The organism is Sporocytophaga myxococcoides DSM 11118, from assembly GCF_000426725.1.
Classification (GTDB): domain Bacteria; phylum Bacteroidota; class Bacteroidia; order Cytophagales; family Cytophagaceae; genus Sporocytophaga; species Sporocytophaga myxococcoides.
On sequence record NZ_AUFX01000003.1, the window covers coordinates 634,385 to 692,055 of the forward strand.

46 protein-coding genes and 1 tRNA gene (2 of these 47 running past the window's edge) are annotated in these 57,671 nt (G+C 35.5%); 13 read left to right on the top strand and 34 right to left on the bottom strand.

Translation table 11 applies throughout. From position 1 onward, the window contains the following. A protein-coding gene (locus K350_RS0102385) for an efflux RND transporter periplasmic adaptor subunit (RefSeq protein WP_028978554.1) crosses the window boundary here: on the bottom strand, positions 1 to 36 show its 5' end (the start). 1,029 nt of this gene lie to the left of the window's left edge; only the first 36 of its 1,065 coding nucleotides appear in the window; its start codon is at positions 34 to 36; its stop codon lies beyond the left edge, outside the window. Between the two features lie 15 nt (positions 37 to 51). Continuing rightward, on the bottom strand, positions 52 to 1,338 hold the full coding sequence (locus K350_RS0102390) for a TolC family protein (RefSeq protein ID WP_162144114.1): 1,287 nt from the start codon (positions 1,336 to 1,338) through the stop codon (positions 52 to 54). Positions 1,339 to 1,864: 526 nt separating this feature from the next. Between K350_RS0102390 and K350_RS27055 the strand changes: the two genes are divergently transcribed. Further along, the gene (locus K350_RS27055; RefSeq protein ID WP_162144115.1) at positions 1,865 to 3,637 is read left to right on the top strand and encodes a 7TMR-DISM family protein; all 1,773 of its coding nucleotides are present in this window, start codon (positions 1,865 to 1,867) and stop codon (positions 3,635 to 3,637) included. 18 nt (positions 3,638 to 3,655) lie between these two features. Here K350_RS27055 and K350_RS0102400 read toward each other — a convergent pair whose 3' ends face one another. Then, positions 3,656 to 4,177: a DinB family protein gene (locus K350_RS0102400; protein ID WP_028978556.1), complete on the bottom strand. Its 522-nt coding sequence runs from the start codon at positions 4,175 to 4,177 to the stop codon at positions 3,656 to 3,658. Between the two features lie 207 nt (positions 4,178 to 4,384). Here K350_RS0102400 and K350_RS27060 point away from each other — a divergent pair, with 207 nt between their 5' ends. Continuing rightward, positions 4,385 to 4,801: a lysozyme inhibitor LprI family protein gene (locus tag K350_RS27060; protein ID WP_037573590.1), complete on the top strand. Its 417-nt coding sequence runs from the start codon at positions 4,385 to 4,387 to the stop codon at positions 4,799 to 4,801. 124 nt (positions 4,802 to 4,925) lie between these two features. Here the strand turns inward: K350_RS27060 and K350_RS32510 are convergent, their stop codons facing one another. Next, complete coding sequence (locus K350_RS32510; protein WP_162144116.1) at positions 4,926 to 5,090, bottom strand: hypothetical protein; 165 nt, start codon at positions 5,088 to 5,090, stop codon at positions 4,926 to 4,928. A 328-nt stretch (positions 5,091 to 5,418) separates the two neighbouring features. Here K350_RS32510 and K350_RS0102420 point away from each other — a divergent pair, with 328 nt between their 5' ends. Then, positions 5,419 to 5,751, top strand: coding sequence for a hypothetical protein (locus K350_RS0102420; protein WP_028978558.1), 333 nt, complete (start codon positions 5,419 to 5,421; stop codon positions 5,749 to 5,751). Between the two features lie 48 nt (positions 5,752 to 5,799). Here the strand turns inward: K350_RS0102420 and K350_RS0102425 are convergent, their stop codons facing one another. The 7 genes from K350_RS0102425 to K350_RS0102455 all read right to left on the bottom strand — a co-directional run bounded on the left by K350_RS0102425 (position 5,800) and on the right by K350_RS0102455 (position 11,920). Next, positions 5,800 to 6,993 (bottom strand): AAA family ATPase, encoded by a 1,194-nt coding sequence (locus K350_RS0102425; RefSeq protein ID WP_211236705.1) that lies wholly within the window; start codon positions 6,991 to 6,993, stop codon positions 5,800 to 5,802. 84 nt (positions 6,994 to 7,077) lie between these two features. Further along, positions 7,078 to 7,332 (bottom strand): hypothetical protein, encoded by a 255-nt coding sequence (locus K350_RS0102430; protein ID WP_156026866.1) that lies wholly within the window; start codon positions 7,330 to 7,332, stop codon positions 7,078 to 7,080. 13 nt (positions 7,333 to 7,345) lie between these two features. Further along, positions 7,346 to 7,777 carry a response regulator gene (locus K350_RS0102435; protein WP_037573591.1) on the bottom strand — a complete coding sequence of 144 codons (432 nt, stop codon included), beginning with the start codon at positions 7,775 to 7,777 and terminating at the stop codon, positions 7,346 to 7,348. 17 nt (positions 7,778 to 7,794) lie between these two features. Continuing rightward, a complete protein-coding gene (locus tag K350_RS0102440; protein WP_037573592.1) occupies positions 7,795 to 9,264 on the bottom strand; it encodes a sensor histidine kinase in 1,470 nt (489 codons plus the stop codon). Positions 9,265 to 9,342: 78 nt separating this feature from the next. Beyond that, a tRNA-Thr gene (locus tag K350_RS0102445) sits at positions 9,343 to 9,415 on the bottom strand. 87 nt (positions 9,416 to 9,502) lie between these two features. Next, positions 9,503 to 11,356 (bottom strand): DUF349 domain-containing protein, encoded by a 1,854-nt coding sequence (locus K350_RS27065; RefSeq protein ID WP_037573595.1) that lies wholly within the window; start codon positions 11,354 to 11,356, stop codon positions 9,503 to 9,505. A gap of 21 nt (positions 11,357 to 11,377) precedes the next feature. Continuing rightward, positions 11,378 to 11,920, bottom strand: a complete 543-nt coding sequence (locus K350_RS0102455) for a YqgE/AlgH family protein (protein WP_028978563.1) — start codon at positions 11,918 to 11,920, stop codon at positions 11,378 to 11,380. Between the two features lie 223 nt (positions 11,921 to 12,143). Here K350_RS0102455 and pdxH point away from each other — a divergent pair, with 223 nt between their 5' ends. After that, positions 12,144 to 12,791: a pyridoxamine 5'-phosphate oxidase gene (pdxH, locus tag K350_RS0102460; RefSeq protein WP_028978564.1), complete on the top strand. Its 648-nt coding sequence runs from the start codon at positions 12,144 to 12,146 to the stop codon at positions 12,789 to 12,791. 11 nt (positions 12,792 to 12,802) lie between these two features. On the opposite strand, the gene bshB1 is transcribed toward pdxH, so the two are convergent. The 3 genes from bshB1 to trxB are packed head-to-tail and all read right to left on the bottom strand — an operon-like array spanning position 12,803 to position 15,497. After that, a complete protein-coding gene (gene bshB1 / locus K350_RS0102465) occupies positions 12,803 to 13,504 on the bottom strand; it encodes a bacillithiol biosynthesis deacetylase BshB1 (RefSeq protein WP_028978565.1) in 702 nt (233 codons plus the stop codon). Positions 13,505 to 13,527: 23 nt separating this feature from the next. Then, positions 13,528 to 14,544, bottom strand: a complete 1,017-nt coding sequence (locus tag K350_RS0102470; protein ID WP_037573598.1) for a peptidoglycan DD-metalloendopeptidase family protein — start codon at positions 14,542 to 14,544, stop codon at positions 13,528 to 13,530. Then, positions 14,544 to 15,497 (bottom strand): thioredoxin-disulfide reductase, encoded by a 954-nt coding sequence (gene trxB / locus K350_RS0102475; RefSeq protein WP_028978567.1) that lies wholly within the window; start codon positions 15,495 to 15,497, stop codon positions 14,544 to 14,546. The genes K350_RS0102470 and trxB overlap by 1 nt, the downstream gene beginning before the upstream one ends. Positions 15,498 to 15,725: 228 nt before the next feature. Between trxB and K350_RS0102480 the strand changes: the two genes are divergently transcribed. Further along, positions 15,726 to 16,199: a hypothetical protein gene (locus K350_RS0102480; protein ID WP_156026869.1), complete on the top strand. Its 474-nt coding sequence runs from the start codon at positions 15,726 to 15,728 to the stop codon at positions 16,197 to 16,199. A 31-nt stretch (positions 16,200 to 16,230) separates the two neighbouring features. On the opposite strand, the gene K350_RS0102485 is transcribed toward K350_RS0102480, so the two are convergent. The 5 genes from K350_RS0102485 to K350_RS0102505 form a co-directional block, all read right to left on the bottom strand. Next, positions 16,231 to 17,094: a sigma-70 family RNA polymerase sigma factor gene (locus K350_RS0102485; protein WP_028978569.1), complete on the bottom strand. Its 864-nt coding sequence runs from the start codon at positions 17,092 to 17,094 to the stop codon at positions 16,231 to 16,233. Between the two features lie 123 nt (positions 17,095 to 17,217). Beyond that, entirely contained in the window at positions 17,218 to 19,365 is a 2,148-nt protein-coding gene (gene pnp, locus K350_RS0102490) for a polyribonucleotide nucleotidyltransferase (protein WP_028978570.1), read from the bottom strand. A gap of 107 nt (positions 19,366 to 19,472) precedes the next feature. Next, positions 19,473 to 19,748, bottom strand: a complete 276-nt coding sequence (rpsO, locus tag K350_RS0102495) for a 30S ribosomal protein S15 (RefSeq protein ID WP_028978571.1) — start codon at positions 19,746 to 19,748, stop codon at positions 19,473 to 19,475. Positions 19,749 to 19,848: 100 nt separating this feature from the next. After that, positions 19,849 to 21,267 (bottom strand): LptF/LptG family permease, encoded by a 1,419-nt coding sequence (locus K350_RS27070; protein ID WP_037573601.1) that lies wholly within the window; start codon positions 21,265 to 21,267, stop codon positions 19,849 to 19,851. 61 nt (positions 21,268 to 21,328) lie between these two features. Beyond that, positions 21,329 to 22,447, bottom strand: coding sequence for a hypothetical protein (locus K350_RS0102505; protein WP_028978572.1), 1,119 nt, complete (start codon positions 22,445 to 22,447; stop codon positions 21,329 to 21,331). A gap of 173 nt (positions 22,448 to 22,620) precedes the next feature. Here K350_RS0102505 and K350_RS0102510 point away from each other — a divergent pair, with 173 nt between their 5' ends. From K350_RS0102510 to K350_RS27075, 3 genes are all read left to right on the top strand, one after another. Then, positions 22,621 to 26,016 carry a T9SS type A sorting domain-containing protein gene (locus K350_RS0102510; RefSeq protein WP_028978573.1) on the top strand — a complete coding sequence of 1,132 codons (3,396 nt, stop codon included), beginning with the start codon at positions 22,621 to 22,623 and terminating at the stop codon, positions 26,014 to 26,016. A gap of 340 nt (positions 26,017 to 26,356) precedes the next feature. Next, complete coding sequence (locus tag K350_RS30690; RefSeq protein WP_051312782.1) at positions 26,357 to 26,656, top strand: hypothetical protein; 300 nt, start codon at positions 26,357 to 26,359, stop codon at positions 26,654 to 26,656. After that, positions 26,580 to 27,989 (top strand): ELWxxDGT repeat protein, encoded by a 1,410-nt coding sequence (locus K350_RS27075; RefSeq protein WP_081670851.1) that lies wholly within the window; start codon positions 26,580 to 26,582, stop codon positions 27,987 to 27,989. Before K350_RS30690 ends, K350_RS27075 begins: the two co-directional genes overlap by 77 nt. Positions 27,990 to 28,143: 154 nt before the next feature. Here K350_RS27075 and K350_RS0102525 read toward each other — a convergent pair whose 3' ends face one another. The 4 genes from K350_RS0102525 to K350_RS0102540 form a co-directional block, all read right to left on the bottom strand. Beyond that, complete coding sequence (locus K350_RS0102525; RefSeq protein WP_028978574.1) at positions 28,144 to 29,508, bottom strand: amino acid permease; 1,365 nt, start codon at positions 29,506 to 29,508, stop codon at positions 28,144 to 28,146. A gap of 53 nt (positions 29,509 to 29,561) precedes the next feature. Next, entirely contained in the window at positions 29,562 to 30,674 is a 1,113-nt protein-coding gene (locus K350_RS30695) for a hypothetical protein (RefSeq protein ID WP_051312785.1), read from the bottom strand. Positions 30,675 to 30,871: 197 nt separating this feature from the next. Beyond that, complete coding sequence (locus tag K350_RS0102535) at positions 30,872 to 33,619, bottom strand: T9SS type A sorting domain-containing protein (protein ID WP_028978575.1); 2,748 nt, start codon at positions 33,617 to 33,619, stop codon at positions 30,872 to 30,874. A 183-nt stretch (positions 33,620 to 33,802) separates the two neighbouring features. After that, complete coding sequence (locus K350_RS0102540; protein ID WP_028978576.1) at positions 33,803 to 34,651, bottom strand: aldo/keto reductase; 849 nt, start codon at positions 34,649 to 34,651, stop codon at positions 33,803 to 33,805. A gap of 117 nt (positions 34,652 to 34,768) precedes the next feature. Here K350_RS0102540 and K350_RS0102545 point away from each other — a divergent pair, with 117 nt between their 5' ends. After that, the gene (locus K350_RS0102545; RefSeq protein ID WP_028978577.1) at positions 34,769 to 35,587 is read left to right on the top strand and encodes a phospholipase A; all 819 of its coding nucleotides are present in this window, start codon (positions 34,769 to 34,771) and stop codon (positions 35,585 to 35,587) included. Between the two features lie 54 nt (positions 35,588 to 35,641). On the opposite strand, the gene K350_RS0102550 is transcribed toward K350_RS0102545, so the two are convergent. The 8 genes from K350_RS0102550 to K350_RS0102585 all read right to left on the bottom strand — a co-directional run bounded on the left by K350_RS0102550 (position 35,642) and on the right by K350_RS0102585 (position 47,020). Beyond that, positions 35,642 to 38,509: a T9SS type A sorting domain-containing protein gene (locus K350_RS0102550; RefSeq protein WP_028978578.1), complete on the bottom strand. Its 2,868-nt coding sequence runs from the start codon at positions 38,507 to 38,509 to the stop codon at positions 35,642 to 35,644. A 301-nt stretch (positions 38,510 to 38,810) separates the two neighbouring features. Next, positions 38,811 to 40,742 (bottom strand): WG repeat-containing protein, encoded by a 1,932-nt coding sequence (locus K350_RS0102555; RefSeq protein WP_028978579.1) that lies wholly within the window; start codon positions 40,740 to 40,742, stop codon positions 38,811 to 38,813. Between the two features lie 12 nt (positions 40,743 to 40,754). Further along, positions 40,755 to 41,354: a DNA-3-methyladenine glycosylase gene (locus K350_RS0102560; protein ID WP_028978580.1), complete on the bottom strand. Its 600-nt coding sequence runs from the start codon at positions 41,352 to 41,354 to the stop codon at positions 40,755 to 40,757. Next, positions 41,354 to 42,616 carry a nucleoside recognition domain-containing protein gene (locus K350_RS0102565; RefSeq protein WP_028978581.1) on the bottom strand — a complete coding sequence of 421 codons (1,263 nt, stop codon included), beginning with the start codon at positions 42,614 to 42,616 and terminating at the stop codon, positions 41,354 to 41,356. The genes K350_RS0102560 and K350_RS0102565 overlap by 1 nt, the downstream gene beginning before the upstream one ends. 242 nt (positions 42,617 to 42,858) lie before the next feature. Beyond that, positions 42,859 to 43,305, bottom strand: a complete 447-nt coding sequence (locus K350_RS30700) for a YkvA family protein (protein WP_051312787.1) — start codon at positions 43,303 to 43,305, stop codon at positions 42,859 to 42,861. 49 nt (positions 43,306 to 43,354) lie between these two features. Next, on the bottom strand, positions 43,355 to 45,289 hold the full coding sequence (locus tag K350_RS0102575; protein ID WP_028978582.1) for an AAA domain-containing protein: 1,935 nt from the start codon (positions 45,287 to 45,289) through the stop codon (positions 43,355 to 43,357). A 72-nt stretch (positions 45,290 to 45,361) separates the two neighbouring features. Further along, positions 45,362 to 46,411, bottom strand: coding sequence for a PorP/SprF family type IX secretion system membrane protein (locus tag K350_RS0102580; protein ID WP_028978583.1), 1,050 nt, complete (start codon positions 46,409 to 46,411; stop codon positions 45,362 to 45,364). A gap of 96 nt (positions 46,412 to 46,507) precedes the next feature. Next, positions 46,508 to 47,020 carry an FKBP-type peptidyl-prolyl cis-trans isomerase gene (locus K350_RS0102585; protein ID WP_028978584.1) on the bottom strand — a complete coding sequence of 171 codons (513 nt, stop codon included), beginning with the start codon at positions 47,018 to 47,020 and terminating at the stop codon, positions 46,508 to 46,510. Positions 47,021 to 47,218: 198 nt separating this feature from the next. On the opposite strand from K350_RS0102585, the gene K350_RS0102590 reads away from it, so the two are divergent. Together K350_RS0102590 and K350_RS32805 are read left to right on the top strand one after the other, a co-directional pair. After that, a complete protein-coding gene (locus K350_RS0102590; protein ID WP_028978585.1) occupies positions 47,219 to 48,214 on the top strand; it encodes an enolase C-terminal domain-like protein in 996 nt (331 codons plus the stop codon). Between the two features lie 14 nt (positions 48,215 to 48,228). Further along, on the top strand, positions 48,229 to 49,365 hold the full coding sequence (locus K350_RS32805; protein WP_245598411.1) for a hypothetical protein: 1,137 nt from the start codon (positions 48,229 to 48,231) through the stop codon (positions 49,363 to 49,365). 100 nt (positions 49,366 to 49,465) lie between these two features. On the opposite strand, the gene K350_RS0102605 is transcribed toward K350_RS32805, so the two are convergent. Next, positions 49,466 to 49,942 (bottom strand): peroxiredoxin family protein, encoded by a 477-nt coding sequence (locus K350_RS0102605; protein ID WP_162144118.1) that lies wholly within the window; start codon positions 49,940 to 49,942, stop codon positions 49,466 to 49,468. A 172-nt stretch (positions 49,943 to 50,114) separates the two neighbouring features. On the opposite strand from K350_RS0102605, the gene K350_RS27095 reads away from it, so the two are divergent. Then, a complete protein-coding gene (locus K350_RS27095) occupies positions 50,115 to 51,698 on the top strand; it encodes a hypothetical protein (RefSeq protein ID WP_028978587.1) in 1,584 nt (527 codons plus the stop codon). Positions 51,699 to 51,956: 258 nt separating this feature from the next. Continuing rightward, positions 51,957 to 52,889, top strand: a complete 933-nt coding sequence (locus tag K350_RS27100; protein WP_051312791.1) for a DNA/RNA non-specific endonuclease — start codon at positions 51,957 to 51,959, stop codon at positions 52,887 to 52,889. 181 nt (positions 52,890 to 53,070) lie between these two features. Here K350_RS27100 and K350_RS0102620 read toward each other — a convergent pair whose 3' ends face one another. Continuing rightward, positions 53,071 to 55,500, bottom strand: a complete 2,430-nt coding sequence (locus K350_RS0102620) for a TonB-dependent receptor plug domain-containing protein (protein WP_051312793.1) — start codon at positions 55,498 to 55,500, stop codon at positions 53,071 to 53,073. Between the two features lie 159 nt (positions 55,501 to 55,659). Next, a protein-coding gene (locus K350_RS30705; protein ID WP_028978589.1) for an Ig-like domain-containing protein crosses the window boundary here: on the bottom strand, positions 55,660 to 57,671 show its 3' end. Its footprint extends 3,391 nt past the window's final position; only the last 2,012 of its 5,403 coding nucleotides appear in the window; its start codon lies off the right edge, out of view — the gene reads right to left on this strand; its stop codon occupies positions 55,660 to 55,662.

The window sequence follows — 57,671 nt, forward strand, 5'->3', positions numbered from 1 at the left end:
TACAATAATTAATATATAGCTTCTCTTCTTTGTCATCGTTCCTGATATTAACTATTTACCAATCCATTTAATAACTTCATTGATTCTACCCTGAGACTTTGCGAGTTCCAATCTTGCCAGGTAAGCATTAAACAGAGAGGTTATATAATTTACCTGAGCGACTTTTAAGGAGTTCGTCGCATTGAGAAAATCAGAGTATGCTCCAACTCCCTCTTTATAGGACAATATTTCGCTATCATAAACAAGTTGAGCAAGCTTAATATTTTCACCTGCAAGCCTTATATTATCTACAGATGTATTAAAATCATCTACAGCATTAGACAGTTCTATATTGATCTGCTGCTCAAGTCGGGAAATATTTATTTCTGTTTTTTTTAATTCGAGCTTATATTGCTGGACTTGAGAACTTCTCTTGAAGCCGCTAAAAACAGGCACTGTGAGCCTCAGTCCTACCACCTGGCTATTAAACCATTCTGTTTTCCAAAGATTAAATTCTTCAGAAAATGACTGATACTGATACTTACCAAAAGCTGTGAGCTGAGGTTGATATTCGGAGGTATATTGTTTCACTTGAAGAGCTCCCAATTCCCTTTGCGTTTGCATCAATTTATAATCAGCTCTTCTCCAATAATTAGGCTTATCAGGCAATTCTTCCAATTGAAATAAAGTGGTAGTATCAGCATTAACACTAGTAATTTCGACCGGTTCACTTACAGGCATTCCAATCTGAAACTTTAACTGATTTAAAGAAGCTTTGACTGATCTCTGAAGTGACTTTAATTCCGTAAGCTGATTGTTATAATCTACAAAAACCCTATCCCTGTCGGCCTTTGTAGCAACATCGTTCTTAAACTGAAGATCGACTATTTTAAAAAGGTTCTGACTTTTCTCCAGATTGGATTTTTGAACCTCTACTTTTTGAACAGAAACAAGGTATTGAAAGTATGATCTACTTACATTGTAAATGGTATTTTCTATGACCTGTTGTGAAGATTGGCAATAATAAACCCGGCTGACTTTGGAAGCTTTCAAGCCGACCCAGTAACTTCCCATATATATAATCTGATCCAGCTGAGCATATGCGGAACTTGAATACTGCACCCCAAAACGAACAGGCACAATGGCATCCGCTGGAGCAGTTCTGTCAAAAAATATTGCAGGCAATGCAACCAAAGGTATTTTTATATTATCATCAAAAGTACCATATACATTGATTTGAGGATAACCTGAAGAGGCAACCTTCCTAACATTTTGAAGAGCTATTTCTTCATCAATGTGAGCAGAAAGAACATCTGTATGATGTACCAGTGCATAATCTATGCATTGAGACAGATCCATACTAGTTTGACTAGATGCTGAAATTATAGGAAGCAAAAAGAAAGTGATACATACAAAATTATATAACATACTGATCCTTATACTTCTTTTTGAAGAAAGAATCAGTTGAGAGAAAAAAAACTTTAAATTTATTGTACCTATCTTACCTATACGCATCACAAAAATTGCAGGAACTTTTAATCTATATATTAATCATTGATCTACTTTTTAAACCTATTCCATTTCCATTGCTTCAAATAAAAGTTAGAACGCTTAATTCCCGATTGAATACTAATACATTTCCCCCCCGAATGTTTATAGAATTTATGATTGCCACGTTGTTTTCTACTTTAAATGCAAGCTTCAGGTAAAATTTACCCTAAATTATCCCAATAAAGTGCTGAAAAATTACTATCTTCATTTGTTGATAATGAGCTATGAGAGTCTAATGAAGTGTTTTAAATATCTATTCTTCCTTTTCTTATTTTCTTTTACTGGACATGGCTTTGCCAGCAGCGTTTTTTATTTAAAAGAGAACGCTACTCGGATGAGAGAGGATAGTATTTACAATTATTTTAAATTTTATAAAGACCAAACAAATAAGCTTACTGTTAATCAGCTGAACCTGAGAAATTTCCAGACTTACAATTCCTATAAATCCAGTGAATTTGATAAAAACTCGACTTATTGGTTTAGATTAGAAGTCGCTAATAAATTAGAAGATCGTAAAGAATGGTTTTTTGAAATCCTGGATCCGCATATACAAGCCCTAGATGTTTTTATCATTTCTGGAAATGACACAACTCATTTTTCTAAGACTGGTTATTTAAATGAATTTTCATCCAGAATTTCACAACATAAAAATTTCATATTCCCTATAAAATTTTACAAGGATGAAAAGGCTACCATTCTTTTTTCTATACAAAACAACTATTACACCGGGCCAGACATTTGTATCAGAACCCCACAGAAATTTCTGGATTATGCGTTAAGTGAATACTACTATCTAGGCATTTTTTATGGCATCCTCCTGATCATGTCCGTTTACAATATATTCATATATTTTTCAACTAAGGAAATCGTATACCTGTATTATGTAGCATATGTAGTTTGCTATTCCCTTAATTCCTTTTCTGAAGACGGGCTTGGATTTCAGTACGTGTGGCCCAATCTTCCCCAATTTAATGAGCTAATTCAATATGCACCGATATTTCTGATCACTGCATTTGTTTTTTATTCGAAAAACTTTCTTTCATTGAATCAATATGCACCAAAACTAAGAAGGGGAATCGACCTTAGTTTGATTGTTTATTGCTTGATGTTCTGCCTCAACAATTTTTTTCTTCAGATTTCATGGATAAGATACTTTTACTTGCTTCCGTTCCTATTGATATTCATAGCAGGAATAACAGCAGCTAAAAGAGGTAACAAGTCTGCTAAATACTTTTTGTTAGCATTCTCATTATTCCTTGCATCATTTTCTATTTTTATATTAAGGATAAACGGATTTGTTGCTTCAAACATCTATACTGTTTACAGTCTTAATTTTGGCTTTCTTCTGGAAGTCGTACTGTTCTCGTCGGCACTGGGCCAAAGACTGAAAATTGAAAAGGAGGAAAAAACTCGCATTGACAAAATGCTCATAGCCCAATTGCAGGAAAATGAAAAGTTGAAAGATTCAATAAACCAGGAACTGGAGCTTAAAGTAAGAGAAAGGACAGAAGAAGTCAATCGCAAAAATCGGGAACTGGCAATTGCATTATCAAACCTGGAAGAAAAGAGCAAACAGATTGAAGATCTCAATAAGCTTCTTGAAATTGACAACAAGGCACTAAATCAAAATATCAAGGATATTACCAAAGCCCGTCTGATGCTCAAAGACGTTACACTTGAAGAGTTTCAGAAGATATATCCTGATGAGGAAAGCTGCTTTAAATATCTATCCGAAATTAAATGGACTAAAGGATATAGTTGTAAAAAATGTAGCAACAAAAATTCATCCGCAGGCAAAACTCCTTATTCTAAAAGATGCACCAAGTGTGGCTATGATGAGTCAGTTACCACATATACGATCTTTCATAATTCAAAGCTTCCAATCACCCAAACATTTTATCTGTCTTATCTTGTATTAGCCAACAAGAATATTTCATCACATGAATTATCAGAAAAACTTGACTTAAGACAAAAGACTTGTTGGGCATTTAAGAAGAAGATTGTAGATTCCATTAACAGTTCTGGAACTGGCAAATTGAATTCTAAAGATTGGGGAAAGATATTCTATAACAGTAATACTGCTAAAGAACAATCCCGGCCAGTATGATCTTTCCGCTACAGCTATTTACTTAAATAAAGGATAATACCTTTCCTTTATTACATTGAAGTGATGCGCCTCATGACCTACAATCACAAAGCCTAGCCCTAACGCAGATATTTCTCTGTTAAAGCAAATACCTTTACTAAGATACATATCTTCTGAAAATGATTTAAAAAGAAGTATAGAGGATTGTCTCACTACAATTAGTTCCTCAAGCATATCTTCTATTGTCCTGTTTGTTGTATCTGCATTACTTGCAAGTAATGCCTCATCATAGCCAGGTAATACAGTTTCATCTTTCCTGGAAAATCTTAAAGCCCTGTATGACTGTATTCGCTCATTATCTATGATATGCTGAATAATCTGTTTAATAGTCCACTTTCCAGGTGCATATACACGATCCCCTATATTCTTAAGGAAACTTACATCAAGCGTTTTAAGATTTTGAATTGACAACTTCATAGCTGTCAAAAGATCTGGTTCTTCAACTAAATCTATGTATCTGTCAAAGAAATCAGGCATTGGATTTATTTCAGATTTATTCATATAGTATTTAAAAACTTAGTAACAAGTTATATCAATGCAAATATAAAAATTTGATAGTGTATCAAAGGGTTCTGGCAGAATTATACTGAAGATTGTCCTTTTTTCAATATATTTAAATCTAATACTCATCATAAAAACTTCACCGAAAAGAGTAAAATACTAATTGTATCCTTTTCTTTATTTTGGTAGAACTTGTCAGTTAAATTCATGAAAAATTACACAAAGCATACCTGTATTTTAATGTTTATTTTTTTTAATGTTTCTGCCAATGCTCAGCTTAAAAATAGCATGGATAGGATATATCAGGATCATTTAAAATGCCTTGATTCTGGAATCAATATGTTAGGTTGTTCAAGAAAATACTATCTGGAAATGGACAGTATGTTGAACTTAACTTATAAAAAACTTCGCGCTTCATTAAATGAAGCTGAAAAATCTAAATTAAAAGAGGAGCAGCTTAAATGGCTTAAAGAAAGGGATGCATATTTTGAAGACCAAAATCGGATCTTTAATGAAAAGGTTACTTCCGGAGAATGGGGGAATGATATGTATATGGTCACTTATGATGACAAAGCCGACTTTGTTAGAAAAAGAGTACTGGATATTATTAAAAGAATTGAGTAAAACCTATGATTAATTTTTTATTCAGCAAAACAGAGAAGATTAGTTTATTAAATTTCTTCTTACTGACAATTGCTAATTTAGCTCTCCCTTTTTTTTTATTACTAATATTCATAATAGACCAAGTTTATTTCAAACAAACAGAAATGCTCTTCTGGGCATTATTTCTGATCTCAATGTTACCCTGTGGTATACTAGGAGTAATATCAGGATATACTTTATTCATCAAAGCAAGAAAAGTAAAAAGTGATTTAGGAGAGTCTGTTGGTATATTTCTAATTCTTTGCAGCATTATCTATTCCATAGGTGGCGCTTTAGGGCTTATGTTGATTTATATTGTTACAAGTTAAATATTGCAGTTTAAGTACCCAATTACCTCTCACTCTCAATTGTTTAAACATATTTTTTTTAATTAAAAAATACCAATTAGTAAAAACATTTAAAATAAATTAGTTAACTTTCCTTTACAATTACAATAAAATAATTTTAGGAGATTGAATACATACTAAATTTCACTTCTCCAATAGCATTACTATTCAATACCTTCCGAACATTTCCGGAAAATATTTATAGAAAGCAGTTTTTAGATTTTTACCTATTAGTTATTTTTTTTACTCACAATGGATAATTATAATCAAGGAGCAAGCTATATTGGGATTGTTCAGTCCGATGGAAGCAGCGTATCTGTTGAGGACCAACTATACCCTATCCACTACGAATATCTTTGTTATACTTTTAAAACAGGTAGTAGAATCAAGGGCGATCTGAGACTTGCAGCAAACATCATAACAGGCAGTATGGCAATTGTGCCGGAGCATGGACAAGTTATTGTAAAAGAAATTATCAAAGGGATAGCTTACTTTGAAAGTAGTGATTTCTCTTGTGAAGTAAGATTACTTTGTCCATTATCTGGCCCAACCCCCATCTTTGTTCCACAAATCCTGCTCATTTAATAAGCTTTATCATTTTGATTGACTCAAATTAATAAGCACTCACAAACCCTATCCTACACTATCTGTTTTTTTAAAATAAGGTTGATTGAAATATTGTTTTCTAAACCACAGTTCAAAAGCAGGATCAAGGAATTCATATGTATTATTTATTTCGTGCACTATATCTGCATTCAGAAGAATGACTTTATTTTTACTTACATTCCTTGGAGTTCCTAACTGATACATATTCATAACTTGTGTTGAAGTAAATTGAGCCTCTCCTTTTGCTATGGCCTTCAGCAGATTCAGCTGAGTCGCACTTACAGTTTCAACTTCTTTCTGATAAAAGGGAGTATTCGCCTGAATAAGCTCCAGTAAAGCATTCTCAATATTAGCTCTTGTAGCTACAGGAACAGCGCTATTCCAGGTATAGTGGGCCAGTTGCTGCACATACCAGGAATGATTTTTCATAAGCACAGATATAAATCTTGCATCTTCCTTAGTAATTATTTTATTGGTCTCAGCAAACTTGGTAGTTATAAAATCAACCCAACGACTTTCTTCAATTTTTGGCAGAAGCATGATATCGCCAAATCTATAAAATGGCTTTGATGGATTATTAAAAATATCAGACATCATATGCCTCTTACTTCCAAAGAGGCAGTAAGCTACGTTCTTCTGTCTTTGCCATACAGCCCGAAGTTTCTTCTCAAAATTTTCATAATCATTATAACCAGAAATATTTTGGAATTCATCAAGGCAGATAATCCATTTGATGCCCTTTTTTTGACCTATAGTTTCCGGGAGATTCAAAATCTCCTCACTATGTTTCCTAAGATCCTTCCAGTCAAAACTAAGACTGAAATCATTTTCAGGATCAAGCCCCATGGTTATTTTGGGAATAAGTTTTTTAAATAATTCCTTTCCATATCCAATCCATTCCTGCCACTTACCCGAAGAAGCTTTTATAACCTCTCTCGCATATGTTTCAAGAAATTCTTCCTGACTTCCAAGAGTAAAGAGATCTATTACTACAGCCCTGTATTCTTTCGGATAATCTTTTCTGATTTCTGATACCACTTTTTCTACAAGTGATGATTTTCCCCATCTGCGGGGAGAGATAATGGTGGTATTAATACCATTCAACAGATTGTCTTTTAAGCGCTTTACTTCATTTTCACGATTGGTAAATGCTGTCGATGATACAGTATTGCCGTATGCAAAGGGAGATATAATCATAGGACTTAAAGGTATTATACTCATTGGTATTATACCTAAAGGTACAAAAACAATAATCTGATTACTAATCCAATGGATATTATTTGACGGGAAAATAGGTAAGGCTTTTCAATCAAAAGTTACTTGAAAGAATATAAAGCCACCACCTAAAATTAATAAGGTGATGATGGACAGAAGAAGGACTCCTAAAGAGTAAGAAATATTTACCCATGTTCCTTTGTTTCTCACATTATTGACATACAATGAAGTACGCTTCAGACTAAAGAATAAAGTCAGATAAACGGGAATACCGATAAAGAAAAAATAGACAGCGAGAATTCCCCATAACATTTCAAAAGTAAAACCACCGTGTAAAAGTATCATCGCTCTATACAGATTAATTCAATTGATCTCCCACCATTTTCATTATTTGGAAATGCATAAAATTATCCATTGACACATTCCTTTTAGTATTTTCATTAAAATTAAGTGGTTTGATAATATAACCGGAAACACCAAACTCATCCCCCCTGCTTCTATCCCTATCTTCATTGGAAGTAGTCATAATGAATATCTTAACATCATTAAATGTATTGTCTTTTCTTAATTCTGCAAGAAATTCACCACCATTCATTTTAGGCATATTGAGATCCAGTACGATGATATCCGGAGTAGAAATCCTCCGTTTGCCTTTTAAAAGATCAAGTGCTTCGATTCCATTAAAAGCTGTATGTAAAACAATTGGAAGATTTATTTTTTTTAATGCACGCTCAAAACTGATCACATCCAACTCGTCATCTTCTATTAATAAAATTGAAATTTCTCTCATAATAATTACTAGTTAGTTTATACTGGCGAGACCACTTTAATGGCAGGCCATTTAAAAATAAAGGAAGCTCCCACTCCTTCATCAGAGACTACTCTTATACTTCCCTTGTTGTCTTCTATAATTTTTTTCACAATTGATAATCCAATGCCAGTGCTTTCTACTTCATGCTTTTCACGCAAAGTCTGAAATAATCCAAAAATTTTATTGTGATATTCAGGAGATATTCCAACACCATTATCTTCAACGGTAAACTCAAAACCATCAGAAACCTCTTTTGAAGTAATCGTTATAAGCCCTGATTTGTTACCTTTATACTTCACTGAATTGCTTATAAGATTAGAAAATACTTGCTGAATTCTTAACCTCTCAGTAAAAATCACAGGAAGATTATCGGATAGTCTCACTTCAAAATCTTCGGGAACAATAGAATCTACAATGTCAACCAGCAGTTCATTCATATTAACTTGCTCCAGAGGCTGACTGGTTCTTCCTATTTTAGAATATTCCAACAAACCATTTATTAGGCTTTCCATCCGTTCAACCCTTCCTTTCAGCTTGTCCAGATATTTATGCATCTCAGGGGATAATTCATTTCCGTAATCTTCCTCCATCCAATGTGCTAGATTGTATATTCCCCTTAAAGGTACTTTCAAATCATGAGAAACTACATAAGCATAGTTGTCCAACTCTGAAAAGCTCTTTTTTAGCTTCTCTGACATAACATTTAAAGAATCTGACAATTGGGACAATTCATCTTTTTCTAAATCTTCAATCGCCTCAAATCTCCCTTTAGAGATATTATCTGCAAGTCTAACCATAGATTTGATTCTTTTAATGATAATATGGGTGATATAAAAAGCACTTAGTACCCCAACTGATATCGTGATAATTGCCAAAAGCATTGTAACTTTTTTAGCAATTGCTATAGACTCACTCAACTTCTCCCTTCTGGCCTTTCTAACTCGGTATTCAGCTTTATCAAACTCTCTGAATTTATAAGAAATTTCATCCGTCATTTTTTTTCCGAATTCTTTTCTCAATTTCTGTTCAAAGAGAATTTCATATTCTTTCGAAATTATTTTAGGATCTATTTGCTTGAACTTAGCTTCAATAAGGGTATTTGCATATGTCAACCATTGATTATGAAGTTTTTGAATTTCATTAAATCTTTTTACCTGTTTAGGAGAATCTGAGATGAGCTTACGCTGCTCATCCACAATACCTGACATCTCTTTTATACTTGAATAATAAGGATCCAAAAATGACTTATTCTCAGTAAGCAAGTAGCCTCTGAAATTAGACTGCATCTCAAGAATACTCTTATGAATTTTAGCAGAATTACGGATAATAGCCTCCGATTTGGTAAGGTATTCTGTGTCCCTGTTCACATCTGAAGAAAGTTTAAGGTTGACACCAAAACTGATAAAAGAAAAAATGATGATCAGAGAAAAACTAGCTATTATTTTACCGGATAATCTAAGTTTCATAAACAATATATAACATGGAAATATTGTAAATGTTTTAAAACAAAAAAGGCATCTACAAGTTATGTAGATGCCTTTGAGAGCCCCCAGTCGGAATCGAACCAACGACCTACTGATTACAAGTCAGTTGCTCTACCAGCTGAGCTATGGAGGCTTTACTTTGTTTTTGCTTTTTCGTTTGCCTTAAAAGCGAGTGCAAAAGTATAGGACTTTTCGAAATATCCAAAACATTTCGAAAAAATTATTTATCATTTTCTGCATCTTTTATCATTTTCAACTGACTTTTCAGCTCATCTATCTCATTTTGAGCAGATTCAATTTTTGAATAAAATTCTTTTTTTAGCTTGTCAGCTGCAGCAGATTTTGCAAAAAATTCAAGATTGGTATTCAAACGATCAATTTCTTGTTTAAGGACCGAAATTTTACGATGAATTTCTTTCTCTTTTTGGTAAAGTTTTTTTCCACCTTCAGGATTTGTTTTCAAAGCATTTATCTGAAGACTTAATTTTAACTTGTCAACTTCAGACTTATCTCCTTCAAGATGTCCGAGGAAATTATCAACTGCTCTCTGATATCTTGCATTGATATCTTTCATTTCCGTTTTAGGAACAAAACCTATTTTTTTCCATTCATCCTGGATAACCTTTAAATCGTCCGGATTTGAATTATTATCAGAATTGAGGCCTTCCAATTTTTGAATGAGAGCATTTTTCTTATCCAGATTATCTTTAAACTCTTTTTCATGTTCAGCCTGCAATTCTCTTTTCTTATTAAAGAAATGATCGCAAGCAGCTTTAAAACGTTTAAAAATAGGTTCTTTTTCTTTTATTGGCACTGGTCCGATAGCTTCCCATTCTTTCTGAAGATTTTTCAACTCAGTAGCTGTTCCACTAAAATCAGTCTGATCCTTTAATACTTCTGCACGCTCACACAAAGCGATTTTCTTCTTAAGGTTTTCTTCTTTTTCTACCTCAAGGTGTTTGAAAAATACTTCTTTGTTATGGAAAAAGGATTTACACGCACTCCAGAATTTTTTTGATATTTCTTTTCCTTTGTCTTGAGGAACTCCACCCGCTTGTTTCCACTTCTCCTGTAGTTCCAGCAATTCTGCAGTCTTTTGTTTCCACTCTTCAATTCTACTAGTCTGGAATTGGGTAAACCCAGCAATGGCTTCGGCTAGTTTTATTTTAACTTCCAGATTTTGTTCTTGACGTTCTCTAAGCTCCTTATAGTATTCGCCGCGTTTTTCGTAAATTTTATCAGAGGCTACTTTAAACCTATTCCAAAGAACTTCCTGATCTTCCTTCGGAACCGGTCCTATATTTCTGAATTCCTCATGTAAAACTTTAAGTTCCCTGATTAGAGCATTTACTGTTTGCCCAGATTCAGCAAGACTTTCAGCTTTCTCACATATTTCGATTTTAGCTTCTAGATTTTTCTTTCTGTCTAGCTCCTTCAATTCAAAATATATACTTCTGTTATTGTAAAAACGCTCTACCAATGCATTGTAGTTAGCCCAAATCTCCTGAGTCTGAGCCGCAGGTACAGAACCGATTTTTCTCCACTCTTCCTGAATCTCCTTTAAAGAAGTAATACTTGTCTGAGTTTCTTCAGCAGAAATCAAAGTCCGGAGCTTATCAAGTAACTCATTCTTCTTAGTCAGATTTTTTTCTTTATCCTTTTCAAGATTAAGAAAATGTTCAGATAATTTATGACGAAGCTGATCATATTGCTTATCAAACTTCAAACTCACATTATCTCTTCTATAGTCAAAATCAGTTTCTTCTCCACCATTGGCAAGGAATTTACTCAATGCTTCATTCTTTTCCACTTCCAGCAAATGATCATAGTGATACTTAATTTGCTTCAGCATTGCTGATGCTTTGCTTAGATTTTCATCGAGCTTCATGCCTTCAAGCATCTTTAGCAAATCTTCTTTTGAAAGTTGTGATAAATCACTGATATGTTCATGGCCATGTTCTTCATCATGAACATCCATTTCATCTATCATAGATTTTACAGGAGTAGCCACCTCTCCGACCTTTCCAACTTCCTTTATCTTGTCATTTCCCAAAAGTTCTTTTTCCTTGCTCATGGTATTACCTTTTAAAAATTTTTAATTCAATCTTGGATCAATAGGATAATTAGATAACATCTTGTATTTACCACCCATACTCTTCAATATTTCCCGCCATAGATTAGCGGGTTCAATTTCAAATATATCCTCCGTTTCAACATGGCTTACAATCCATGAATTTGCTTTAAACTCATTCTCCAGCTGTCCTCCTTCCCATCCTGAATACCCCAGAAAAAATCTGAAGTCTTCGGCATTGGCAAGGTTGTTATTAAATAAGTCCAACACTTGTTCAAAATTTCCGCCCCAGTACAAATTATCTCCTAACTTCACTGCCCCTTCGATATTATAATTGTTTCTGAAAATGAAATGAAGCGAATCCTGTGCGACAGGTCCTCCAATATACAAAAGCTCTTCCGAATTTACACTTTCCAAAACAGAATTGAGCGTAATAATCGTAGGCTTGTTAAGTACAAGCCCAAGAGCTCCTGATTCACCATATTCACACATGATGATTACTGTTCGTTCAAAGTTGTCATCACCCAAGTATGGCTCCGATATTATAACATTACCTATCTTCAACATTCGTTAATCAAAATTCTTTTTATCTGAAAATGTTTGATATCAGCTATTTAATAAATATCATTCAATTTATCATACTATAACAATTATACAAGTACTAAGGGTACATTGCAAGTTTTTCATATTTAGTTAAAAGATATTATTAGTAAATTCATATTTAATGGCTAACTTCAATTCTGAATTAAAAAACATGCCTTACCAGCATTTGTTTTGCAACCAAATTTATATGAGCAAACAGGAGCAAAATTTATCAGACATCAGAAACGATTATAAACTTAAAATACTATCTGAGTCTGATCTTAAAGAAAATCCAATAGACCAATTTCAAGAATGGTTAGATCTGGCTGTAAAAAGTAATTTGTATGAACCTACTGCCATGACATTATCCACATGCGATAGTCAATGCAGACCTTCTTCAAGGATAGTCCTCTTAAAAGGATTGGACGATGGTTTGGTATTTTTCACAAATTATGATAGTAAAAAAGGCTTGTCTGTGGCAGAGAATCCATTTGCTGCTGCTTTGTTCTTCTGGCCAGAATTAGAGCGTCAGGTAAGGATCGAAGGAAAGGTTGTAAAAGTAAGTACTGAAGAATCTGATAAGTATTTTTATTCCAGGCCTAAAGCCTCACAGATTGGAGCAATAATATCTCCTCAAAGTAAAATTATTTCTTCCAGAGATGACTTGGATTTAATGTTTGAAAAGGCCCTGGTTGATCATGAAAACAAAGAAGTAACAAGGCCTGACAATTGGGGTGGATACAGGATCATTCCAGAATATTTTGAGTTTTGGCAAGGACGATCAGGAAGGTTGCATGACAGGTTATTTTATCAAAGAGAAAACAACGGCTGGACTAAAGGAAGACTGGCTCCTTAATAACAAAGCTATTACAGGAGATCAAACATATTGTTAATTCCAACATTCCTTTCAGATGTAAATCCTTCACCGTACTTTACACCTATAGAATGGCCGAACTCCAAGGCTCTAGCTTCAATAAACAATAAAAATTCCGGCGAAGATATATAAGTACCTGGTTCTACACTTCCCGGATTGAAGAACTGACTTTGAAATGCTTTGATCGTTTTTATTTTTTGTTCCCAATAAGGAGTTACATCCACTATCAAATCTGGTTTTATATACCTATCCTGAATATAGTGGTACACATTCCTGGCCCTCCAAGCATTCTGTCCTGTTTCAATTTTTACAAGCCCAGAAAGAAAACTTGCTCTGGATACCAAATCTGAAGCTCTTCCATGATCGGGGTGCCTGTCGTGTAAGGCATTGGTAATTATAATCTCAGGCTGATACTTTCTAATTGCTTTAATAATAGCAATTAGATGTTCTTTATCTTCAGTAAAAAATCCATCTTCAAACCCAAGGTTTTCCCTAGCTGCCAGTCCAAGTACACTTGCAGCTGCTTCTGCTTCCATGTCCCTAATTTCAGGGGTACCTCTGGTACCTAATTGACCACGGGTAAGATCTACCAGACCTACTTTTTTCCCCATTTCAATATGCCTGAGTATTGTCCCCGAACAAGCCAACTCCGCATCATCAGGGTGTGCCGAAAGCACAAGCATATCTAACTTCATAGATCTTGTAAGCAATTATATTTTTATCTAATTCTAAGTTTTCGGCCAACCTTAAGAGTAGTTCTTGATGAAATACCATTCAGTTTACAGATAGTACTAACAGACACTCTGTATTTCCGACTTATTGTGCCTAAAGACTCCCCAGATCTCACTCTATGATAGAATACCTTTCTCGCTTCTCTTAAATATTCAAAATGAGAAGGATTAAGCTCAAATATTTTTGATTTTAAAGTATTCATAGGAAAATCATAAAGTTCTTCAGGATTAATTGCATTACCCTCGTATCGCACCTCAAAATGCAAGTGAGGTCCCGAACTTCTCCCTGTATTTCCTCCATCTCCCAAAAGTTCTCCTGCTTTTACTAATTGCCCTACAGTAACATGAGATTTTGAAAGGTGACCATAAAGCGTTTCAAGGCCATTGTAATGTCTTACCATTACATAATTCCCATAACCACCAGCATTATATTGATTTATTCTGACAATACCATCGAAACAAGCCACAACTGGATCTCCAATCTCAAGCTTTAAATCTGTTCCATAATGCCATCTGGAATGGCGCATACCGAAATCGGAAGTAATATGACAACCAATCAGAGGCATTGACCAATTGAAACCTCCTAGAGAGTCGTATAAACTAATATTTAAAGTATCTGAAAACTTGGCTCCATCACGTTTGTATGGATTCACGCTTCTGGAATCCCAAATGGAATAATATTCCGCAATAGTAACCCATATAGAATCTACTTTCAACTGTTCAGCTACCTCAATTATGCTTGTTTCACCTTCATCAATATCGGTAGTATCTTCGCTAACGAGTTCAGGTTCCCTTTGAGGGTCAAAGAATATAGCATTTTCATCAGTATTTGTGGTATCGACAAATTCTTCGTCAAAAAGTATCTTGCCTGCTTCTGGTACTGAGTACTCAATGGATGGAGTTTTTACATTTAAGAAATCCTTATTCTTTTTTTCCTGGGAAAAACCTTTATAGGAAAAAAAGAATAGGATTATCAAAAGTGAATAGCACTTTTTATTCTGCATTATTTAACTGTTTCCTCTTCTGCTTCTTTAGCGGCAAGATATCTTTCAGCATCAAGAGCTGCCATGCAACCTGAACCGGCTGCTGTTACTGCTTGTCTGTATATATGATCCTGTGCATCGCCACAAGCGAAGACACCTTCAATATTCGTTTTACTACTACCTGGTAATGTATTGATATATCCGTTGTCATCAAGATCCAACCAGCCTTTAAATATGTCTGTATTAGGTTTATGACCTATGGCAACGAAAAATCCCTGAACAGTAATATCTGTTAATGCTCCTGTTTGGACATTCTTCACTCTCATACCTTCCACTTCTTCTTCACCTAATATTTCATGGGTTTCAGAGTTCCACAATACCTCGATATTAGGAGTGTTTAATACTCTTTTTTGCATGATTTGCGAAGCCCGCATAGTATCTCTTCTGACAAGTAGATATACTTTTCTGCAAAGCTTCGAAAGATATACAGCCTCTTCACATGCAGTATCACCGGCCCCGACAACAGCCACATCTTTACCTCTGAAAAAGAATCCATCGCAAACTGCACAAGCGGAAACTCCTCTTCCGTTTAATCTCGCTTCAGATTCTAATCCCAGCCATTTTGCTGAGGCTCCAGTAGAAACAATAACAACGTCTGCATGAATCAAATGAGATTCGTCTATAATTACTTTATGTACAGGTCCAGTAAAATCTACAGAAGTAGCCATACCAAATCTAATGTCAGTACCGAATCTTGATGCTTGTTTCTGGAAATCCTCCATCATCTTCGGACCAAGTACACCTTCAGGATATCCTGGATAATTTTCCACTTCATTAGTAATCATTAACTGCCCTCCGGGCTGAGCTCCCTGGTACAATACAGGTTTTAAACCAGCTCTTGCTGAATATATTGCCGCAGTATATCCTGCAGGACCGGAGCCAATGATGAGACACCCTACTTTTTCTTCTGCCATAACAAAAACGTGAAATTTTAAGGCTGTGAATTTCGTGAAAAATCCCTATTAATCCAAAACCAGATCTACTTGTATAAAGTTCCATCACCTCAATTAAATAACATAGTAATTACATTTCTAAATCACATTACAGTCAAGGTATTTCAACATAAGTTTAACAAGTTTACAAATTCTCAGGTTGTTTTTATATGAAGTACAGATAAGTATAGAATGCCAAAATATTATAAGATGAAATCAACAAGACATATTTTAATCCTCTTAATACTACTTTTTGTATCCTTTTTTTCATACTCATGTAAAAAAAGAACAGTCGTTAACACTAAAGAAAATCATGATAATGGAAAGAAAAAGATTGTGAAGCGGGAAATAATTATCAGAAGACCGACTGCAAACAATGATATAATCGGCAATCGAGTAAAATACAGGGAATTTTATGAGAATGGAAAAAGGCGATCCTATGAAAAATCAAGAAGTTACTCTAAAATCTGGCCTATAAAAGAAGAAAAACCAGATAAAAAAGTTTTAATAAAAAGATATAATGAAAGAGGTAAACTAGTATATAAATTCACTAAAACCAAAAAAGGTGAAGAAGTACACAGATATGATAATAAAGGGCGACTCACCTACATACAACTAATCAATAAGGGCAAGGTACGTAAAGTAATAGATGTGAATAAGCAAAAGGTCGTAAAAAGGAATTAAAAAAAGCCCATATAGGGCTTTTTTAATTTTTTTAACCTAAGTAAGGTTTAAGTGCTTTGCTTCTTGAAGTATGCCTTAATCTTCTTATTGCTTTTTCTTTAATCTGACGCACTCTCTCTCTTGTAAGATTGAATTTCTCACCAATCTCTTCCAATGTCATTGAATGTTCTCCATTAAGACCGAAATAAAGAGTAATTACATCGGCTTCACGCTGTGTCAGTGTAGATAGCGCTCTCTGAACCTCTTTTCTCAAAGAGTCATTCATTAATTCCGAATCTGGGGTAACTTCGCTGTCATTTTCCAAGACATCAAGAAGGCTATTCTCTTCTCCCTGAACAAAAGGTGCATCCATAGAAACATGACGACCTGAAATTTTCAGAGTATCAACAACTTCAGAAGTACTTACCTCTAATACTTCAGCAAGTTCGTCAGGAGAAGGCTCTCTCTCATATTTTTGCTCAAGATCAGAAAATGTTTTGGATATTTTATTTAAAGAACCGACTCTGTTTAAAGGAAGTCTTACAATTCTTGATTGTTCGGCCAAAGCCTGAAGAATTGATTGACGAATCCACCATACAGCATAGGAAATAAACTTAAAACCTCTCGTTTCATCAAATCTCTGAGCAGCTTTAATGAGACCCAGATTTCCTTCATTAATCAAATCACCAAGGGAAAGTCCTTGATTTTGATACTGTTTTGCAACAGAAACAACGAACCTAAGGTTTGCCTTTGTAAGCTTTTCCAAAGCTAACTGATCACCTTCTCTGATTCTCTTCGCCAGTTCCACTTCTTCATCAGGGGTAAGTAGATCTACCTTTCCAATCTCCTGAAGATATTTGTCAAGTGACTGGCTTTCCCTGTTGGTAATCTGTTTGCTTATCTTAAGCTGTCTCATTAAATTGGGTTATTTATGCTTGTATAGATGACAAAATTAAGCGAAAATCAAGTGCAAAATTTAATCTGTGAAACGATTTTTTTTTTGCTTTAGTTATAAAATTCTATTCTTATTAGACGAACTTTATTTGCTTTGTTCTGATTCTTTTTTCTCCGGCTTAGGTATCAATACTTTGCGTGATAATCTGAATTTACCAGTTTTTTTGTCAACTTCCACTAGTTTAACCTTAACTTCTTCTCCAACTTCTAAAACTCCCTCCATATTTTCTAATCTCTCCCATTTAATTTCAGAAATGTGAAGTAAGCCGTCTTTACCTGGCATAAACTCAACAAAAGCTCCAAAAGGCATTATAGACTTAACTTTACCTTGATAAACCTCTCCTACCTCAGGAATAGCAACGATTCCTTTTACCCACTTCACAGCCTTGTCCATCACTTCTTTATCTTTTGCAAAAACATTAACCAAACCTCCATCCTCAACTTCTTCAATAATCAACGTCGCGCCAGTAACTTTTTGTATTTCCTGAACTACTTTTCCTCCAGGACCGATTACAGCACCAATCATATCTTTAGGAATTCTTATCGCAAAAGATCTAGGAGTATGAGGTTTTAGATCAGGTTTTGGAGCATCAAGAGTTTTCTTAATCTCATTAAGAATATGAAGTCTTCCGTTTTTAGCCTGCTCCAAAGCTTTTTCAAGTATTTCATAGGACAAACCTTCAACTTTCATATCCATCTGACATGCCGTAATTCCCTGCTCGGTTCCAGTCACTTTAAAGTCCATATCACCAAGATGATCTTCGTCACCAAGAATATCAGAAAGAACTGCCCATCTGCCTGTTTTGTAATCAGAGATCAATCCCATAGCAATACCTGATACAGGTGCTTTAATTTGCACTCCGGCATCCATTAGAGCCAGAGTACCAGCACAAACAGTCGCCATTGAAGATGACCCATTAGATTCCAAAATATCAGAAACGATACGGATGGTGTAAGGATTTTCAGATTCCGGAGGTAATACCTTTTTCAAAGCTCTAAGAGCAAGGTTTCCATGCCCAACTTCCCTTCTTCCTGGTCCTCTGTTAGGTTTAACTTCACCTGTAGAAAATCCAGGGAAATTATAATGAAGCATAAACTTGTTGGTACCTGAAACCATTGCACTGTCGATCATTTGTTCGTCCAGCTTGGTCCCCAAGGTTGCAGTAGTGAGAGACTGAGTTTCTCCCCTAGTAAATATAGCCGAACCATGAGCTGAAGGAAGGTAATCTACTTCACTCCAAATTGGTCTAATTTCATCAAGCTTTCTATTATCTAACCTTAACCTCTCATCTAAAACCATGTTTCGTACAGCCTCTTTCTCTATATCATGGTAATATTTACTGATCAATTTTAGATCTTCAGTATGATCTTCGGGTAAAGACTCTACAAATGCCTTCTTAATAGCCTTAAAAGATTCACCTCTTACGGCTTTATTGGCATTTCCCTGTTTTGCAACAGCATATACTTTATCATAAAGTTCTTTGTGCATTCTTTCTTTAAGTTCTGCACTATTTACTTCATGGCAATACTCCCTCTTTTTTGTTTTACCAGCTTCAGCTTCAAGTTCTTTAAGAACTGTGCAATGGACTTTGATTGCATCGTGAGCAATTTTTAAAGCCTCCAGCATGACCGATTCGGACACTTCGTTCATTTCTCCTTCCACCATAACAATATTGTCATAAGAAGCGCCTACAATAAGATCCAGTTCGGCCCCTGCCATTTGAGCAGGAGTTGGATTAATCAAAAATTTCCCTTCTTTTCTTATAACTCTAACTTCAGAAATAGGACCGTTGAAAGGAATATCTGAAACTGCCATAGCGGCAGAAGCTGCTAGAGCGGCAAGACAATCCGGCAACGCCTCCTTGTCAGCTGAAATTAGGCTAATGTTAACCTGAGTGTCAGCATGATAATCATCGGGAAACAGTGGTCTCATGGCTCTGTCTACTAGCCTTGAGATCAAAACTTCCATATCACTCAGTTTTCCTTCCCTCTTTAAAAAGCCTCCTGGGATTTTCCCTGCAGAAGCAAATTTCTCCTGATAATCAACTGATAAAGGCATAAAATCTACACCTTCTTTTACCTCTATAGCAGAAACTACAGTAGCAAGAAGCATCGTATCTCCCAATCTCACTACCACAGAACCATCTGCCTGTTTTGCCAATTTTCCTGTTTCTATGGAAATAACTCTTCCGTCTTCTAAAGGAATATTTTTCCTAATTACGTTTAACGACATCTTTAATTTTATAAAACTCTTGTGAATTAAAAATCAGATTTGGTTGACATTAAAAATAGCGAAGCAAATAACAAAAAGAGGGAATTCGACCGAATCCCCTCAATTTTTTATTTTCTCAAATTGTGCTCAGCGATTATTGCCCTGTAACGATCAATATCAACTTTTTGCAAATAATCCAAAATTCTTCTTCTTTTACCAACAAGCTTTAACAGTCCTAATCTTGTAGAAAAGTCTTTTGGATGAGTTTTCAAGTGCCCTGTCAAATAATTGATTCTATGAGTGAAAAGAGCAATTTGAGATTCAGATGAACCAGTATCCTTAGCAGATTTTTCTTTGCTGTTTTGTTTAAAGATCTCCTGTTTTTTTTCTGTGCTTAAATACATGCCTTTTTATTTGTCTACTTATTATTCCGATTTAATAAACCGCAAAGATATAAAACTACATTTTAATATACAAACATATTATTGAATATTAAATTTCAATCTACTTCTTCTTAAAAATCTTTTTAAACCCTGAAATTAAGGGAGTATAGATATCAGTTTCAAACAATCTTGAATCTTTTCTTGCTTTATACCAAAAGAACAGCCCAACTGGAAATAGCATAAAATTGGCCCACCACATACCTATCGGCACCTCTACGAGACTTTCTTTTGCCCACTTCTCTCCCATTATCGATAGGACGTAAAAAAGTATAAAGAAAATAATGGAAATTAGCACTGGAATTCCGAATCCTCCTTTTTTTATGATAGCTCCAAGCGGAGCGCCTATAAGGAACATGATAATGCATGCCAGGGATTGCGTATATTTCCTGTACTTTTCGATTTCAAATATGTTAGAATCTTTTGTTAGATGATATAGCCTTTCTACATGGGTTGAAGTAAATGCTTTGATGCTTCTTGCTTGATTAACAGCTCGATTTAGTATCTGTTGTTTATTTGCCTTTACCAAAGAATCGTTTACATTAATTGCTTGGGCTTTTGATACATTCCTTGCAACACTGTCTTGTCTGGTGTGAAAACTATAGTAAGGTTTAACATTTCCCTCCAAGCTTTTTTCTATATTCTTTTTTTCATTTCGAAGTGAATCAGAGGTCTTTTGCAGTTCAGACACATTCAACATCAGCTTATTAGTAGCAAATAATTCCTCCTTTGTCCTGTTTAGCTCAAAGGATTCCAGACTAAATACCATTTTACTCTTCTTGAACTCATTTCTTAAAAAAGTATAGCCCTGGGGACGTTCGTTATCCTGTGTTTCTGAAAAGTTTTTGCCATTAAATAATTCAAGAATCAGGTACTTGTCATTATAAGCCATGTACATTTTTCCCGAATCTGCAATAATCAGGTCTGTATTACCTTTTCCCTGACTATGATCATAAATCATAAGGTTTTTAAGCGTCCGGCCATCAGGAAACTTTTTACTTACCTTTATGCTATAACCTGGCAATCCATTATAAAAAGCACCTTCTTTGAAGTCCAACGCAGGCTTCTTCTGTCGGATATCATATAGGAGACTATAAGCTTTTAAATTTGCTTTGGGTACAATATTATTATTAAAAAAGAAAGCAACTACTGACAACAGAATTACTATAAATCCTATTGGTAAAAGTGCTCTGGTAAGTGAAATGCCTGCACTTTTTATAGCTGTGAGTTCAAAATGTTCTCCCAGGTTTCCGAATGTCATTAAAGAAGAGAGCAATATAGCTAACGGCAATGCTACCGGTACCATATTCAAACTAAAATAAAATATCAGCTCGGCAAAAACACTAAACCCAAGATCTTTACCTACAAAATCCTCCAGGTATTTAAGAAGATACTGTGTAAGTAATATAAAGACTACAACTACAAATGTTAAAAAAAAAGGGCCTAAAAAAGCCGTAAGTATCAATTTATCCAGCTTCTTCATTAAGAAACTATTTTTTAAAGTATTATTAAATTATCGATTATTAAAAATCGGGGCAAAACTACTATTTATATATTTTCCTGACGACTTTTTTTTCATTATTATTTGAAAAAAAGCCTAAATAAATTCCCTCATTAAGTTTTTCGGTTAAACAAATCAGATTAACCTCTAGTTCTTCTGGATAGATATACTCTCTAGTAATTAATTGTCCATCAATAGAATACAATTCAAACTTACCTAAACCACTATCCAATCTCCCTTCTTTTTCCAGGAACTTTACACCTTTTAGAGCACTATCAAAATAAACTCTGTAATAAACTGAGTTTTGAATATTATGATCTAAGATCCGAATCTCATTTCTTTCTACTGAGAAATCATTAATTCCCAACTCAATCCGTTCGAAATAATAACCGTCTGAGGACCTTTCAATTTCCAGAGAAGCTGGATAAGAATCTATACCTGTCGTTTGAATTGTAATAATTGCATCTTTACCAGACTGTTCCACTTCAAAACTTATAATATTAATGGGCAAAACAGAGTAACTACATTCAGATGCCTGTGTTATTCTTGAAGAAGAATAATCCCAGCATGAAGGATTAGCGATGTTTCCAAGCAATTTCTCTTTATCCTTTACTATATAAGAGCAGTTGAATGACGCATTGGTATTCCCTTTCAGACTAATAGCTGTTTTTCCAATTTCCAATCCAGGAGGTAATGCTGAAGAATTAGTTGTTATGGCATCGTCCTGCCATTTATCTTCTAGATTATTCAGGCCGAAAAGAAAAACTGGAGTTGTATAACTGCCCTGAAATGCGAGAATCTGATCTCCTTCTTTAGACAATCCGAAAAAACCATTTACTCCAGTGGTTGTAAAACCATTTTCATTTCTCTTATCAAAACTGAAAGAGACTATATACCCTTTGCTTAAACCACCAACCGGAACGGTATATTGAATTAACCCCTCGCTCTCTCTGAATGCACCAGAAACAGACCAGCCACAATCGGTAAAATAAATCACTTCACCTTCTGGAATATCTGTTAATAAAAGAAAAGAAAAACCATCAGGATCAGTGGCGTTGTATTCGACAATTGCAATATCACCAGGGGTGAGTAAAGCAAATACCCTATCAGGTATTGATAGGCCAACAAAAATTATTGACCAAAATAAAAATCTTGTTTCCATAGTATAGCTTGGTTGAAGTCACGAATGTAATACACAACACACTACAAACCAAATATTTAAAACTATAACCAAATTTATGCTTTCATTATAAATAATTAGTCATCTTAAAAGCGGTAAACATTTTCCTTATTTTCTTATATTTGGAATATCTATCAAATCATGAGTATTAGTATATGAAAAGGAGTTTACTTGCCTCAGTATGTCTGTTATTGTACATATTCTTTGCCAATGAAGGATTTGCGCAATGCTCACTTGAACCTTATACAATTGTAAATCAGTGTCCTGGCCAACAGCCTCAGGTAAAAATAAATGCTACACCGACAGCCAATACCGACTTCTTCTGGTTTGATTTGACTCCAACTGTGAATGATACACTTAAACTTGGGAATGGTTATGAAATGACATATCCTGGACCATTAGGGGCATCAGAAACGTTTTATTTCCAAAAGCAAGTCAAAAATTCGGGTGGACCAACTGCACCCACAAATGTTGGAAGTATGGGAGGCGTGAATGATAACACAATCCCTTTTTCATTACCTTATACCACAACAACTGATTTCAGACTAAATTCATTGACAATAGCAGTCAAAATGTATAGTGCCTGCAGTGCGACCGATGAGTTTAGTTTTAAAGTAGCTGCTGGTGGTAGTTATTCTCAATGGTATTATGCTAAATGTTCCGAATTGAAACCAACTAGTGATAATACTATCTTCCTTGTAACAATTCCTGTTATGAAAACACCCTCTGAACAAGGAATTACGGCTGGTGCAGGATCTGGAACAATAAGAGTAATTACAACGGATGGAACAGAAAAACTTGGAAGCAAGCAGGTTAGCGGCTTTGAATGGTTTAGTAATGCTGCACCTATTTCATCTACTTATACTATAGGTGGAACTACTACAGTAAATTATGGAACATCAGCAAAAACTATATCTGGCCAAACGAACAAAGTGCCCGGGATTTTTGATCTAAACATTACAACCCTTTGCCCTGCTGAAGCAATTACAATCACTCCTAATTCAACAGGTTGCTGTGTGCCTGCCAATGTAACCCAACCCGCTGTCAAGAGTAGTACAGGTTCCAATATTGTTACTTCAATTCCACCCAATATTACATTGTCTACACCCCTGCAGACTGGGTTTTATTACAAATGGTATAAAGATGGACTTCCTTTGGGAGCATCTTTTGAAGGCACAGGAAAGAACTCCATAACAGTTTCAGCATTTGGAAAATATACCGTTGAGGTGGCAGAAGGCAGTACCCATATCTCCAAAACAAGTTGTATAAAAAACGACCAAATGTGGATTCAAAAAAGAATATTATTTGCTGAGGCTGATAAAACATCCCCTGTTTGTCTTGGCGAAACAGTAAACCTGCTTGCAAAGGGTGCTACAGGTCCTGTTACCTGGGGACCACCTGTGACTAATCTTAGCAGTACAACTTCTCCTACTCCTACATGGAGCCCAACCGCTACCGGAACTTACAAGATTCCTGTTGTAGGAGAAGTTCCAGTGGGAAACCAAATTATAAATGGTGATTTTGAATTAGGCAATGTACAGATAAATCCAAGTGCCTATTACATATTTAAAGATCCATCAGGAGCTACTTCTACTACGCCAAATTATGCAATCGGATACCCGGCACGAAAAGCTCTTACGATAGGTGTGGGAAACTACACAATAAATAATTACGTCTTTTGGCCAGGTTTTCAGGCTTGGTTGCCCATTGAAGACCACACTACAGGTACCGGAAAGTTTTTGTATGTTGATTCCAAAGAAGGACCTATACCTGGCCAAAACAAATACCTTTGGAGCCAGGATGTAATTGTGGAGCCTAATACCAATTACGAATTTGCTGCATGGGTCACCAATTTTAACGCAGAAGGAGACGCTGGTTATGTGATTCCTCCGGGAGTAACAGGAATAAATAATAATGCAACCAATGTTGCAAGTAATCCATTGCCTCAAATAATGCTTTATATTAACGATGTTCCTGCATTTGCATCTACTCCTGTTTTAAGTGCAACAGTGGGTTTATGGCAAAAAATCAGTACCGTCTGGAACTCTGGCTCCAACAGTGGAAATGTCAAACTTAAACTTTCTGAAATATTCCAGGGAAGTGCAACGGGAGGACATGATTTTGCTCTAGACGACATATCGTTCGGGGCTCCGGGCACTCAGAAAGATACAATTACGATCACAATCAAAGACTGTTTTGATATATCAGCAACAGTAAGTGCCTGCACCGGTGATTCGGTAACGTTAAATGCGACGACGAACGGAATATTCCAGTACTGGAGAAATACAACATTGGGTACACCCGGAACTACTAATGCTATTAAGAGCCCAACAAATATTATCACAAAAGCAAAATCGGAGACATCCAAAAGTACACAGTTTACAGCTTCTGCCAAATTCATTTTCAGCAACCAAATTGTAAATGGTGATTTTTCTCAGGGAAATACAGGTTTCTCAACAACCTATACTGCTGCCAATGCAACTTCAGCAATGAATCCGGGTAATTATGCTGTAGGACCAGTACCAACTACTTCTCCTGTATTTTACAAGAGCGTCAACGACCATACGACAGGGACAGCAACACCGAATTATTTTATGGGTGATTCCAGGTATGATGCCACTAGAATAGTAGCATACAGAGCCTCTGTATATGTAACAAATGGAAAGGAATTTGGATTTTCAGGATGGTTTACTAATGCCTTAAATGAATTCACAAAAGCAAGCCCGGATACTTCTGCCAGTGCCATTTACCCTAATGGGGCAAAAACTACAAAACTTGCCTTATATATAAACAATCAATTCGTACAATACATAAAATTGCCTCTTGATAACAATTGGCATAACATAACAGCTACATGGACGGCAAATACAACAGGACCTGTTGATCTCGAATTGAGAAGTGTAAACCAGCCGGCAAATAACCTTCCTAATGCTTTTGCAATGGATGACCTGAGTTTTGGAGCTGTCTATTCTGTTACTAAGACAGTTGATGTTAACAGTGTCAACTGCGTACTTCCTGTTCAGTTGTTGAGCTTTAATATTTCCGAAAATAATGGTGTGGCTTTGTTAAGCTGGCAAACTGCAACTGAAAGAGATGCTTCTCATTTTATTATTCAGAAATCATATGATGGAATAAATTATGAAGATTTAGGCAGTGTCAAAGCCGGAGGTAATTCCAACTCTGTACTTTCATATTCTTTTACAGATTTAATCTCTTCTCAAGGTTTAGTTTATTATAGACTAAAACAAGTGGACTACAACGGGGATTTCTACTTCTCTCCAGTAAGAAGCATTAATCATCATTCTGATCATTCTCTTAAAATATATCCAAATCCAACTGAAAATAGTTTCAATATCCAGTTCAATAATCCTTCCGACAACCGAGGTTTATTAAACGTTTATTCTATCTCAGGATCATTAATTGAAGGTGGAATATCGATCTCAGGAAACGGTAAATTAACATTTGGAGAATCATTACCTAGTGGTGTTTATATTCTGGAGCTAACTATAGGAGATACTATAGAAAGATATAAGTTAATTAAAAACAGATAAAAGTATCTTAAATAAAAAAACCGGTTTTTAAACCGGTTTTTTTATTATAAAACATATTAAAATTTTAGCTTAGAAAGCTTCATTTATATTTAACTTTGCAAGGATCTTTCCATGATTATTGCTAGTTTTTTTTTATCATAAATCCCTCAAAGTCATACCTCTGAAGATGCATAATAGCAAGGCTTCCAAAGAACTTTAATCAATCCATTTTAAGCTTTCCAATAACATTAGCTTCTGAATTTTATAATAATTCAATAACCAACACTTGATAATTCCTTTCCTGAATTCAAAATCCTGGTTCATAATTTTGAGCATTACTTAACCTTCTTAATCTCACATTATGAAAAAACCATTTATCGCACTCTCAATGGCATTCATGTTTACCAGCATTGCCTCCAAAGCACAGGTAGCAACCAACATGGTACTTGATATTGAAAATGGTTCTACTGGGTCATCTCCATCATCAATTGTTAACATTAATGGAACAGTATATTTCATGGTGAATAACAACACTGAGCTATGGAAAAGTAACGGAACTGCCAATGGCACTGTTATGTTAAAAAATGGATTTACCCCTACTATTGACGCTCCAAAGCTTGTTAATTTCAAAGGTACCTTGCTTTTTTACTGCAGCCACTAGTGACAAAGGTATCGAACTATGGAAAAGCAACGGAACCAAAAACGGAACTGTTCTTTTGAAAGATATCAATTCAGGTATTGCTTCTTCTGAACCAACAGATATAAAAGTAATAGAGAATTTAGTTTATTTTTCTGCCTATAAAAGTGCTATCAGTCGTGAATTATGGATTACTGACGGCACACCAAATGGAACTAAATTATTAAAAGATATCAACGAAGGATCAGGATCTTCAAGACCAACTGGCTTTACTCTTATCGGTGATAAAGTTTATTTCAAGGCCACAACAAAAGACGAAGGAACTGAGCTATGGAGATCAGACGGGACAAGTGCAGGAACAGTGCTCGTTATCGATATAAATCCTGGTATTGCTTCTTCTAATCCTTCAGTATTAAAATTTTCATTCGGAGATTTATACTTTACTGCAAATGACGGAACTCATGGAAATGAACTTTGGAAAATGGATGCTATTACAGAAGTTTCATCACTAGTAATAGACATCAATCCAGGTGCAGCCTCTTCAGATCCAGCATATTTTGTTAAACTTAATCAGGTAATGTATTTCAGAGCGAATGATGGTGTAAATGGATCTGAGCTTTGGAAAACAAATGGCAATGCTGCAGGAACAGTATTAGTAAAAGACATCAATCCTGGAAATGCTTCCTCAACACCTGACCAGATGAAAGTTTGGGGTGATACAATTTATTTCAGAGCTACAACTCCTGATTTCGGAACAGAACTTTGGAAATCAAATGGTACTAGTGCTGGAACAACTTTGTTAAAAGATATCAATCCAGGTATAGCTTCAAGTACACCTTCTTTCTTAACTATCTTTAATAATGCATTATACTTCAGAGCTGAGACTGCAGTTCAAGGTGCTGAAATATGGACTAGCAATGGAAATGCAGAAGGTACTTTGCTTCTTGATGATATCAGCCAAGGCGCAGGTTCATCAAATCCTCAAGATTTTGTTGTATCCAACGATGATCTATTCTTCTCTGCAACTAATCCAGATTTCGGAAGAGAACTTTGGAGTGTTAAAGTATTGTCTTCTGCAAGAACGTCAGCTAATACAACTCCTGTTGAAACAATTAGCGCAGTGTTGGCTCCAAACATTTTAAATAATGGAAGCGAAGTTAATATCATCTTCAACGAAGATGCTTCTGCTGCTAAAGTAGATATTCTGGACATTACAGGTAATATAGTAAATTCATTCGAGACAACATCTGGAACATTCCAGTTTAATGGTAACAATCTTAACAGTGGATTGTATGTTTACCAGATTAAAACTAATGGAAATATAATTGGAAAAGGAAAGCTTGTAATAGCTCAATAAGCCTTTTCAAAAATACCTAAATGTAACAGGTAAGACCTGATAACAGGTGATAAATGATATTAAAAAAGCGGATACTATAAACACTTCGATTCAGAAGTAATTTAACATTTACCTTCAGGACTACCTGTTACATTTATTAATTTCCAAGAAATAATTAAACTTCAATTTTATTGACTTTTGCATTAAAATATTTTATTCCAAAAATTATAATCAGTATAAAAAATAAGCCTGCTGCAATAGGTAGATTATAGCTTAAAATAATAATACAAGCAAATGATATCAATAAAGCTATTAATGCAAACATTGTAGATTTTGTTTTATTAAAATCATTATGAGTATAATTTAGGTTAGATTCAACACTCTTTCCTTCCAGAATTGACTGAGAATTACTTTCTCCGAGAGACCGAAGTCTTAAAAGGCTGAGACTGATTGCGAAATACATACTCACAGCTCCTAATACTGATAACTCAATAAGAAATGAAGTCTGACTTCCCCAAACTGCTATCAGACAAATACAATAAATTAATACTGTTGCTAAAAGACGTTTTTGTTTATCCTTAAGTGAAGTGCCTTTAAAAAAGTGTTCTAATTGCATGGTTGCTGCAAGTGAAACGCCCTGAAGAGAAGCTATCAGACCAAACAAGCCTATAAATGTAAACACCTTTACTAATCCTGAATTGGGAGGGATAATCATTGAAAGTGAAGCTGGCATGGGATGACTATCTTTACTTATAATAGACCAGGATTCATCAGACCAGCGTACTCCTGCCCCTGCCAGGAGAAGAATTAAAACTGCTAAAACAAGTAAGGTCCAGAAGGACATAAAATATCCTAATGAAATATGTTTCCTGAAATTGTCTTGACGAACTTTACTTGTAAATAAGGAAAGGCCCTCTATTGCCAAAAACATCCATATAGCAAAGGGTAATGCCCTGCTGATAGAAAGTAGATTTGCACTTCCATAATTATTTTTTATAAGATTGGAAATATTAAAATACGGAATAACACCGAACTGATATATCATTAACTCAACTAAAGCAAGCATAGTTAGAATAACAGCAAAAAGCACACTGAGGCTTAAATCAAAAAGATTTATCAAACAGAAAAATGTCAGGAAGCAAGTAGCGATATAAGGCGAATGATCAAGGTTATTATTCAGAAATCCTAAATACTCTCCTATTGAATTAGCAATTGCAGGGGTAGCGAATAAAAATTCTATAAGCAAGGCCAGTGAGATGAATTCTCCCCAGGATTTTCCAAAAGCATTTTTAACATAAATATGTGGGCCGACTGCCATAGGATAAACACAGGCGAGTTCGACCAGACAATTCACCAGAGCAAAATACAAAAGCGCTGAAATAGAGAACGGAATAAGAAAGATATATGGACCGGTATAACTCCATCCAATATTCCATCCAAATGACTCTCCTGATATTACAAGACTAACGCCAATTGCCCATAGAGAAAAAGCTCCAATTTTACCTTTCCCATGAGATTCTTTATTGCCAACTCTCCCCATAATAATATTCAGTGATTAAAACTGCATTTATTATTTATCTGATTTTACTCTAATTATTCATGTCCAACAAACAACTTTTCAACAGAAGTATAGTTCATTTCAGTATTGATAATATGAGCTATATACAAACCTCTGGGCCAATCATGAGTTGTTATTGAGGACAAAGTCCCATAAAACATTTTCTTCCCAGAACTGTCAAAAATTGATATTTGATATTTATTGCCGTCTAAGATGTGTAGTAAATTATTGACAGGACCAGAGATTATATTCTTATTAGTTTTAGTTGCGGATAAGCCTGTCAATAATTCCAGAAGGCTTATTTTAAAAAGACTTGCGGATAATACAGAAGAGGTTTCATTGCTCAAGTAATAATGATTTCCACTTTGGCATATCCCTTCAATCTGAATGCCAGTTGCATTATTAATGGAAAATCTCTGCAACAAGTCTGCATTGCCTTTATCAAAATAAACTGTGCATAAAAAATCTTCTGAAAAAGCTGAAAAAGTATAACCTGCCAGTACGAGACTTTTATCATTGGCATTATATGTTGCACAAGTAACGAGTCCATTTACATTAAGGCTATCTATCTTAATAGCCTGATAATTGCCGGGTGCAGAAGGTAATTTGTAAATATTTGTTTTGAAATTTCCCCAATTTTTAGTGAATACATAAATATTACTTTCTCCAACTATAAATGATTCGGCGTCAAAATTAGTTGAATAAAGTGAGGATGAAAAAGTCTTCTGATCATTATAAGAAAAACTGATTGTGTCTGCAAGCAGGTTTTCCGAAAACAATAGTTGTTCTCTGGAAACCCTGTATATTCTTAAGTTTTTACGATCACCTTTATTATTTCCAAAATCACCAATGTAAATAAAATTGTCATCTGAGCTAAGATCTTCCCAATCAATATTGGAAGCATTAGCCACGATAATTTTTCTCTTCACAGCTCCCGAAAGGGTATCAAGCTCATATAATTCAGCTTTATTTCCTGAATCATTGTGAGTAAATATTCTTCCATCTATATTCAATAGCCCGGAAGTTTCGGAAACTTCCGGGCCTAGTGAAGCTATCTTGGTTAATGAAATCGTTTGTGCTTTAAGATGAGCTGGAGATAATGCAGACAATACAAATAATGCGAAATAAAAAATGCCGAAGTTTCTCATAATCCTAAGATAATGATTTCTCCGGCAAATAAATAGAAACTGATCAATAACAGGAAATCGGGATTCCTGAAAATAATTTTATAATACTTCTGCCCTTGACGTTCTTTTTTTAATATAAAAAAGAATTGGAAAAATGCAGACCAATTAAAAAAACTTCATAATTGGTTCGGATTTATTTCACTTAATAATTATTTAACTTAATAGACTATGATTTTCTTTACATATACTGCGTTAGTTGTATAAAACCTTGCAAAGTATATTCCACTTTCAACACCGTCTATTGAAATCTCTGAAGGACTTGATGAATCGAGCATCTGAATTATTTTTCCAGTTGCGTCTGATATTTCCATATGGTCGAAAGACTTTGATAAAAATTTCACAAAGAACTTACCATTATTAGGGTTGGGAAATATCTGCCATTGTGGAACATTGTTTTCAATTTGAATAACAGAACTGAGCATAAACATGCCATTGACATCAACCTGTTTAATTCTGTAATAATATACATTCTCATTAACTTCAATATCTGAAAAATAATATTCACTTATAGAAGAAGTATTGCCACTGCCCTTAACGACTCCAACTGCTTCAAACTCCCTGCCGTTAATGCTCCTTTCAATTATAAAACGATCGTTGTTAATTTCATTCAAAGTAGACCAGGAAAGAACGTTTCTTCCATTTTCATGTTGTCCCTTAAATGACAGGAAGGTAACTGGCAGTATACTGAACGAGTAGCTTATCTCATAAATCTCTTGACAATTACCTGAGGTAGCGTAATCGCGAACAGCATAAAACTTAAGTCCTGCTGGTGATGCATCAAATGTCTCCCCTGTTTTTAGTCTATTGTAAAACTCATCTCTTAAATCATAATCCATTATATCCGCAGTATTTACACCTGCATTAATTAAAGCTAACCTTAAATGTTTGATAACTTCTTCAGTCATATATGCTGATGCATCAAAAGGTCCAAGTTTCTTCACCAGTGAATTACCAAGCTGGGTATCAAATATCAACACTTTTGTCTCTGATCCTATACCACAATCGTTTGCATTGCTTTTACTTTGCAACACCCCTGAACTTATTGTTTTATAATCAATGTACGCGGTATTGGTAATTGATCTTTTACATTGTACATCCCATAAATTTAAATCTGATGCATAGTCTTTTACACGTACTTTAAAGCTTATATCTATTGAATCACCTGATTTAATACTTTGAGTCACAGAAATCCTTAACCTATTACCTGCAGAAGATAATAAGCTGACTCCTGCAGGGCTTGTTGCTATCCCATTTACATAAGATGTTGACAAAAGTGATCCTACAATAAAGTCAGTAGCTATATCAAGGGTATCATAAATAATATCTCCACCTAAAGATTTGTCGTTACCTTCATTTTTGATTCTTAACAAATAGGTGATATCAGTACTCAAACCCGTTGAATTTTTGTCAGCTGATTTAGCCATTGTAAGCTTTGGTTGCAAACGTTCTATTGCAATATAGGCAAGAAAGGGATTCGTTCCCCCCTGAGGTCCTGCATTTACTGTTAGAGTGGCCTGAGTAGCACCTGGGGCAACTGCTCCATCCGGCAGTTTGATGTGATGAGCATCTAATCCTAATGTATTGGGGTTTGATGGCAATCTTATTATTTCATTTCCATTCTTCCCATTTTTTTCACTATAGCTGCTGATATGAGAACTTGATATACCATCATATACAGAAGCCCAGTTGGCATCAAACAATGGGTTATTGCACGCATCTTTATTGTCAGAGCCATTACTGTTCGCAGGATACCCGTTATCAGTCCATAGTTTATATAAAGGCTGATCTGTTTTATATGGGTTAATATCAAAATTAGTACCACCGCTATTGGTTTGAAAGCCAAGGCCTTCAGGGGCTACCTTACCTATCTGAGCGGCAAGATTTTCACCATCCAGAACGGCAAAGCCAACATAAGATTTAAAATTATTTGTAGCAGGAGCCTGTAATCCTGATAAAACAAAGTTTTGAGAATCACCTTTATCAACACTCTGTAATCCATCCCACAATGATATTAATCTCGGTGGACTTAAAGGTGATCTGAAAACAACAGTCAAGACCCACCCGCTGCATGAGCCTCCAGAACTTTCATTTGGATAAGACTGAATATTTCCAACCCAAAACTGTCCGCTTCCCACACCCTGTACAAGATTAGTAACATCTGCTACGCATAAGTATCTTTTTGCATCAATCCTCACATTTGGTGCAGAAGCTGTAACATTTACATAATTACCACCTGGAATTTTGAATTTAACTGTAGGATAAGTCGATGAGTTTGTTTGAAAGACATCACCTGATCCGTTATAACTTTTAGTTGGCGTATATAATGTTATATTATCATTAGATCCTTTCAAACTTCCGGTCCAATAAAGGTATGCGGCTTCAATCTCTGAACAAGGAGACATTTCAAGTTCTGCCATAGAAGAACTATAAGTCGTGAGATCGTTATCGTAATCAGCATAGGTCATGCTGACAAATACATCAGGCAATTTAGAAGGACTTCCATATCTTACAGGGCATGAAGTAGTAGGGCTTTGTGTAGGCAAGCCAACCGTACAAGGAGCGTTTATATCAGGGCATTGAACCGCTTGCTTTGTAAGGCCGGACAATTTAACAAATGGAGTACCTTCTTTATATGCATTATTAATATCCAACCTTTTGCCGGACATTAACATTGTTGAATGTTTTATAACACTGTCTGCCTTGATTTTACTTAAAGCTGCCTGAGTAGGATCCAGGTATACAGCTTCAAGGTTGGGAGCTGCTATCATTTTTATATCATATGGACCATCCCATGTTTTCCTTTGAATAAAAGGAAACTGTGAATAGGCTTTGAACTGAACAATGACATTTATTATCAAAGTCAGAGTCAAAAACAATAAAGAATTACCTGGCAAAATTCTTTTCATAAATATGCGGTTGTATTTAAAAATTAATCCTTTGGCACATTCAGCTATAAATCAATCGAATGCGCTTGAATACTCAATAAATACAATCCTGATTTGTGCAGGTAACGAATTTTAAAAAAATAATCAGAAAAATTTTAAATGACTGCAGAGCATATGATTGTCCTACTCTACAGTCATTCATTACTATCCAATATTGTCCAGTAAATATATATCTTCTTCAGTAAGCTTAATGGACCCTGCCTTGTAATTTTCTTCCAGGTGTTTAACTTTTGATGTTCCCGGTATCAGCAATATATTTGGTGAATGCTGAAGCAACCATGCAAGAGCTATCTGGTGTGCACTGGCATTATATTTAGCTCCAATTTTATTTAACTCTTCTAATGTATTAACACTCCCGGCATTTAGAGGATACCATGGAATAAAAGCAATGTTATTTTGTTGACAATATTTTAATTCATTTTCCCACTTACGATTGTCTACACTATATTTATTTTGAACTGAAACAATCTTTACATGCTGTTGAGCCTTCTTTATTTCCTCGAGATTGACTTCTGACAAACCAATATGTCTGATTAGTCCTTCATTCTGAGCATTCTTTAGAAATTTCAAACTTTCTTCAAAAGGCACAGAGGGATCAATTCTGTGAAGTTGATATAGATCTATTTTATCAAGCTTCAACCGCTTCAAGCTCCCTTCCAATGCTCTTTTCAGGTGATCCGGATGAGAATTAACGGGCCATTGATTAGGACCAGTTCTGGTTAAGCCCCCCTTGGTTGCAATAATTAAGTCCTTTGGGTATGGGAATAATGCTTCTGCAATTAACTCCTCCGATACATTTGGGCCATAACTATCTGCTGTATCTATAAAATTGATACCTAATTCAACGGATCTCTTTAAAACCTTTATCGCTTCATTTTTATCAGCCGGAGGGCCCCAAATTCCTTCACCAGTAATCCTCATGGCACCAAAGCCCATCCTATTGATAGACAGATCTCCTCCTATGGAGAAAGTAGAATTTAAATTAGAAGTCATATTTTTATTATTTCAATTAAGATTCCTTATCAGTATTCTGATTCAATAAAGATTATTAAACTTAAAGACCAACAAAAAACTAGCGGTCAGGTTTAAAATTATCATAAATCAAAATGTGTGAAATATCTGATAGCATTGCTGATCTTGGTTTGGGAGTTGCTTATAATTCCCGATAATTTATCTGCACAGCAGCTATCCAAAGATTCTCTCAATAAACTTATAGATCAAGCGCCATCTTTCACAATTTATAAGGAGAATTATTTAATAAGTGGAGTACCGTTTAATGAGAAGCCGACTAAATATAATTCTGATATCAAGTTTCAAATAAGCTTTAAGCAAAGGCTTACCAAAACTACCCTTCCATTTAAAACCTATTTATTTCTTATTTATACTCAAAAGACTTTCTGGGAAGTATTTAGAAAATCAAGTCCTTTTGGGGACTCCAACTATAATCCTGGTTTCGGATTGGGCAAGTTTCTCTTCAAAGATAACATACAATATGCTTTGTTATCATTGTCTGCAGAACATGAATCAAATGGGAAAGATAGTATTTATTCCAGAAGCTGGAATTTTATTTCCTTAAATTATATGATGTTCTTTAAAGATAAAAGAATATGGATAAGAACATGGTATCCCTTTGGATACGGAGATAATGCAAGTCTTTTGGACTATATTGGTTATGGAGAATTAAATTTCTATTGGAATTTTAGACAGCAAAGATTAAAGCTTAATATAATAGCAAGGAAAGGTGCATCAACTGATTTAAAAGGTAGCATTCAGGTAGGTCTGTTTTACAGGCTATTTAAATTTTCTAATCAGTACTTATATCTTCAGATATATGAAGGATATGCAGAAAATCTTCTTTACTATAATGTGCGAACCAGTAAAATCAGGCTTGGGTGGGCAATCACTCCATCCAAGTTAATCATTGACTGATCGCTTTCTTGTCGAGAAAAACACAGTTAGCAGTTATTCCTTCAAAAGAAGGACCTACTTTGTTACTATAAGTGATTTATGATAAATCTTTCCTTGAATTAATGCCTCTATCCAATAAACTCCTGCATCCAGAGTAGAAACATCAAAGAAATATTTACCATCACTATTTCTAATAAACAAAGCATCAATGTTGCTACCCAAAATATTTCTTACTTTAAACGTCGGAGTTTCTACTTTTAACATCTCAGATTCAATCGTCACATACGAAGATGCAGGGTTTGGAAATACCACCAAATCCTGGATAGAGACTTGATTAGTACTACCTAACACAAGTGGATCTGTAATTGTAATAGTAAATGAAAACTCAACATTTTCACTACCATTTGACGCCTTTACTTTTATCACATCTGATTTAGTGACTGTGTAGTCGTAAGGATTTACTACATACAGCTGGTTGCCAATAAGTATTAAATTAGGATTTTCTGCTATACTAAAACTAGCTTCAGGTAAAGTAGTACTTAATGTCCCCAGTAATCCTGCTGCATATCCTTCAATACTTGAATTGCTGAGAGCGATTGAATAAATTTCTTCCTGAACAGTAATGGCATTAAGAACTCCTACCGACAATGAATCTCCTGCATTGACTTTAACTGAAATGATTCCTGAAGCATCCGGAGCTACATTGTTCCAAACCAAAAAAGATGATATATCAGGTGAATAAAACTGCTTTTTTAAATTATCCTGAACAGAAACATCAACTATGCAGGAAGTACAATTGACAACGTACTTTCCATTCGAAAGAGTTTTAATTGTATATTTTTTAGATGCAGAAAGTCCTGATAATTGAATTACTCCAGTCTCTGTTATCTTAGAACTAAGAAAATTCTTTAATACTATATCCGGAACAACACCGGAATTATTGCCCGCAACCTTTCCGTCAGCCGTTCCTGAACTGTAGGTAAATCCTTCCGTTGCAGATTTAAAAACGGTTATGTTTACAGGTGAAGTAGTTTTGCCATCTTTGCAAATTAAAGGCTTGGAATTAGTGAATTTTGTAGCCGTTGAATTAGCGAATCTAAGAAGGTTGAACAAATTACCTTTGGTAGTATAAGTTTGAGTTAATCCTGTTGCGGTATGAACCAGATGAATCTGAACAATCTTATCATCGTAAGGTGTCTCAGGAACATCTGTAAATCTAATGGTATATGTTTCATCATAATATCCAACAGAATTATTTGCACGTACTACAACCTTTATTTCTTTATTGATTTCATAATCATAAGGGTTTATCAAAACCAGCAAACTATCATTCTGAATAACAAAATTCGAATTATCTACCACAGAATAAATTGCTTGAGGATAGGCATTATCTTCAAGCTTACCGACGACACCAATTGTATTCTCTTCAAAAACTGTGTTACCAGTAAGAAGGATATTATTGGCCGTACGAGGAATATTATTCTCAGGAATAAAGATGCTTTTTAAAGGAGTCCAGCTTGATACTTCAGGGCTGTTCTCATATCTTACCTGATAGTAATATTTATTTCCCGGAATGGCTTTTTTGTCTGTATAAGAAGTAATTGGGGCTCCTGAATATATATCTGTAAATTCACCGCCTTCTCTTTTTCTTCTTATCCTTAAAGTTTTTTCATTGGTTGCAAAATCATTCCAGCTTAGATTAACATAAATACCGGCTAAAGAAACTTCAAAATTCATAGGCTCTGTAGGAGGTTGAGCTATGTCTGTCCTTCTTATCTGGTCCATGTAATTGTATATATTTCCTAATGGGGGAAAAGATACAGGATCAGGATAAAGGGAATTGTTAGGAAAATCTGGTTGCAGGCCTTGTTGAGTTCCACCATTATATATATAATTCCAGATATTGTGGCTTGAACCTGAAAAAATTGTTACTCTCGTATCCGCATCTCTGCCAGGCTGATTTATAGCAGATGTATAATTCGAAGTGGCATTTCCTCTTGCATCATCATATCGCGTCATAGCCCAGAGAGCTGTTTTATTAAGCTCTCCCCAACTTGGACATACACTTGAATTTACTCTTGGTGCTAATGCTATGATTCCGGCAACAGGTATCTTTCCATCCACTTCAACCCTCATGGGAGCATCAGGAGCTCCATTAGAGATACCAGTTGTGAAGATTCTATTCCTGTCTATCCTTGAATCGCTGTAAATGTTTTCATTTATCCAATTAAAGGTTTCACTCCTTGTAACCGGATCCCAGCTATTCTTTGCTATTGGACAGACGATTATGTAATTAAATTCCTTTTTATTATAAACATCCTTCATTGGGCCGAAGGACCATATTTTTGCTGAAGTTCCGGTTTCTCCGGCCATTTCTCCCAATCCGCCAAACTGCACTATAACCGGCCATTTTAATTCCGGATTGGTATAATATTTTTCGGGATAATATACTCCCATATAAATCAGATTGCTGGTGCCATAATTAATCACCTTGAGTCTTAGATTTGTTGTATCGTTATAACCACTATATCCAGCCTTAGCAGGAATCGCTGCAACAGAAATAGTAAATGTTTTCTTAAAGGTATTTGTCCCGTCGTTTGCTTCGATAATAATACTATAAGTTGGTTTCCTCCTATATGTAAAAACCTCACGACCAAAAAGCGAATCGTTTCGGATCATAAAGCTATTGTTATCCGTCCCTCCTGTTGCCAATACAAAAGAATGTTTATCATTTGGATCTGTATCTGTAGCTGTTAGTTTTCCAACAAAAACGCCTGGGAAATTAAGTTCTGTAACACTAGTTGAACTTATTGTAATATTTGTTGGAGCTGCATTAATACCTTTAGGAAATAAAACCTTACCATTACAAGTGCCATTAAACTTAAAGCAGATTAAAAAGATAAAAGTCAAAATGAATTTTAAAATATTAACGTATGTATTCATAAACTTTAAAAGTTAAATTTTCACAAACTATGTATATCAATTCAGGGGAATATCTAAACAGTGTATAACACACCTTCCTAAGTGAAGACAGAAAAACATGAATTATAAGCAGCTCATATGTAAAATAATTCTGTAAGGAAATCTGCAGGATACAGATTTTCTATAAAAAAAATATTTATTATAAGACCAATTAAATTCTAATACTTCCGATAGTATCAGAGCCGAAATCTGCTAATTGATTAAAGTTCTGGCACCAAACTATATCATAGTATTATATACATTCACTATACTCTATTTAAATTTATTTTAACACTCCTCCTCTTCCCAGTATATACCATTTACCATCTTTCAGAAACTTTGATTGCCCGTTTTCCGCTTTGAATTCCTCGTATTCAGGCTTTACAAGTACTTTGCCGGTATTATCAAGAACGCCCCATTTGTTGCCCTTCCTGGCTGCCACCATGTTATTTCCGGCAAAGGTTAATTCATCATACTTATATTCAGGTTCATTCTTCAATGCTGTATTGAACAATCCAAATGCTTTGCCAGAATTCACAGCAAACAAAGTCCCAGCCAGTGGTAAAATTTTAGTTGCTTTTGCAGGAAGTAACTCTTCTCCCTTTTCATTAATAAGGCCGAACTTTTGTTTTTGTCCGAATATCGCTGGCCAATCTGCCATTAAAGGCTCTTCTTTTTTATTACTCAGATAATCAAACACAGGTTCAGTTACTACTTCTCCACTTGTTTTATACAAGCCATAAGCACCGTTCTTTTTCACTTTGAACAAAGGAGCAGCATAAGTAACAAAATCATAAACAGGGGCTAAGATCTCTTTTCCAGACTGATCATAAACTCCTGTCAAACCATTCTGTGTAACTTTAAAAATAAGTCTTACAGAGCAATAATCGAATTCAACACTATCAAATTTTGTAGGAACTATACTCTTACCTTTAGTATCAATAATTCCCCATTTACCGTTTTGCTTAACTTTAAAGAACCCACGATAAAGCTCTCCTGCCTCTTCGAATTCTCCCGGGAATGATTGAGATTTGGATGGCACATTAAAAAAAGAAACTTTACCATCTTTATAAGCTCTGGTAAATGAAACACTGTCGACAACACTTACTGAATCAAAGCCCGTCTCAAGCATTTTCACTAGTTGAGAAGTATATAAGTAGAATTTATCCTTTGGAGCAATTGCAAAATAATCGTATGAAAAATTTCTTCGAACCTTTGCATACTGAGGCTTTTGAATAAATTTACCGGCAAAGTCAATTATTCCATATAAGCCGCCTGACTTTACTACTGCCTTCCTGTTTTTAAATGCATATGCCTCTTCAAAAGCAGGAGCAATATATACTTTTCCTAATCTGTTAGAGTAGCCCCATTTGCCACCGGACTTCACAGGGATGTAGCCATCACCTAATTCACCTATTTCTTCATAATTAAGAGGTAATACTTCTTTACCAGTAATTGAGGCAAGTCCATACTTTCCACCTTTTTTAATTACAAGCAAGTCTTCATCCAATGCATAGATAGAATCATATTCAGCCTGAAGAAGAATTTTACCCAACTCACTGAATAAGCCCCAATGATTATTTTGTTTGTATAGAATTGTATGTTGAGCAATCTTTTTTACTTTTGAAATTTGTGCGGGAATAAGGTAGCCACAATTTACATGGTTGATAACTCCAAACAATTCAGTTTGCTGCACCAACGTAGCGTTTTCTGAGAGTACCTGAGCAATCTTAAATTGCGGTTTACATATAATATTACCTCTTTCCTCACCCACGAGTCCCCATAGATTATCTTTTTTAACCCAACTCAGATCGGTATCGGCAATAGGATTGATTTCAGAATACTGAAATTCTATCAGCACTTTCCCTCGTTCATCTACAAGTCCCCACAAACCTCCTTTCTTAGCCCATGCTTTGCCACTTCTGAAATTAGACATCATCTCAAATTGTGGGGGTATCAGAACATTTCCATCACAATCAATGACTCCATATACTAAGCCCTTCATTACAATTGCTTTATTGTCTCTGAAAGGAGAAACCTTAGTATAAATAGGAGTGATTCTCCATTCTCCAAAGAGTGTAACAAAACCATATTGTTTGTTTTCACTTTTCCTGGGGATAAGATCTTCAGGACAATTGCTTCCCTTTTGAGCCATAGCAGTATTAAATGCTATAGAAACAAAAAGGATAAGGAGTATTTTATTCAGTATTTTCATATCAAAATTTATTTACCGGGCTTTGCTTGTATAAGGATTATCCTTAATCCGAAAGCGCCAGGGTTTAAGTGCATCTTCTTTGGCATAAGCCACGCCTACTCGTGGACTGGCAATTATCTCATTTTTTTTAACAATCACTCCTCTATCTTCTACCCAGATTTCACATCCCGATAAGTCGGTTTCATTATGGTTGGCTGAAATCCCCAAAGCTACTGACAATGCGCCAGGACCAGCAGTGAGTTCCGGTTTCAACTTGGATTTCTTTCGCCTCTCAAGCATTGTTTCAATACCTTCAGAAGGTTCTACAGCCCTGATGAGCACAGCATGAGGAATATCAATCTTATTAGTAATAATATTGAACAAATAATGAATTCCGTAACACATATAAACATATGCGATGCCGCCTTCTTTGTAAAATGGTTCTGTTCGTTTGGTTTTCCTGTTGCCATAAGCATGAGAAGCCTTGTCTTCAGCCCCCATATATGCTTCTGTTTCAACTATCATCCCTGAAGTCTGTTTCCCATCTATACGGGTTACCAGATATTTCCCAAGCAGTTCCTTACTGATAGTTATTACATCTTCCCTTGTATAAAAAGCTTTATTCAGCTTCATTATTTAACAGGGAAAAATAAATAAGCAACAGCAATAGCTGCAATAACTCCAAAGAGATCAGCAATCAAACCCGCAGGAATTGAATATCTGGTCTTCTTTATCCCAACTGATCCGAAATAAACTGCAACAATGAAAAACGTAGTGTCTGCAGCTCCCTGAAAGATACAGGCTAACCTTCCGGCAAACGTATCAGCTTTCCCATTTGCCATAGCATCGATCATCATGGCTCTGGCACCACTTCCGCTAAGTGGTTTCATCAAAGCTGTCGGTAATGCCGGCACCCAGCTTGTATCAAGTCCAGTTAATCCAATAAGATAAGTTAACCCACCAACTAGATAATCCATGGCGCCACTCGCCCTGAATACAGCAATACCAACAAGAATACCTACCAGATATGGAATAATTCTTACAACTACATCAAAGCCTTCTTTGGCGCCTTCAACAAATGCTTCGAATACATTTATCCTTCTCTTTAAACCCAAGAATATAAACGATGCGATGATTGAGAAAAGAATAAAATTACTGACAAGAGAAGATATAGGCCCAATTCTGTCAGGAGGCAAAGTTGCAAAATACCAAACTACTCCAGCAATAATGGCTATCAAACCACCCAGATAAGCCATTACAACTTTGTCAAACAAGTTGATCTTCTGATAAATGGCCACTGTAATCAAGCCTGCAAGTGTACTGCAGAAAGTAGCAATCAATATCGGAATAAATACATCTGAAGAATCTGCAGCCCCTGCCTGAAAACGGAATGTCATAATAGAAACAGGTATCAGTGTTAGACCTGAAGTATTGAGTACAAGAAACATTATCTGTGGATCAAATGCAGTATCCTTGTTCGGATTCAGTTCCTGCATAGACTCCATTGCCTTTAAACCAATGGGAGTAGCGGCATTATCAAGACCCAGCATGTTTGCGCTGAAGTTCATCATAATAAGGCCAACAGAAGGATGGTCTTTCGGAAGATCGGGAAATAACTTATGAAAAAAAGGACCTATCAATTTTGCAAGGATATTAATCATGCCAGACTTTTCAGCAATTTTCATCAACCCCATCCAAAGTGTAAGAATCCCAATTAATGCAAATGATATGTCCACAACTGAACTTTTGGCCATATCAAAAGCTGCTTTCATAATTTCCGGGAAAATTTCCAGACCTCCATACTGAGGATAACCAAAATAATACAAGCCCAGCCTGACGATTGCGATCACAAATGAGATCAGAAAAAATGCTATCCAGATGTAGTTTAGAACCATTAAATAAGTGGTAAGTTATAAGTATTAAGTTTTAAGATTAAAGAAGGTTTAGCTTGCCAGAATTTTCGACAAGTTTTTTATTTTTCTCAAAGAATAAAAATATAAAAAATCTCCTTAAATGTTCTGAATCTAAATAATCTTTGATAGAAAAATTATTTATTGACTAAAAGCAAAAAATCGAAAGCTTTTATCAAACTTTCGACTTTTAAACTTTGAACTTAATAACTTATAACTTACAACTTTTAGGCTAATCTTATGCTTCTCGCACTTTCCCATACTTCAAACTTATCAAGCTCATCTTTAAATCCATCCAACAACCAAAGGACTACCGCAATATCATCCACAGCTCCTAACACTGGTATTTTATCCGAGATAAAATCGATATTAAAATAGAAATAAGAGAATACCAAACCTATCTGGACAAGTAAAAAAGGGGAAACATTTCTATATTCTCCCTTAAAAACAGCTTTTAACATTCTTTTAGCGATTCCGGCTTCACGTCCAATCACCTCAAATTTAAACCTTTTGGCCTCCGGATCATAAAATTTATCCACTACTTCTTTTAACGCATCTGCATGTGCGCCTTTAGTAAAAGAAGTTCCAAAAGATATCAGTTTTTTTATCCATTCTGTCTTGATTTCATCAAGATCAATAGGTCCCTTACCTCCGTTGCTTTCAAATCCTTTCATACATTGACTTTTTAATCAAAACATAAGTCTGGGATTACTTAGTTCTAATTTAATACATGTACTCCCAGGCAGTTTTATAAGCGCTTATTGATTCTGTATAGTCAATAAAACCTCTGTAAAAGGGATGTCCGGATAATGTACCACTTTCCCCTATTACAACCAGTTTCTTTTTTGCTCTTGTCATAGCAACATTCATTCTCCGGATATCATTTAAAAAGCCTATTTCACCTCTGGAATTTGACCTCACAAGGCTTATATACACAATATCTCTTTCCTGTCCCTGGAAACCATCTACAGTATTGATAGATATCTGCTTTTTAAAACTTTCCTCAAATTCCGAAGCAGTAAGTAATTCTTTTAAGAAATTCACTTGGGCTTTATACGGCGAAATCAGGGCTACTTTCAGCCTTTCATCCATCATAACCTGCTGACCGATTTTTTCTACCAGATTAGTGAAATGCTTTAAAAGCAATTGAGCTTCTTCCGGATTTAAAGTACTGGAAGTTTCGGCTTCTAACTTCTCCTCAAATCCACACCCTGCGGTATCAATAAATTCAACCGGAGCCGTAAAATCAGGATCACCATTCAAAAGTCTGTCTTTTACTGAAGTATGAGCTATTAATTTATCATAATAAAACTGTACAGAAGAAAACTTCATAATTTTCTCATTCATTCTGTACTGTGTATCCAACATTACATCGGCCTTTTGACGCTGTATAGATTTTTCAAACAAAGTTACAGAAAGACCTTTCTTCGCTGCATCAATGGATTTTACAGTTGGTGGCAACTGGCAATGGTCACCTGCAAATACAACTCTTTCTGCCTTGGTTATCGGAATCCATGTAGCCGGTTCAAGTGCCTGCGCCGCCTCATCAATAAAAACAGTTTCAAACTCTCTGTCTTTTAACAAATAAGATGCCGCCCCAACGAGCGTGCAGGTAAATACACGTGCTCTGCTTAAGATATCCTGAGTGATGTAATTCTCAATAGCTTCTGCTTCCTGCTGTAATTTTCTAGACTCGTCCAGAATAATACGCCTCTGATTTCTTTCTTCCTTCCCAAAATTTCTTTTATACTTCAATGCCATATTCCGATACTCAATGGCTCGTTTTTTTAATTCTTTTATCTGCTTAAAGTCCTTATGGTTGGAAATCTGCACGTCAAGTGTATGTGCCAGCAGGCTTTCACTAACCCTTGAAGGATGTCCTAGTCTTACAACTTTAACCCCCTTTTCATCCAGTTTTTCAGTAAGCAAATCAACTGCAGTATTACTCGGAGCACAAACAAGCACCTGCTCCTCTTCCCCAAGCACTTGTCTTATTGCTTCTACAAGTGTTGTTGTTTTTCCTGTCCCCGGAGGTCCGTGTATGATTGCTACATCTTTTGCAAAAACAACATTTTCAATAGCCTTTCTTTGAGAATCATTTAATGAAGGATCGAGACTCAGTGCTTTTTTCTCACGAAAACCCGCCTTTTCCTTTCCCAGCAACACTTCTCTTAATTGAGCAAGCCTGTTATGTTTAGCTTTCATAACCCTTTGCAGAGTGTTTTCCATTTCTTTGTAACTCGTCTCATCAAACAACAAGTCAAGCCCCAGTTTGCCACGGTCAAACCAGTCAGGAAGTTCATCCACAAAAAGAGTAAGTTTGATATTGTCTGGTCGAACAGAAGTTACAACTCCTGCAAGTTTACTTTCAGGTTCTTCATCCTGATTATTGGTAAATACAGCGGCAACACGACCTGACTGAAACTGGTGGGAAATTTCTTTAAAGGAAGGTCTTTCAATCTCAAGAATAAGTCTGTCACCTACTCCATAATAAGATTCTTTTACTACTATCGGATACCAGGTTAGTCCTTGAGCCCTTCTCTCTGGGATGGATGCATTCAGCATCTTTGACTCATAAAGTTTCCTGTCTTCTTCCTGCTCAACCTTTAATATATCCAGAAGCTCCTGAAGCTCTTCTCTGGAATCTTTTTCTGACATTAATTTATCCTGATAATAAAGTGATTACAATAGATTAATAACTTAAGACAAATAAAATTGCTATAAGTTCAATTAATAATTCTGATATCTTTTGCTGAATTTAGGACAAGGAATCGTTCTTCCTCTTTTTTTAATTTTCCTTTTGTCATAAGGAATTTCCCATTCATAGATAAGTGAGATTTCATGGGCACCATAACTATTCCCCAGGGAAAGCTTTGAAATAGGAAGGTCAAAGCTGTAAGCGAAGCTTATTCCGTTAAAGTGAATTCCGGCCATAAGAATGAATGACTCGTTATTGAGCAAACCTGAAGCATAATTTTTTACAGGAATTCCTCTATACCACAGACCGAACATTACAGGGTCATAGGTTAGATAAGCGCCAAGGTCAAGTTGGTCAAATGCTCCCTGAGACTTGTAATTAAAAGTTGGAGTAAAACTCCTTTCAGGCATGTTTCTGGTTCCATTCCAGCTTTTTAGAAAAAACTTATACCCTGAATGGAGAGAAAATTTTATTGGAAGTTTTGCATCGGGTAATCCGTTCACCGACTGATTAGGCCTGTTGAGATGAAATCCAGCTATTCCTAACCAGAAATGGTCATCATAAAACAAACCGCCGGCGGAAGCATCCAGAAAATTCAGTCTGGACCCCGTGAAAGCGTCTGCTGTAGCACCTCCGGTCAATCCGCTATTGTCCAACTGATCCCCGAAGACAAAGCTTGCATAGTCAATTGTCCGGTTGGTATACCCAAGCTGAATCCCTGGTCTGAAGGTCCAACGGTTGCTCAGCCAAACTTCGTAGGAATAAAATAGATTAATATCAGTAGAAACTAGTGCACCATTACTTCCTTGCTTGTCCCTTTTAACTAGGAGCCCCACTCCACTTCTGTAAGATTCGATATTATGATCCAGAGAGGCTGCATAAGTAATAAATGAAGCACCGGTTCCGGGCCATTGATTTCTATAGTTTAGTATAGCTCTGGTATTTTCTGCTGTACCGGCAAAAGCAGGATTTAAATATAAAGGAGCATTGTAATACTGGGAAAACTGAGGATCCTGAGCAAAAGCGGAATTTGTAATAATCAAACTCCCAAGTGTTAGAAAAAAGTAAAAGCTTTTAAACATAGAAGTACTGCAAAAGTATAAAAATTAACGAAACCAGTGCAGTAACTTATATTAGAATTCTATATTTAAAAGCTTTTTTAATTTTAGCAGCCAATATTAATGATGGTGACCACCTGGACCATGCACGTGACCGTGGTCAAGTTCTTCAGCGGTAGCCTCTCTTACTTCAACAACTTTTCCTTGGAATTCAAGATTCAGGCCAGCAAGAGGATGGTTAAAATCTATAGTAAGCTCGTTTTGATTTACTGCTAATACTTTACCTCTCAGAAAATTACCATCTGCATCAGACATCGGCACGAAAGTACCAACCTGAAATTTAGATTCGTCAAATTCTCCATCGATTTTAAATATTTCTTTGGAAAGGTTAACAACAGCTTCCTCTTCAAAATCTCCGTAGGCTTCCTCTGAAGTGATGACAAATTTAAATTCAGAACCACTTGTAAGACCATCCAGCCCCTCTTCAAATTTTTCAGGTAAGCCACTGCTACCGAAAAGGAACACCATTGGTTCCTGAGCATTTACCTTCTCAGAAACTTCCACATTACCTTCCTGGTCTTTTGCCTGAAGATCGTAGGCTACAGCCACTACTTTGTTTTTTTCAATTTTCATTATTTTGACTTTCTATAAATATTCTGAAGCAATAATTATAAATTCTGAAACACCGATTTAATTAATTATGTATATAAAGAGAAAAATGCGGTGTAAGGTTTAAGAATAGTTGTGAATAAATTTATTCATTCCCATGCAGATTAAATAAAATTCATGACAAAAAAGAATTATGTTTGATATATTTTAAAAGAAGGCCAAGTGATCAACTGGACAATTGAAGAAAAGCACCTGACACTCAAATACAACTGGAAAATATCCAGAAGTGAATCTGTTACTAAGAACAATTTTTTTCTGCAGATTTCAGATGGTACAAAATCGGGATTTGGAGAAGTGGCTCCTAATATAAGATATGGAGAAACTCCTCAACTGGTTAAAGATCAATTTGATTTTTTCTTAAAAAATGGAGCATCCGGGATTAAAAGTTTGGATGATTTACAAAATTTACTAAATTTCACACAAATTTGTAATTCTTTGAGATTTGGGATTGAATCAGCTTACATTCACTATCTCAGTAAAATACAAAATTTACCTGTTTATTCATTTCTCGGGTTGGACGAACCTAAGAATATTTTTACAGCATACACGCTTCCGATAATGCAAATTGGTGAAATTCAACCATTTTACAAAAAACACCAATTAGAGAGGTTTAAATATCTAAAGTTAAAGATAAACTCAGAAAACGGATTCGACCTATTGAATGAGGTACGTAAGCTTTCGAGCCAATCAATCATGATTGATGCAAATGAGAGCTGGCAGAATGTTGAAGAACTTATAAAATTTCTTGAAAAAATAAAAAAAGATAATATTGTCTTTGTTGAACAACCTCTTCCATATAACTTTGAAGAGGAGTATAAATATCTTAAGCAAAATTGTACTTTAGATATTTTTGCTGATGAATCAATAACTGACAAAGCTGATTTCAAAAAATTAACCAAGCAATTTCATGGAATAAACGTGAAGTTGATGAAATCCGGCGGCTATTTGAATGGCATTAGACTTTTGAAAGATGCAAAAAAGCATGGACTAAAAACCATGATAGGCTGTATGGTAGAAACAAGTTTGGGTATTTCTTCAGCCATGAACCTTTGCAGCCTGACAGATTACAACGACCTTGATGGTTTTTTTGTAATTGATAATGAACCATTTAATCTAATAACAGAAAAAAAAGGACAGCTTTTTTATAGTAAAACTTAAATTTTTAGGTAGGTATGGCCAAGACCAAATCAAAAGAGACAAAAAAAAGCAGTAAACCTGCAGCTAAAAAATCTAAAGAAACAACTCAAAAGGCGGCTAAAAAGTCGGCTGTAAAAAAAGTAGTTTCTAAGAAAGCAGCAGTAAAAAAGACTGTAGCCAAAAAAGCTGCGGTAAAAAAGGCTGTTGTGAAGGCGGTTGCTAAAAAAACAGTAGCTAAAAAAGCTGTTGTGAAAGCAGTTGCAAAAAAAGCGGTAATAGCTAAAAAAGCAGATGGTAAAAAGACTTTACCTCCAAAAGCTGCAGCTAAAAAAACAGCAAATAAAAAGGTTGAAGTTAAAAAAACTGCGACTAAACCGGCAACCAAAGCTGCCGTTGTTTCAAAAAACATAGCGCCTAAACCTAGTAAAGAAGTTAAAGTTACTAAACAAGAAGTTAAAGTTTCCAAAACTGCAGAAAAGAAAGTAGTAAGTAAGACTGCAGTGCCGGTAAAAAAAGCTGAACCGGCCTCAAAAACTACTTCTAAAAAACCTGAAGTCAAAGCTTCTGCTCCGACTGAGCCAGTGAAAGCTGCTCCTAAGCCGGAAATTAAAAAAGAGCCTTTGATTCCGAGAAAACCAGATATTTACATACCTCATTTGGAAGACAATTTTGATACTTCCAATAGGGCAATACCTGATATAGATTTGAATGCTGATAAAAAAATAGAACTCAAAAAAGAGTTGCTTAATAAGTGCATTGAAATGCAAAGCAACATTGTGCAGACTGCCAAAAAAGCTATGGATGATGCACAGGAAAGTGCTAATGAAGAAGAAGGTGCGTCGGGAGAAGAAAGGTTTGAAGGTTTCAGAGAAACAATGCAGATCACAAGAGATATGTATGCGAGGCAGCTACAGGAAGGTATCAACAGTCTTTCTTTGCTAAAAAGAATTTTCCTGAATCCACAGGAAAGCATTGGTCTAGGATCTGTTGTTTACACTGAACTCCAAAATTATTTCATAAGTGTCAGCCTTGGGGAAACAAAGCTAGCCGAAAAAAATAGCTTTATCGCAATCTCTACCATGACTCCCCTATACCACGCCATGGCTGGTAAAAAGAAAGGGGATAAATTTGTATTCAGAGATAAGGAATATACTATTCTTGAAACGTTTTAATAAGCTTAATGCTAAAAGCACAAAACGTAAGGTAAAATAAAAAAAGTCCCTCAATGAGGGACTTTTTGCTTTAAGCCTTCCGCTTTATGCTTTCAGCTTTTTATTTCGTTGCTGAAGCATTCTGTTCAAAAGCATTCTTTATATCATCAAACCCAACCTGTGCCTCAAACTTGGTAATCATCTCTAATTTTTCATCAAACAAATATAAAGATGGATACCCAATGGCATCAAATTGACGGTAAAAATCATCCTTTGCATCATGAAGTACTGTAATCTGAGGAAACTGAGCAAGCTTGTACAGATTATGAAATTGTTTCACCTGTTCAAGGCTATTGGGACTTATCATTAAAATTTCAACATTCTGAAAATAATTAATGTTGTTCAAAATCTCAGTTGTTTCCTCCTGACATAAATCACACAAAGGATTAAAATAGACGATCATTATTTTCTTGTTTTGCGGAATATCTTTATTGGTATATTTTTTCCCATCAAGTCTCACAAAATTGATTTCCGGTATTTTATATCCTCCTTCATTCACTCTTACTAATTCTGCTTTGGTTATTATGTCATTTCCCATACTTAAGCTTGTCAAGCCAACCAACAAAAAGCAGATTATATATTTAAATTTCACTCCCATATCATTTATCAAGTTACCCGAAAATATAACATGACCATTTCAATGGTTGTTATCATCCCCTTTAAACTTCAACAAAGACAAGGGTTTTGAGGTTGATTAGATAAAACAAAAGATGAAGAGGCGAAAAATCACAATATTTTTACTGATTATTTTTTCCTTGATTACAACCTCCGGATACCTGGTTGGATGCAATGAAAGTAAAAATCCTGTATACCCTGGAAGAAAACTGCAGGGCAAAACTCCTCTGTCTCTTGATACAACTGTTATTACAACACCAGGAATAGGTTATACCAAAGGCGATGTCTACAAATTTTTCTTCGGAGAACATTACAGAAAAATCTGGGCAACCCCTGTAGAAGTTCCTATTATTGATCTTGAGAATACTCATGGAGGACTTGCTTTTTCCAAAACAGGTGGAAACATGCAGACTATTAGTATTCGCTTAAAAAGCGCTGAAGGCAAACGATTTGTCTTAAGAGGAATAGATAAAGACCCAACCAAAATCTTACCTAAAATATTGAAAATCCATCCAATAAAAGGTTTATTACAGGATCAGATATCTGCAATGAACCCTTATGGCCCACTTGCTATTCCGGGTCTTGCCAATGCAGCAGGGATCTTTCACACGAACCCAATACTGGTATATGTTCCGGACGAAAAAGATACTGAAGAATTTCTCGATGGATTAAGAGGTAAACTTGCCATGCTCGAAGAATTCCCTGATGAGGAATGGGCCAATACCAAGCTATTTGGATTTGCCTCTGATATCATTTCCACAGAGGATATGCTGAGTGAAAGATTTAAAAATCAAAATGCAAAAATAGATCCGAAAGCTTATGCAAAATGTCGACTGTTTGACTTACTGGTTGGCGACTGGGACAGACATTCCGATCAATGGAAATGGGCAGTGTTTGAAGATAGCACAGGAAAAGTTTTTAAACCTATCCCTAGAGACAGAGATATGGTTTTCTTTCAGTTTAACGATGGGTTAGTATTGAAACTTGCTGTTGCAATTAATTCCAAACTACAATCATACGACTATGATATTCAAAGCATTAAAGGCATGGGAAAAAACAGCAGATATATAGATCGACTTGTTCTACCTGAACTTACTGAGACGGATTGGCAACTGATTATCAAAAATCTTCAGACATATATTACAGACTCTGTAATAGAAAATTCTATTAAAACCTGGCCGCAGCCTGTATTCAATCAAATTGGCCTTTCAACAATAGATAAACTTAAATATAGGAGAGATCATCTTTCTAAAACAGGAATTGAGTTTTATAAAATGATTCAGCAGGAACCTATAATTGCTGGTACAGATAAAGAAGATCTCTTTAAAATTGTAAGGCAAAAAAATACAACAGAAGTTACAGTGTATGACAATGATGAAAAAAATATATTATTTAAAAAAGTATTTGACAATCATCTTACGAATAAAATAACTCTGTATGGCCTGAGAGGAGAAGATGAATTTATAATAGAGGGCAAAGCTAACAAGGGAATTCTAATAAATATATATGGAGGAGAAGCATACGATAAAATTTTAGATCACTCAGAATTGAAAGGTATTTTAAAGAAAACAAGAGTGTATGAATACGGACCTAATCGTTATGAAGGCACCACACAAATAGAAGTATTCGGAACCGATCCATTGCATTATTACTTTGAAAGATCAGGAAGACGAGAATAACATCACTTCCTTATGGGATAAATATACTTCTCATATGCTCCTTATTAATTAATAGAAGAAGTTAAAACACTATTCCACTCAAAATCAACTACTCTTTAAACACTTATCATACTTCCGGGTAATAAATTAGTTATCCCGATAACTAACAGCATTTAAGCTTGCAGGATAATAAATTCATTCCATATAGTAACTGAATGAAAAATAGATTATAAACTTTATAATCACTCATAACAAAATTTTATCTGACCAACTAAAGCTATGTTCAAAGTAAAATCAAAACACAAAGTCTCTTTCAATGAAATGAAAAGACTTGGGGATATTATTAATGGCACTGAAGCAAAAGCTGAAGAGGTACTTTACACAAAAGCTGAAAAATTAAAAGGAAGAGAAGGGTACAATCCCGACTTTCTTGAAGACTGGACAATAGACCTTCCCAAGGCAACTGGAATAAAGGCCAATGATATGTTAAAATTAAAAGACGTTGATGATGTTGAATTGAAATATACCCACTTCTCCATTATTATGTCCCGCTCCCGTAAAATGTCAATGATTACCGGTGTTAATATTGATGGTAATCAATCACAAAAAATAGGACGATCAGATAAATGGTATCTGGATAGCAGAATTGAAACAAACCAGCAATTTGGAAATGAGCTTTATCAAAACAACAGGTTCGACAGAGGACATATGGTAAGAAGGGAAGATCCTGTATGGGGAGATGATGCAGCGACTGCAAACCTGGATACTTTCCACTACACCAATGCATGCCCTCAGATTGATGTGTTTAATCAACATACTTGGCTGGGACTTGAAAATTACATCCTTCAAAATGCCAGAGTATATCAGATGAAAGTATCCGTTTTCACAGGTCCTTTTTTCACAAACAATGATATTACATATAAGGATGCACGAATTCCAGACGCTTACTGGAAGGTAATAGCATTTTTAAAGGAAGATGGTACTCCTTCTGCTACAGCCTATAAGATAAGCCAGGAAAAAGAACTATCTGATATGGAATTTATATATGGCCCCTACAAAACCTATCAAGTCAGTATAAGAGAAGTGATGATGGATACAAATTTAGATTTTGAAGCTTTGGAACAATATGATGGATTTTCTCAGCATGAAATAATGTCTTCTCTTAATAATTTTAAGAGAGAGATAAGAAATTTTAATGATATAATGTTGTAAGCTTAAAGTCATTACTGCCGCTGTAAAGAAAAAGGAGGGTGTAATTGCCTCCTTTTTCTTTTGTAGTTTCATGGGCCTAAACCTTAAACCGGAATTAAGCATTAGAAAAATATCAGTGTTAATCAGCTTTAAAATTCCTAAACTGACTTTACAGAGAATTCTCTTTTATCCTTGATTTACTTTAAACTTTAACTCTGAGTGTTACCAAAAAATTTCTACCAGGAGCACTAATGCCAGAAGCAAAAATTCTATAATTTCTATCTAATAAATTCTCAGCAGAAAACTGAAGCTGAATATACTTATTTACTTCAAAGGCTGTTCTGATGTTAAGGGTATACCATGAAGGCATACCATCGGAAGTTGCCTGGGCAATGTTGTCTTCACCCACCAAATTGTAATTCTTTATCCTTTTCCATCCATTATACAAAACAAAAAACTCTCCTCTGAACCTTTTCACTTTTACATTGACTGAACTTCTTCCGAATGCCGGAGGAATATGATCCAGAGGATAGTCAGAAGAATCAGTTTTAATTCTTCCATATGTATAATTAAATGTATTGGCCAATACAACGTTTTTAGTTATCTCAGCATAGAGGGTAAAATTCCCACCATAAATATATGCTTTACCTGCATTGACACTTGTTTGCACTCTGCTCATCTTGCCATCATATAGAATAGAGTCTTGTCCATTGAACCTACCAAACTTTGTTGTTATAGCATTGGTATACCAGGTATAAAAGGCTGTCCCTTCCAGATGAATTCTATTGGATAATGATTTTGCTATAGTCAACTCTCCATTGTAAGTATACTCCGGTTTTAAATTTGGATTTGGTACAATGACATTACCTGGCACGGACTCAAACACTTTACTTAGATCATCTACATTAGGAGAGCGAAAGCCGGTTGAGCCAAATACAGATAACCTCCAGGACTTTTCAGGAAGAAAAACAAGTCCGATATTTCCATTTAAAGCTCCATTCGTTTGCTTGATATCGGAATAAGGGAATGGGAAAAAAGTCTTCTCTCCAAAGTTGGCTTTCAATTCTACATTACTGTATCTGACACCTTCTGATAAGATAAGTTTTTTATTAAGCTCAATGCTATGAGTTAGATATCCGGCAATAGTTCTCATTGATGAACCCCCATTAGGATATCTTGTATCTAGCGGAGTTCTTATCCCTGTTACTACACTCTCACCATATGCAGAAGAACCTACCCTATTATAATTCACTTCTAGGCCATAGCGGAATTCATTCTTTTTCACTGCCTTTTCCATATCAAGATTAAATGAATAGATGTCCAGCTTTTCTATCCTGCTATTTCTAACCTCTTTGTTAAATCTTCTGTCATAACGGCTTTCTTCAATTTTCTGATAGGCAAGTATGATTCTGGCTTTATCATAAAAAGCTGTCTTCTCGTTCAAATCCAGATGATACGATCCCAATAATCTTTTCTGAGGACCATAGAACCATTCAGCATAAGCAGGCTTACCGCTAAACTGAGCCAGTCTGTCATAACGTGGTATATCTGAGCTAGTGGAATATTGAAAATTTAATGTATGTGTAACTTTTGATGAAGGTGAGAATAATATCTTTTGTAAAAAATCATACTGTTTGTACCCTGACTGTTTTTGAATATCAGGATTACTATTAGTTAAAACAGAATCCTTACCTCCTATCCTTTCTACATAAAAGTTTCTTTTACCAAAATCTTTGTATGCCGCTCTCCTATCTCCACCCTGTCTTAAATCATCAAAATCAGAATATGTAAAACTTGTAAGTGAAGCAATTTTATTAAAACCTATATTTAAATCAATATGTCCTGTCTTTTCAGAATTGGCAGACGAATATCTGGTATAGGCATTGGCACTGGCGAAAGTTTTGCCTTTACTTCCTGATAAAACTGGTCTTTTAGTGTAGAAACTCATTACACCTCCCAAAGCATCACTGCCATAAATAACAGATCCAGGTCCAAACAACAATTCTGTTCTTTCTATAACACTATTATCAAGGGTAATTACATTTTGCAAATGCCCTCCCCTGTATACAGCATTATTCATCCTGATACCGTCAACAACCATTAATACCTTATTTGCTTCAAACCCTCTCATAATTGGACTTCCCCCTCCCATCTGACTCCTTTGTACAAATACATTTCCTGTGTTCTGGAGAACATCCGCAGTGGTTTCCTGGCTCGCGAATTGCATTTCGCCGGAATTTATAACTTGTATCTGTCTTGGAATATCCTTTCTGTTCTCTTCAAACTTACTACCTGAAACTACTATTCCGTCTATCAACCCGGTTTCTTCAGATAATAGCACTTTAAATCCTGAAGCACTTAAATTGATAAAACTGATAACATACGGCTTATACCCCACAAGTTGAAACCGTATACTATCAGATTGTTCAAACTGAGAGATATCGGCCTGACCTTTAGAATTGGACGTTGTATAAATCTGTTTTTGATGATCACTAATAAATACACCTTCAAGTGGTGCTTGACTAATCCCATCATTGATAGTTACTTTCTGCGCATTTATTCTGAAACTAATCAAGAAAAAAAATACAGCAAAACTTAACCCTCTATAGGTATTTCTTTTAACAAAGATCATTGCTTTGATATTTAGAAGATTTTAAATAGATAAAAATGAAATCTGATTTTAAATCACCAATCCCTCAATTGGCATATATTAGACGTACATACAGTTTATTAAAAATCATAGACACTTCAAAAAATAATTTTCGAAGTGCCTATAATTATACTAAAGGAGTTATTTCTTAATAACCTTTACAGATTCAGAACTTCCATCCTTATACTTAACAGTAACTGCATAAATTCCTGCAGAGAACTCTTTTCCAAATTCGACAACCTTACCTTTCTCTACTTCACTTTGAGTGAAAGTAATATGGCCTGATGCATCGGTAACTGTTATTTGAGCCACTGATTTACCTGGCTTAATAGTAAACAGTTCTTCTGAAGGGTTCGGTGCTATAACCAAAGCGGCTGTTTCCTCTTCATGACCATCAACTTTTAATGAAGTACAAACAGTTATATTCTTACAGAATTGCTTATAGTAAGGAGCTCCGCTATAATTAACTCCCACACAGAATTGTCCTCCAGTAAAGCTAGATCCATATAGGAGGTTAACTTTATATGGCTGACCGCTTACAGGTGTTATACTCTGAACAGAAGTGTTAGCATACCAGCTATAGTTTGTCGCTCCCACTGTATTAACAGAATTAAGTTCTAGCTGTGCAGAACCATTTACAGTACCACAATCTGGACCGATAATATCAGCCGTACTTGTTCCGCTTACAGTTATATTGACAAGTGAAGAAGTTGTGCTAGCACTGGAATTATCATAAGCAATTGCTTTCAGCGTATAAGCTCCAGCTGCAACATTCGTCCAGCTATAGCTATATGGAGATGTCAAATCTTCACCAAGTTTTGTAGTACCTTGGTAAAACTCAACTTTTGAAATGCTACCGTCGCTATCAGATGCATTGGCATTGATTGTTACTGAAGCTGGAGCTGTAAATGTTGCATTGTTCAATGGAGCAGTAACACTTACAGTCGGTGCAACATTTCCTGAAGAAACAGTAATATTGATCAACGATGAAGTCGTACTTGCAGAAGCATTATCATAAGCAATTGCTTTAAGTGTATAAGCCCCAGCTGCTACACTTGTCCAGCTATAGCTATATGGAGATGTCAAATCTTCACCAAGTTTGGTAGTACCTTGGTAAAACTCAACTTTTGAAATGCTACCGTCGCTATCAGATGCATTGGCATTGATTGTTACTGAAGCTGGAGCTGTAAATGTTGCATTGTTCAATGGAGCAGTAATACTTACAGTCGGTGCAACATTTCCTGAAGAAACAGTAATATTGATCAATGATGACGTAGTACTTGCAGAAGCGTTATCATAAGCAATTGCTTTCAGCGTATAAGTTCCGAATGCGACACTTGTCCAGCTGTAGCTATATGGAGAAGTTAAATCTTCACCAAGTTTTGTAGTACCTTGGTAAAACTCCACTTTTGAGATACTGCCGTCACTATCGGATGCATTGGCATTGATTGTAACTGATGCTGGCGCTGTAAACGTCGCATTGTTCAATGGTGCTGTAATACTTACAGTTGGTGCAACATTTCCTGAAGAAACAGTAATATTGATCAATGATGACGTAGTACTTGCCCCTGAATTATCAAATGCCACCGCTTTTAGGACATAAGCCCCTGCTGTTACATTTGTCCAGCTGTAAGAGTATGGAGAAGTTAAGTCTTCACCAAGCTTAGTCGTTCCCTGATAGAACTCAACCTTTGTAATACTGCCATCGCTGTCAGCAGCAGTTGCATTGATTGTTACGGAAGCTGGAGCAGTATACGTCGCATTATTCAATGGTGCTGTAATGCTCACTGTAGGAGGAACTCCTGGAAGTACTCTAAACAGACTAGCGGCAGGAATAAGTTGTTTGGCAATCGCTGAACTTTCATAATAAACATTGATTGACTCATCGCCACCTTGCTCAAAGAAATTCACAGTGATGGCATGCTTACCTGTTTTCAGAGCAACTACTCCTGATGCATGTGTTCCGGCACCATGTAGCCCGTCATTATCTACAACAAGTTCATTCCCAATATACAATCTGCTTCCGTCATCTGAGTCAGTATAAAAGGTATAAAGACCATCTGCAGGAACATTTACAAAACCTTTAAAGCTAAATGCAAAGTTATCGTCTCTGTTTCTTGGACTGAGGTCAAAGTTAGTTACTGTTCCGGTCT

Coding starts and splice junctions, on each gene's coding strand:
- K350_RS0102390 (WP_162144114.1), bottom strand. CDS start 1,338: ATGGATCTGTCTCAATGCATAGATTATGCACTGGTACATCATACAGAT.
- K350_RS27055 (WP_162144115.1), top strand. CDS start 1,865: ATGAGAGAGGATAGTATTTACAATTATTTTAAATTTTATAAAGACCAA.
- K350_RS0102400 (WP_028978556.1), bottom strand. CDS start 4,177: ATGAATAAATCTGAAATAAATCCAATGCCTGATTTCTTTGACAGATAC.
- K350_RS27060 (WP_037573590.1), top strand. CDS start 4,385: ATGAAAAATTACACAAAGCATACCTGTATTTTAATGTTTATTTTTTTT.
- K350_RS32510 (WP_162144116.1), bottom strand. CDS start 5,090: ATGCTGCAAAGAATTAGAAATATACCAACAGACTCTCCTAAATCACTT.
- K350_RS0102420 (WP_028978558.1), top strand. CDS start 5,419: ATGGATAATTATAATCAAGGAGCAAGCTATATTGGGATTGTTCAGTCC.
- K350_RS0102425 (WP_211236705.1), bottom strand. CDS start 6,993: ATGAGTATAATACCTTTAAGTCCTATGATTATATCTCCCTTTGCATAC.
- K350_RS0102430 (WP_156026866.1), bottom strand. CDS start 7,332: ATGATACTTTTACACGGTGGTTTTACTTTTGAAATGTTATGGGGAATT.
- K350_RS0102435 (WP_037573591.1), bottom strand. CDS start 7,777: ATGAGAGAAATTTCAATTTTATTAATAGAAGATGACGAGTTGGATGTG.
- K350_RS0102440 (WP_037573592.1), bottom strand. CDS start 9,264: ATGAAACTTAGATTATCCGGTAAAATAATAGCTAGTTTTTCTCTGATC.
- K350_RS27065 (WP_037573595.1), bottom strand. CDS start 11,356: ATGAGCAAGGAAAAAGAACTTTTGGGAAATGACAAGATAAAGGAAGTT.
- K350_RS0102455 (WP_028978563.1), bottom strand. CDS start 11,920: ATGTTGAAGATAGGTAATGTTATAATATCGGAGCCATACTTGGGTGAT.
- pdxH (WP_028978564.1), top strand. CDS start 12,144: ATGAGCAAACAGGAGCAAAATTTATCAGACATCAGAAACGATTATAAA.
- bshB1 (WP_028978565.1), bottom strand. CDS start 13,504: ATGAAGTTAGATATGCTTGTGCTTTCGGCACACCCTGATGATGCGGAG.
- K350_RS0102470 (WP_037573598.1), bottom strand. CDS start 14,544: ATGCAGAATAAAAAGTGCTATTCACTTTTGATAATCCTATTCTTTTTT.
- trxB (WP_028978567.1), bottom strand. CDS start 15,497: ATGGCAGAAGAAAAAGTAGGGTGTCTCATCATTGGCTCCGGTCCTGCA.
- K350_RS0102480 (WP_156026869.1), top strand. CDS start 15,726: ATGAAATCAACAAGACATATTTTAATCCTCTTAATACTACTTTTTGTA.
- K350_RS0102485 (WP_028978569.1), bottom strand. CDS start 17,094: ATGAGACAGCTTAAGATAAGCAAACAGATTACCAACAGGGAAAGCCAG.
- pnp (WP_028978570.1), bottom strand. CDS start 19,365: ATGTCGTTAAACGTAATTAGGAAAAATATTCCTTTAGAAGACGGAAGA.
- rpsO (WP_028978571.1), bottom strand. CDS start 19,748: ATGTATTTAAGCACAGAAAAAAAACAGGAGATCTTTAAACAAAACAGC.
- K350_RS27070 (WP_037573601.1), bottom strand. CDS start 21,267: ATGAAGAAGCTGGATAAATTGATACTTACGGCTTTTTTAGGCCCTTTT.
- K350_RS0102505 (WP_028978572.1), bottom strand. CDS start 22,447: ATGGAAACAAGATTTTTATTTTGGTCAATAATTTTTGTTGGCCTATCA.
- K350_RS0102510 (WP_028978573.1), top strand. CDS start 22,621: ATGAAAAGGAGTTTACTTGCCTCAGTATGTCTGTTATTGTACATATTC.
- K350_RS30690 (WP_051312782.1), top strand. CDS start 26,357: ATGAAAAAACCATTTATCGCACTCTCAATGGCATTCATGTTTACCAGC.
- K350_RS27075 (WP_081670851.1), top strand. CDS start 26,580: ATGGATTTACCCCTACTATTGACGCTCCAAAGCTTGTTAATTTCAAAG.
- K350_RS0102525 (WP_028978574.1), bottom strand. CDS start 29,508: ATGGGGAGAGTTGGCAATAAAGAATCTCATGGGAAAGGTAAAATTGGA.
- K350_RS30695 (WP_051312785.1), bottom strand. CDS start 30,674: ATGAGAAACTTCGGCATTTTTTATTTCGCATTATTTGTATTGTCTGCA.
- K350_RS0102535 (WP_028978575.1), bottom strand. CDS start 33,619: ATGAAAAGAATTTTGCCAGGTAATTCTTTATTGTTTTTGACTCTGACT.
- K350_RS0102540 (WP_028978576.1), bottom strand. CDS start 34,651: ATGACTTCTAATTTAAATTCTACTTTCTCCATAGGAGGAGATCTGTCT.
- K350_RS0102550 (WP_028978578.1), bottom strand. CDS start 38,509: ATGAATACATACGTTAATATTTTAAAATTCATTTTGACTTTTATCTTT.
- K350_RS0102555 (WP_028978579.1), bottom strand. CDS start 40,742: ATGAAAATACTGAATAAAATACTCCTTATCCTTTTTGTTTCTATAGCA.
- K350_RS0102560 (WP_028978580.1), bottom strand. CDS start 41,354: ATGAAGCTGAATAAAGCTTTTTATACAAGGGAAGATGTAATAACTATC.
- K350_RS0102565 (WP_028978581.1), bottom strand. CDS start 42,616: ATGGTTCTAAACTACATCTGGATAGCATTTTTTCTGATCTCATTTGTG.
- K350_RS30700 (WP_051312787.1), bottom strand. CDS start 43,305: ATGAAAGGATTTGAAAGCAACGGAGGTAAGGGACCTATTGATCTTGAT.
- K350_RS0102575 (WP_028978582.1), bottom strand. CDS start 45,289: ATGTCAGAAAAAGATTCCAGAGAAGAGCTTCAGGAGCTTCTGGATATA.
- K350_RS0102580 (WP_028978583.1), bottom strand. CDS start 46,411: ATGTTTAAAAGCTTTTACTTTTTTCTAACACTTGGGAGTTTGATTATT.
- K350_RS0102585 (WP_028978584.1), bottom strand. CDS start 47,020: ATGAAAATTGAAAAAAACAAAGTAGTGGCTGTAGCCTACGATCTTCAG.
- K350_RS32805 (WP_245598411.1), top strand. CDS start 48,229: ATGGCCAAGACCAAATCAAAAGAGACAAAAAAAAGCAGTAAACCTGCA.
- K350_RS0102605 (WP_162144118.1), bottom strand. CDS start 49,942: ATGGGAAATGACATAATAACCAAAGCAGAATTAGTAAGAGTGAATGAA.
- K350_RS27095 (WP_028978587.1), top strand. CDS start 50,115: ATGAAGAGGCGAAAAATCACAATATTTTTACTGATTATTTTTTCCTTG.
- K350_RS27100 (WP_051312791.1), top strand. CDS start 51,957: ATGTTCAAAGTAAAATCAAAACACAAAGTCTCTTTCAATGAAATGAAA.
- K350_RS0102620 (WP_051312793.1), bottom strand. CDS start 55,500: ATGATCTTTGTTAAAAGAAATACCTATAGAGGGTTAAGTTTTGCTGTA.